We start from the raw sequence: 56393 nt of genomic DNA, 5'->3' as shown, positions 1-56393 counted from the left end.
CGACGGCCAGCAGGGCGCGGGCGCTCTCGGCGCCGAGCTCCCAGCTCGCCTCACGGCCGGCGACCTTCAGCCGCTCGACGGCGGACTCGGCGTAGGTGACGGCCTCGCCCGGCTTGCCGGCGTCGATCAGCGCGGCGACGTACTGCGTCACCAGGCCGGTGAACGCGGGCTTCTCCGGGCTCATGCCCTCGATGTGGGAGCCCAGGGTCTCCAGGCGCTCGGCGGCGTAGCCGGGGCCGTCGGTGTTGGCCCACGCGATGGCCAGCGCCTCGACCGCCGCAGGGGCGGCCGGGCACTCGCGCACGTCTTCGCGCTGGGCGAACGCCAGCAGCTGCTGCGCGTCGTCGATGGCCACCGCGCCCTGGGCCCGGTCGCCGATACGGCCGATCAGGTGCCAGTAGCGGGCGTAGAACTCGAGCCAGGGCAGCTCAAGCGCCTCGGCCTGCTGGGCGATGGCCGGGGCCATGACGTCGAGCTGCGGGTATCGCCCGTCATAGGCCTGTGCGGGAAGGTCTCCCAGCGCCATGGCGAGGCCAACGTTGCCCGCCTCGGAAAGCTGCTGCTGGGTGTCGCCGACCCAGGCCCAGATGTCCACGTCCATGGCAGGCAAGTCTGCCAGGTCAACGAGCGTCCCCAAAACGCAGAAGCTCGATCAGCTCGTCCGATTCACCGTCGTCGAGGACCGAAAACATCGGAGCCATCAGATCGTCGGTCGTCTCTTCCACGGCCGCCCGCCGCGCCACGACGCCGGGGCCGGGGGTGGGGTAGGGCTCCGGCCAGGTGAAGTACGCGGCGATCCGCTCGCCGGTGACCTGCCCGAACGGCGTGGCGTCGTGGCCGGTCGCGAGCGTGGCCTCCAGCGGGCTCAGGCCCGCCGCGATCACGGCGTTGGCGTGCAGCGCGCCGCGCAGTTCGCGGACGACGTGCGCGAGTTGCGCGGCCCGCGCCGGGGCGTCGTCGGCCAGCGGCACCGCCCGCCAGCCCGCGAACAGCGGCGCCCCCGTCGAAGGGGCCGCGTCCACGACCTTGCGCAGCAGCTCGGCGAGCCTGGCGCAGCCGTCGTAGCCGCCCAGTTTGCGCCTGCCCCAGGCCCTGCACGCCTCGGCGTAGAGCTCGACGGCCTGCTCGACGGGGAGCTTGCGGCCGCCGTTCCAGCTCTCCTCGACGTGCCGAGGCGGGAAGAAGACGGCGACCGAGGTGACCACGTCGGCCGCGCACTCGCCCAGGACGCCGCAGCGGCCCCTGAAGTAGAGCTCGCGGGGGCCGAGGCCGTGTTCGTCGCAGACGGCCTTGGCCTCTCTGGAGACCATGAATCCGCCGCCTATCTGGCCGATCGGCGCCCTGACCTGGACGGCGGTGGTGCGTGGGTCAGCCATGTCCACCCCTCAGTTCGTGGAATGGACCCAGCTTCCCCCAGGAGAACCTTATTCTGCAAGCGTCAGCTCGCCGCTGGCCACGATGACGGCGGGGCCGGAAAGGTGGCTCGTCTCCTCCTCCAGGATCACCGTCAGCGTGCCGCCGACCACCTCGACCGTCCAGGTGCCGGTCGTCTCGCCCGCCAGGTTCGCGGCGGCGACGGCCGTGGCCACCGCGCCCGTGCCGCAGGATCGGGTCTCGCCGGAGCCGCGCTCGTAGACGCGCATGACGGCGCGGTGGGGGCCGACCGGGTTGAACAGCTCGATGTTGACGCCCGTGGGGAAGACGCCGGTGTCGAAGCCCGGCTGGTGGCTGAGGTCGAGCTGGACGACGGGCTCGCCGGTGGCGCAGGCCAGGTGCGGGTTGCCCATGTCGACACGGAGCCCCGTGTACTCCTGGCCGCCGACGGTCGCCACGCTCTCGCCGCCCACGACGGGCTTGCCCATGTCGACCGTGATGTCGCCGTTGGGCTCGACCCTGACCCCGCGCACGCCGCCCCTGGTGGCCACCGCGAACTCCGTCTGGTCGGCCAGCCCCGCGTCGATCAGGTAGCGGGCGAACACGCGCACGCCGTTGCCGCACATCTCGGCCACGCCGCCGTCGGCGTTGCGGTAGTCCATGAACCACTCGGCCGCCGCCGCGTGCTCGGCCACCTCGTGGCTCTGCTTGGTGCGCATCACTCTGAGCACGCCGTCGGCCCCGATGCCGGCTCTCCTGTCGCAGATCCTGGCGACGAACGAGGCGCTGATCTCCGCCTCGCCGCCGAGATCAGGAAGGATGATGAAATCGTTCTCGGTGCCGTGCCCCTTGAGAAAGCGCATTCTAAAAGTTTATGCGCACGAGTGCTCGGAGATTCGCGCGAGGGCTCGTTCAAGCAGGTCGGGGGCGTCATAGGGCAGCCAGCACACCCGTGGGTCGCGACGGAACCACGACTCCTGCCTGCGGGCGAACCTCCTGGTGGCCCTGACCGTCTCCTCGATCGCCTGCTCCTCGCTCCACTCGCCCTCCAGGAAGCGGATGACCTGGGCGTATCCAAGAGCGCGGCTCGACGTGCGCCCCTGCTCCAGGCCCCGGCCGAGCAGCCCGCGCACCTCCTCGACGAAACCCGCCCGCCACATGCGCTCGACCCTGAGCTCGATCCGCTCGTCCAGCTCCGGCCGCGGCACCTCCAGGCCGATCTGCACGCTCGGGTAGACGGCGTCGTAGGACGGCATGGTCGCCGAGAACGGGCGTCCCGAATGCTCGATCACCTCCAGCGCGCGCACGATCCTGCGGCCGTTGCTCGGCAGGATGGCCGCGGCGGCGGTGGGATCCTGGGCGCGCAGCCGCTCGTAAAGCGGGGCCGGGCCGCGCTCGTCCAGCTCGGCCTCCAGCCTGGCCCTGATCCGCGGGTCGGTGCCGGGGAACTCGAGGTCGTCGATGGCCGCCCGCACGTACAGGCCGCTGCCGCCGACCAGCACCGGCACCTCGACGGAGTCGAACACCTCCCTGGCCAGCCGCTGGTACTCGGCCACGCTGGCCGTGACCGTGATGTCCCAGATATCCAGCAGGTGGTGGGGCACCCCGCGCTGCTCGGCGAGGGTCAGCTTGGCCGTGCCGATGTCCATGCCGCGATAGAGCTGCATGGAGTCGGCGTTGACGCACTCGCCCCCCAGCCGGAGGGCGAGGTCCACGGCGAGATCGGACTTTCCTGCCGCCGTGGGGCCCACGACGGCGATGACAGACTGCTGGCGCACACCCACCAGTGTCCTAGAGATCCAGGAGCGTCGGCTGCAGGTAGCCCTCGTGGGTCAGCAGCCACCGCTTGGTCTCCACGCCCTCGCCGCCGCTGAAACCGCCCAGTCCGTTGCCCGCGACGACGCGGTGACAGGGCACGATGATCGGGATCGGGTTGGAGCCCATGATCGAGCCGATGCCGCGCGCGGGCACGCTGGAACCGCTGCGGGCGGCCAGTTCTCCGTAGGTGACGGCGGTGCCGTACGGGACCTCGTGCAGCGCCCGCAACACCCGCAGCCGCGACCCGGACATGAGCCGCCAGTCGACAGGCGTCATGAAAACCTTCAGTTCCCCGGCGAAATAAGCATTCAGCTCGGCGACGGCGAAGGCCGTACGATCCGCATCATGAACCTCCGCCAGGTCGAGCCGGTCGGCCAGCCGCCCACGCGACGCCCAGCCGGACGCGACGAGCCCGATCTCGGTGACGGCCAGCTCGAACGGGCCCACCGGCGTCGGCACCTCGGCGAAGGCGACCGTCTGTCCTTGCGCGGCCATCATGTCCTCTCGTGAACTCGTGGTGCTCGGCACCTCCAGCGCGGTTCCCACCCGCCACCGTAACCACAACGGCTATTTTCTGCGCTGGGACGGTCAAGGCTTTCTTTTCGACCCGGGTGAGGGCACGCAGCGGCAGATGGTGCATGCGGGGCTGAGCGCGAACGACGTCCACTGGCTCTGCCTGACCCACTTCCACGGCGACCACTGCCTCGGCGTGCCCGGGGTGGTGCAGCGCATCGCCCGCGACAAGGTCAGGCACCCGGTGAACGCGGTCTTCCCCGCCTCCGGCGAGACCTACTGGCGGCGGTTGCGGCACGCCGCCGCGTTCGCCGACACCTCGGTCGTGGCCGAGCATGCGATCTCCGGGCCGCTGGCCGGTGTGGGGCCGCTCGTCGCGCGCCGCCTGTCCCATCCCGTCGAGTCGTACGGGTACCGCGTCCAGGAACCGGACGGCCGGCGCATGCTCCCCGAGAAACTGGCCGCCCACGGCATCCGCGGGCCGGAGATCGGCGAGCTGCAGCGCACCGGATCCGTGCGCGGCATCACCCTCCAGGAGTGCAGCGTGCCCAGGCCGGGGCAGAGCATGGCGTTCGTCATGGACACCCGGCTCTGCGACGCCGTCTTCGAGCTGGCCTGGGGCGTGGACCTGCTGGTGATCGAGTCCACGTTCCTGTCCTCAGAAGGGGCACTGGCCAAGGAGTACGGGCACCTGACGGCGTTCGAGACCGGGGTGGTGGCGGCCGACGCGGGCGTGCGGCGGCTGGTGCTGACGCACTTCTCCGAGCGGTACGGGTTCGACGACGAGCCGGCCTTCGTCGCCGAGGTGCGGCGCAGCTTCGACGGCGAGGTGGTGCTGGCCCGTGACCTGATGAGGATCCCGGTGCCGCGGCGTCAGGTCGTCCACAGGCTGGCGAAGTAGCCGACGCCGTAGGGGGCGCGCGACCCCGGCCCTCCGTCGCGTCCATGCCCCAAGGGCGCAGGGTGCCCGTACGGGATCGTCGCCTCCGCGCCGCCCACCGCGATCAGCACGTCGGGACGTGAAGCGCGTCGATCGCGACGCGGCAGGCGGTGCACGATCAGCGGGGTGGGCGGGCAGACGGCCGCTGCGACAAGCGCAAGCGTACTTGTCAGTATGGCGTGCGGCCCTTTCGGGATCGGGGGCTCAGCAGCCGTCCTTGGCGCATTGACCCGCGACCTCGCCCGCCGGGCCCTTCGCCGGGGTGTCGGCGCCCGACGTCTGCGGCGGCTTGGTGGGGGACGTCGTCGAGGGCTTCTTGCCGTCGCCGCCCGTCGCGGAGTTCGTGCCCTTCGAGTCGCCGGCGCGATCGGTGCCGGAGGAGCCCGTGTCGCCGGCGGGGTCGCCCACCGGGCCGCCGTCGGTCGCGACGTCTCCCATGCTCCCGTCGTCGGACAGGTCGCCGTTCGGGGCGTCGGTGGCGGCGTCGCCCATGGTGGCCTGGTCGTCCTGGGGGGTGTCGCCGTTCGTGCCGGCGCTCTGAGAGGTCGCGGGACGGCCGCCGCCGCCCTGTTGCGCGGTCTCGGCGGGGTTGCCCGCGAGCAGGTATCCGACTCCGCCGGCGGCGAGCACGGCGACGAGCGCCGAGGCCGCGATGACGACGATCTTCTTCCTGCCTTCCGCGGGTTTGGCCCGCGAGCCGGTTCTCCTCGATTCCAGGCGGGTGTCCCCCGGCCCGGCCAGGATCTCCTGGCGATCGGGCTCCATCGGATCTTGCATTGTGGTGCGACTCCTCGCGGTCGTATCGGGAAAGCTCACCGGCTTCCGCGGGTGATGGACCACACTAGCCGCAACAGAGGAATGCTCGCACACCAATCACAAAGGAATCACGACTTGTCCCCCCTTAGATCCATTTGCCCAGGTAGCCGCGCCAACCTGGCACCCGTGGCCGGAGCAGCCGGGGTACTCGTCACCGCAGCCCTGGGGATTTACCTGGCATTCACCAACGGGCAAGAACCGCCGCGACAAAGCTCACAGGAAATCGATCGACTTTCCCCAAGATCGAATTCCTCTGCGCCATTGACCTCTTACTCTCCGTCGAACACAACCTCACCGACGACATCAAATGGACCGTTCCACATCCCGGCTGCGAAGCCGGAGGGAATTGCCTCCTGGCCGCTTACATCCCCCTGGATTCAGGCCGTTCCGCCGCCCGAGGCTTTGGGATTGGTCACACCGTCGCAGCCATTGAGGCCGCCCTCCCCGGACGGGCCTGTGGAATCGGTCACAGACCCGCTGGCCTCGATCACGGAACTGCTGCCCGCATCGCCCGCCGGCCCGTCGACGGCTCGCCCCGCTCCTCGTCCGCAACGGTCCACAGCTCCCCCAGAGCCACCTCAGAGGCGGTCGGCGGGGACGCGGCAGGACGAGCCGTCGGCACCCAAGGCATCCCCTCAGCCGCCGCCTCAGGAGCGTTCAGCCCCCAAACCCGCCGACCCGGCCCCGCCGGCTTCTCGGGGCGGGCCCCCTGATCCCTGCGCCACGTTCAACGACTTCCGCCGCGACCCCTGCTACGGCCTCCTGGAACGCCTGACCCGCCGCTAATCCTTCACCCGCCCTCGCCAAACGACCGGCGAGGGCACCCCACCCTCACCGACCCGGCACCAGTTGCCAACACCCCTGGGCCAACTGGCGGCCCCATGGATGCGCCCTCCGGCCTTGGGCGGGTCGGTCGCCGGCTTCGGGCGGGCCGGTTGCCGACGGCCCCTGGGCGGGCTGGTTATCGGTGGCCGCTTCACGGGCGGGGCCTGGGGTGGCAGCGCGGCCGCCGTCCCAGGCCGTCCGATGGTGTTGGGGCCGGGTGAGCCGGAACGGCGGTGGTTCAGGTCAGGAGGTTGAGCAGGTGCTGGTCGGTGTGGCAGAAGGGGCTGGGCGGCCGATGGTGGGCATGCCCAGGAGCACCCCCGCCCCACTCCCGGAAGGCGTGCCCTGGCGGGATTCCCAGGCGTCCCCCGCCCGGGTGCGGCGCACCGACAGCGCGCCCCCGTCCGCCACCAGGTGGTGCGGCGCGGCGTAGGTGACCTCGACCGTCACCATGTCACCGGGCCGAGGTGTCTCGGCGCCCACCGCGAAGTGGACCAGCCGGTTGTCGGAGGCGCGCCCCGACAGGCGGCGGGTGGTGTCGTCCTTGCGCCCCTCGCCCTCGGCCACGAGCACCTCGAGCGTCCGCCCCACCTGCTTCTTGTTCTCCTCCCACGAGATCTCCTCCTGCAGCGCCACCAGCCGCTCGTAGCGCTCCTGCACGACCTCCTTGGGGATCTGGTCGGGCATGGTGGCCGCGGGCGTGCCGGGGCGGATGGAGTACTGGAAGGTGAAGGCGTTGGCGAAGCGGCTCTGGCGGACGACGTCAAGGGTGGCCTGGAAGTCGTCCTCGGTCTCGCCGGGGAAGCCGACGATGATGTCGGTGGAGATGGCGGCGTCGGGCATGGCGGCGCGCACGCGTTCGATGATGCCCAGGTAGCGCTCGGCGCGGTAGGAGCGGCGCATCGCGCGCAGCACCCGGTCGGAGCCCGACTGCAGGGGCATGTGGAGCTGGTGCATGACGTTGGGCGTCTCGGCCATGGCGGCGATCACGTCGTCGGTGAAGGCCGCCGGGTGGGGCGAGGTGAAGCGGACCCGCTCCAGCCCGTCGATGTCGCCGCAGGAGCGCAGCAGTTTGCCGAAGGCCAGGCGGTCGCCGAACTCGACGCCGTAGGTGTTGACGTTCTGACCGAGCAGCGTCACCTCGAGGACGCCCTGCCCGACCAGCGTCTGGACCTCGGACAGGACGTCGCCGGGACGGCGGTCCTTCTCCTTGCCGCGCAGCGAGGGCACGATGCAGAAGGTGCAGGTGTTGTTGCAGCCGACGGAGATGGCGACCCAGGCGGCGTAGGCCGACTCGCGCTTGGTGGGCAGCGTGGAGGGGAAGACCTCCAGCGACTCCTTCAGCTCGACCTGGGCCTCGCCGGCGATGCGGGCGCGTTCGAGCAGCACCGGCAGCGAGCCGATGTTGTGGGTGCCGAAGACGACGTCGACCCACGGCGCCTTGCGGACGATCTCGCCCTGGTCCTTCTGCGCCAGGCAGCCGCCGACCGCGATCTGCATGCGGGGGTTGCTCATCTTGGCGGGCCGAAGGTGGCCGAGGTTGCCGTAGAGGCGGTTGTCGGCGTTCTCCCGCACGGCGCACGTGTTGAACACGACCACGTCGGCGGCCTCGCCGTCGGGGGCGGGCACGTAGCCGGCGTCCTCCAGCAGGCCTGACAGCCGTTCGGAGTCGTGGACGTTCATCTGGCACCCGTATGTGCGCACTTCGTATGTGCGGGCGCCCTCCTGGGTCACAGTCATGGCGCATTCAAGGGTAGTCGGTGTCAGCCTTGACGAGGTCCGTACCGATCTAAAAGGCCAGCTTGATGGCATGATGTGATCGGATCGGTACCACCCGGTTAGTGCACAACGCTCTAACGGCCTCTACGTTTTACTGCATGACGGAGAACGGCGACGCCACTCCACTCGTGCAGATGGAGAACGTCAACAAGCACTTCGGGGCGCTTCATGTCCTGAAGAACATCAACTTGACCGTCTCTCGTGGTGAGGTGCTGGTCGTCATCGGCCCATCGGGCGGCGGTAAGTCAACTCTCTGCCGCACGATCAACCGGTTGGAGACCATCAGCGACGGGAAAATCATATTTGACGGCCAGTCCCTGCCCGAGGAGGGCAGAGCGCTGGCCAGACTGCGTTCCGACGTCGGTATGGTTTTCCAGTCGTTCAACTTGTTCGCCCACAAGACCATCCGAGAGAACGTCACGCTCGGCCCGATCAAGGTGCGCGGCAAGGCGAAGGACGCCGCCAACACGCGGGCGATGGAGTTGCTCGAACGGGTGGGCATCGCAGCACAGGCGGACAAATACCCGGCCCAGTTGTCCGGCGGTCAGCAGCAGCGTGTCGCGATCGCCAGGGCGTTGGCCATGGACCCGAAGATGATCCTGTTCGACGAGCCGACTTCCGCACTGGACCCCGAGATGGTGCAGGAGGTCCTCGACGTCATGATCGGGTTGGCTCGTGACGGGATGACGATGATGGTCGTCACCCATGAGATGGGATTCGCCCGCAGGGCCGCCAATCGGGTGGTGTTCATGGCGGACGGGCAGATCGTGGAGGAGAACACCCCCGACGAGTTCTTCACCAACGCCCAGACCGACCGCGCGCGCGATTTCCTTTCGAAGATCCTCACGCACTGAACTATCAAGGCAGGTACACATGCACATGCGTCGAACGGGAGCGGTGCTCTCCGTGGTGGCACTCGCCGCCGGCCTGACCGCTTGCGGCGGCGGTGACCAGACCTACGCCAGCGTGCTGGAGAAGGTCCAGGGTGCCAGCAAGATCGTGGTCGGCACCAAATGGGACCAGCCGAGCCTGGGTCTGAAGATGGGCAACGAGCCCGAGGGATTTGACGTCGACGTGGCCAAGGCCGTGGTGAAGGAACTGGCCGGCGGCAAGGACGTGCAGATCGAATGGAAGGAGTCGGCCTCCTCCAACCGTGAGCCGTTCCTGCAGAACGGCACGGTCGACATCATCTTCGCCACCTACTCCATCACCGAGGAGCGCAAGGGCAAGGTCTTCTTCGGCGGCCCGTACGTCGTCGCCCACCAGGACGTGATGGTCCGCGGGGACGACACCGCGATCAACACGCCGCAGGACCTCAAGGGCAAGAAGATCTGCAAGGCCGCGGGCTCCAACTCCTACAAGCGCATCACCGACCCGCCGCCGGACGGCGAGCTCAACATCGCCGCCACGACGGTCGACGCGGCCAACTACTCCGAGTGCGTGCAGAAGCTGACCGGCAGCAACCTCGACGCGGTCACCACCGACGACCTGATCCTGGCGGGCTTCGCCAAGCAGGCCGCGCAGGCAGGCGGCAAATTCAAGGTGCTGGGCCAGGGCTTCACGGACGAGAAGTACGGCGTCGGCCTGAAGAAGGGCGACACCAAGACCTGCGAGGCCGTCAACACCGCGGTGAAGAAGCTGTGGGACAACGGCACCATGAAGCAGCTGCTGGACAAGTGGTTCGGCGGCATTCAGGGCCTGAAGCTGTCCGACACGGCCCCTCCGGCAGAGGGCTGCAGCTGATCACACCAGAGGCGGCGGTCGGTGCCCCGGCCGCCGCCGCCCTATGCGGTGGAGCACGATGGAAGATCTGATTAGGTACGCGCCCGACCTCGCGCAGGGGTTCCTGGAGAACGTCAAGCTCTCCATCGTCGGCGCGATCACCTCCTTGATTCTCGGCACCGTCCTCGTGGCCATGAGGGTGTCCCCCACGCCGGTCCTGCGCGCGGCGGGCACGATCTACGTCAACGTGGTGCGCAACACCCCGCTGACCCTGGTGCTGGCCTTCTCCGCACTCGGTCTCAGCGACACGCTCGGCCTGGTGTTGTCCGGCGAGCCGCGGACGAACTCGTTCTGGATCGTCGCGATGGGCCTGTCGGCCTACACGGCGGCGTTCGTCTGCGAGGCCCTGCGGTCCGGCATCAACACGGTGCCGATGGGCCAGGCGGAGGCGGCCAGGGCGATCGGGCTGACGTTCACGCAGTCACTGACGATGATCATCCTGCCCCAGGCGTTCCGCGCGGTCATCGCGCCGCTGGGCAGCGTGATGATCGCCATGATCAAGAACAGCACGGTGGCGGTGGCCGGCGGGTTCGCCGCAGACATCGCGGCCAACATGAAGGAGGCGTTCGACCAGGTCGGCGCCTCGATTCCGATCTTCATCGGGGTCGTGATCGCCTTCATGGCCGTGACGCTGCCGATCGGCTACCTCACCGGCTATCTGGCCCGGCGTCTGGCGGTGGTCCGATGAGCACCACCGTCCTGTTCGACGCTCCCGGGCCGCGCGCCCGGGCACGCAACATCCTGCTCACGCTCATCAGCCTCGCCGCGGTCGGGGCCGTCCTGTACGGCATCTACGACGGCTTCGACGCCAAGGGCCAGTGGGAAGGCAGGATCTGGCAGCCGTTCCTGCAGTGGGAGACGTGGCAGTTCTACATCTTCCCCGGCCTGCTCGGCACCCTGGAGGCCGCCGCGGCGGCCGCGGTGCTGGCCCTGCTGTTCGGCGCGGTGTTCGGCCTGGCCAGGCTCTCCGACCACGCCTGGATCCGGGTCCCGGCCGGCGTCGTGGTGGAGGTCTTCAGGTCCATTCCGCTGCTGCTGCTGATCTTCTTCATCTTCTACCTGGCGCCGGCGGTGGCGGGCAGCGGCGACTACTCGTTCATGGCCGTGGTCGTGGGCCTGATGCTCTACAACGGCTCGGTGCTGGCCGAGGTCGTCAGGGCGGGCGTGCACTCGGTGCCCAAGGGCCAGGCCGAGGCCGCGTACGCCGTGGGCATGCGCAAGAACCAGGTGATGCGGCTGGTGCTGCTGCCGCAGGCGGTCACCGCGATGATGCCGGCCATCGTCAGCCAGCTCGTGGTGTTGCTGAAGGACACCGCGCTCGGCTACATCATCGCCTACGTCGACCTGCTCAACACCGGGTTCAAGATCCTGCCGGCCCGCTTCTTCGGCTCGCTGATCCCGGCGGCGATCGTCATCGGCATCATCTACGTGGCGCTGAACATGGCGCTGAGCTACCTGGCCACCTGGCTGGAACGGCGCAGCAGGCGCAGCCGCAAGACCGCGGCGGCCCCCGTCGCGGCGCCCGGTTCCCTCGGGGTGAGCGCGGGCGTCGGCGGCGCGGGCCCGGCTCAGGACAAGCCCGACGACTGACCCTTCGGGCGGCGGGCTTTCGAGCCCGCCGCCCGTCCTTGCCCGCGGATCCTCAAGAATCCCCCACTTCTGCGTCGCGGGCGGTCCACAGAACGGCCCGCGCGGATTACCCATGGTCGTGGCGGAAAGATGCTGACCATGCGTGGGGCGACGCTCGTTGCTGCCGCCGCGGTGGCGGTGAGCCTGGCGGCGTGCGGTGGCGGAGGGTCGTACACCACCGTCGTCGACAAGATCAAAGGTGCCCGCAAAGTCTCCGTCGGCACCAAGTGGGACCAGCCTGGCCTGGGGCTGAAGACCGGGCCGGGCGATCCTCAGGGATTCGACGTGGACGTCGCCCGGTACGTCGTCAACAAGCTCTCCGGCGGCGTCCCCGTACAGATCACCTGGCGGGAGTCGCCGTCGTCCACCCGCGAGGCGCTGCTGCAGAACGGCACCGTGGACATGATCTTCGCCTCCTACAGCATCACAGAAGCGCGCAAGTTCAAGGTGACGTTCGGCGGCCCGTACGTGATCGTCCCGCAGGACACGATGGTCCGCGCGAACGACACCGGCATCAAGACGGTCTACGACGTGCGCGGCAAGCGGCTGTGCCTGGCGGAGGGCTCCAACTCCTACAAGCGCATCGTCGACCCGCCGCCCGACGGCCTGCTGAACCTGCCGGCGAAGCTGGTGCCCGCGGCCAACTACTCCGACTGCGTGCGCAAGCTCGAAGAGCACCAACTCGACGCCATAAGCACCGAGAATCTCACGCTGGCCGGGTACGCCGAGGCGGAGCCGGGCAAGTTCCGGCTGCTGAACCAGCCGATCAGCAACGAGAAGTGGGGGATCGGGCTGAAGAAGGGCGACACCAAGACCTGCGAGGCCGTGAACGAGGCGGTCGTCCAGATGTGGAGAGACGGTACGACCACCGCGTTGCTCCACAAATGGTTCGGCCACGCGGGGCTGAAGCTGCCCTCGTCGCTGCCGCCGCCCGAGGGATGCCCCTGAACTCGGGGGACCGCCCCACGCGCTCGCCGATATTCCGGCAGGATGCGGGTATGCCTTTCTGGCCCTCCCCCATTTCGACACGAGACGTGGCCGGGTCCGGTGTGCGTCCCGGCTGGCCCACAACCCGAGGCGGCCGGGTGTGGTGGACCGAGGAGCGTCCCGATGAGGGCGGGCGCACCACCATCGTGTGCCGCGCCGCCGACGGAAGCCTTCGTGAGCTGCTGCGGGCTCCGTGGAGCGCGCGCACCCGGGTCCACGAGTACGGCGGCAGGCCGTACGCCGTAACCGGTGACGGCGGCATAATCTTCGCCAATCTCAAAGATCAGCGCCTCTACGTCCTTGACGACGACCCCGATAACGGCGAGCCGAAACCCCTCACCCCCGAGGGATGCCGGTACGCGGACCTGATGATCCACGACGGCCAGGTGTGGTGCGTGCGCGAGCACCACGCCGAGGACGGCAAGGTCACCAGGGCCATCGTGTCGATCCCGCTGGACGGCGGCGAGATCCGCGAATGGGCCACAGGCTGCGACTTCTACGCCTCCCCCACCATCTCCCCCGACGGGCGGCATCTCGCCTACGTCTGCTGGAACCACCCGCGCATGCCATGGGACGGCACCGAACTCCGCATCACCCCGCTGGCGGGCGGCGTCTCGTGGAAGGTCGCGGGCGGCACCTCCGAGTCCGTGCTGGCCCCGGAGTGGAAGGACGACGCCCGCCTCTACCTGGTCTCCGACCGTTCCGGCTGGTGGAACCTGCACGAGATCGGCCTGCGCGGAGACGGGGCGCGGGCGGTGCACCCGGCCGAGGAGGAGTTCGCAGCGCCGCCGTGGTGGCTCGGCGGGCGGCCGTACGCGCCGCTCGGCGACGGACGCCTCGCGGTCCTGCACGGGCGCGGCGACCTGCGGCTGGGCGTGCTCGATCCGGCCTCGGGGACACTCACCGACCTGGAGGTGCCCTACGCGGGGTGGGAGGGGGCGCTGACGGCCGAAGGCATGACGGTGGCCGGCATCGGGTACGCCGCCACGGTCCCCCGATCGGTCGTCACCGTGGACGTGCCGGCCCGTCCGGGCGGGTCCGCGGCTCTCGTGCGGGACGTCGACCAGCTACGTCCCGCACGGGCGGCGGCGCTCGCGCAGGACACCGACCAGCTACGTCCCGTACGGGCGGCGGCGCTCGCGCGGGACATCGACCGGCTCCCCGACCCCTCCTACCTGCCCGCCCCGCGGGCGGTCCGGGTGCCGGGCCGCGACGTCCACGCCTACCTCTACCCGCCCCACGCCCCCGCCGTCGAGGGCGCCGAACCGCCCTACGTGATCTTCGTGCACGGCGGCCCGACCTCGCACGCCGTCAGCGCGCTCGACCTGGGGAAGGCGTTCCTGACCTCGCGCGGCATCGGCGTGCTCGACGTCAACTACGGCGGCTCCACCGGCTACGGCAGGGCCTACAGGGAACGGCTGAAGGGCCAATGGGGCCTGGTGGACGTGGCCGACACGGTCGCCGCCGCCGAATGGCTGGCCGCCGAGGGCCTGGCCGACCCCGCCAAGATCGCCATCCGCGGCGGCAGCGCGGGCGGCTGGACCGTCATGGCCGCCTGCTGCCGTTCAGGGGTGTTCGCCGGCGGCGTGTCCTACTTCGGCGTCAGCGCCCTCGCGCCGCTCATCGCCCACACCCACGACTTCGAGTCGCGTTACGTGGAGTGGCTGGTGGGGCCGGAGGATCCGCAGGTGTACGCAAGTCGCGAACCGCTCGGCCTGGTGGACGGCGTCTCCTGCCCCATGCTGCTCCTCCAGGGGCTCGACGATCCCGTGGTGCCGCCCGAGCAGTCGTCCGCCTTCGCCGACGCGCTGCTGGAACGCGGCGTGCCGTGCACGTACCTGTCCTTCGAGGGCGAGTCGCACGGCTTCCGCCGCACCGAGACACGCACCACGGCGCTGGCCGCCGAACTCGCCTTCTACCAGCAGCTCTTCTACTAGCAACTCCTTGCCCGGCCACCGACACGGGGCTACCGGCAGCTTTCGGCTGACCACGCCGCGGCCTCCCGCAGCCGTTCAGGCTCGACCACCGACGCCGGGATCCCAGCAGCCCTTCAGGTTGGACCACCAACGCCGGGCTCCCAGCAGCCTTGAAGTGGTTGCCGAGGTCAGGTTCAGCGGGCGAACTCGGTGGCCCTCGACTCCCGCACCACCGTGATGCGGATCTGCCCTGGGTAGGTGAGCTCCTCCTCCACCTGCTTGGCCACGTCGCGGGCGATCACCTGGGCCTGGATGTCGTCGATGGCGTCGGGTTTGACCATGACCCGGATCTCGCGTCCGGCCTGCATGGCGAACACCTTCTCCACGCCCTCGTACGACTGCGCGATCTCCTCCAGCCGCTCCAACCGCTTGACGTAGGCCTCCAGCGACTCTCTGCGCGCCCCCGGACGGCTGCCGCTGATCGCATCGGCGGCCTGCGTGAGGACGGCTTCGACCGTCCGCACCTCGACCTCGTTGTGGTGCGCCTCGATGGCGTGCACCACGTCCTCCTCCTCGCCGTAGCGGCGGGCGATCTCGGCCCCGATCAGCGCGTGACTGCCTTCGACCTCGTGCGTGAGCGCCTTGCCGATGTCGTGGAGCAGGGCGCAGCGCTTCATCAGCGGCTGGTTCATCCTCAGCTCAGCGGCCATGATCCCGGCGATGTGCGCGGACTCGATCAGGTGCTTGAGCACGTTCTGCCCGTAGGAGGTGCGGTAGCGGAGCTGGCCGAGCAGCAGCGTCAACTCGGGGTGCATGTCGGTGATCCCCAGCTCGACCAGGGCGTCCTCCCCCGCCCGCGCGCACAGGTCCTGCACCTCCTGGCGGCTGCGGTCGTGCGCCTCCTCGATGCGCTGCGGATGGATGCGGCCGTCCAGGACGAGCTTCTCCAGCGTGAGCCGGGCCGTCTCCCGCCGCACCGGGTCGAAGCACGACAGCAGAACCGCCTCGGGGGTGTCGTCGATGATCAGGTTGACGCCGGTCGTGGACTCGAACGCCCGGATGTTGCGCCCCTCACGCCCGATGATGCGGCCCTTCATCTCGTCGCCGGGCAGGTGCAACACGCTGACGACCGACTCCGCCGTCTGCTCGGCCGCCACCCGCTGAACGGCCAGCGTCACGATCTTGGTGGCCCGCTTCTCGCCCTCCTTGCGGGCGTCCCCCTCGATCTCCCTGACGATCAGCGCGGCCTCGCGCTTGGCCTGGTACTCGATCTCCTTGACCAGCTCGGCCTTGGCCTGCTCGCCCGTCAGCCCGGCGACCCGCTCCAGGATGACCCGGCGTTCCTCCTCGACCTGCAGCAGTTCCTCGCGCCGGTCGGCCAGCTCGATCTCGGTCTCGGCCAGCTTCCTGTCACGCTCGGACTGCCGCCTGGCCTCCTCGTCCAGCCGCCGCTCCCGCTCGGCCAGCCGGGCCTCCCTGCGTTCGAGGTCGGCGCGCAGCTCCTTGAGCTCGGACTTCAGTATCCGGCCCTCCTGCTCGACCTCCCGCCGCATCTGCGCGGCGCTCTCGGCCGCGGCCTCCGACCTGCGCAGGATCTCCTCGGCGTCGGTCTCCGCCTTGTGGCGGATCTCCTGCGCCTCCTCACGAGCCTGCTCAAGCTCCTCGTGCACGGCCTGCGCCTGCTCGGGGGTCGGCTTGGCGACGCGGGGCAGACCGCCCGAGGTGCGGCGAATGACGACGAGAAGTGCGACGATCATCCCGAACGCGAGCACGAGCACCGCTACCATCAGCACAACGACAAGCGGCCCCATGCGTGCCCCGCCCTCCTCGCGTCGTCAACACCTCATAACGCGGCCTCAAAACGGGAGGGGTCACAAGCGCGCCACAGACAGCCCGGTCGCCACCAGGATCGATATCAAGCCAAGACTGACCGGGCGTCGACCCAGAAAGCCGACACCTCGTCTGCCTCGATCAACCGAGCTCGTTCGTCCGTCGTTCACCGGTATGGCAATCCGCGCTGCGCGGAGTAACTCCTCACTGCCGTCGAGGTTATGCGTCGAACAAGTCACGAGCAAGCAAACGGCTCATCAAGCGTGTCTAACGGGGTTGCATCTCCAGATTCGACCAGACTTTCCCTCATGCCGCCTGAATTGCCCCACCGCCCCGGGGCGGCCGAGCGTACGCCCGGACTGCGGCGAACAAGGACGACATGAGGCCCACGAAGCGGCAGGGGCCAGCGAACGGGGCCAGCACACACGACGAAGGCGAGCCGACGACGAGTGGCCGCCGCGGACGAAGGCAAGCGAACGACGACGGACGACCCGCCGACAAAGGCGGCAGACGCTTCAGAGACCAAAAGACCAAACGGGACGGCGAGCCAGTAGTAGACGCGCGGCCCCGAACGGGCGTCGGGCGTCGGGCGGGTCTTAGGGGAAGTCTTCCTCCAGGTCAATGCCCTCCTGCTCCAACGCCTCACGGATGACGCGGAAGGCCAGGCCCGAGGAGTAGCCCTTGCGTGCGAGCATGCCCGCGAGCCGACGGGTGCGGGTTTGCGGGTCGAGGGATCGGGTGGAGGCGAGCTTGCGGTCCACCAGCCGCCGGGCAGTCTCCGCCTCCTGGTCGGAGTCCAGACGCTCCACGGCTTCGTTCACGGTTTCGGTGTCCACGCCCCGATGCCGCAGTTCCGCCGCCAGGGCGCGTTTGGCGAGGCCACGGCCATGGTGCCGGGAATCGACCCAGGCCGTCGCGAACGCCTCGTCGTTGATCAGGCCGAGCTCCGAGAACCGACCAAGGACGGCTTCGGCAGCCTCGTCTGGTACGTCACGTTTGCGAAGGGCCTCGGCGAGTTGGGCCCGCGTCTTGGGCGCCATGGTAAGAAGACGGAGGCAAATGGCCCGAGCCACCGACTCCGGATCGGCAGCAGGTGCGGCAGCGGCAGGGCTCTCGGCATCGGGCCCGTCGGGCAGCCATCCGCTCCCCTGCTCGCCCTTCCTCGACCGTCTGCCGGCGCGCCGCCCCGAGCGTCGCCCATCGGAACGGCCAGAACGACGTGCCCCTCCCGACGGTCGCCCCTTGTCGTCGTCGGCTTGTTCGCTCGAAAACCAGCTACTCCCAGCCAACACCTCAGAGTGCCACCCAGGACCGCCGTCCTCATCCCCCTGCGGGCTCTTGCCCTCCCGCCAACTCTCGTCCTGCTGCGGGCTCTCACCTTCCCAAGGGCTCTCGCCCCTCTGCGGGCTATCACCCTCGCGCGGGTTGTCCTCCCGTCGGCTCTTGCTCTCCCACGGGCTCTCACCCTCTCGCCGGCTCTCGCCCTCCTGCGGGTTGTTGTCCCCTTGCCGACCATCGGGCTGGTCCGGCGCGCCCGGGGTTCGGTCGTCCGGGTGCTCGTTCGCGTGCCCCCCGAGCGGCTCGGCCAGGTCGTTTGATGGTCCGGTGCCCGAGTTTGGCTGGTCGGCTGAGGTTGCGGCGGTTTGCTCCTGCTCTGCGGGTGCGTCGGCAGAGGCGCGTTGACGGTTGCGGTGTTCGCGCCACTCGTCGATCGACGGCCAGCCGTCCGCCGCCGAACGCGCCATGTCGCGATCGCCGCGTGACCAGGTGTTGTCGCGTGCGCTACCCACGGGCCGACCTCGCGCGGTGAAGCCGGGAAGTGGCAGCCGCGAGGAGGCCCGGTGGACCTGGGTGGGACGGCCGGCCGGTCGTGGAGGGGTGGTCGACGGTGCCGGCCCAGGGGTGGTCGGGCCCGACGCCCCAGGATGGCGGGCGGGGCGCTGAGGGCCGGGTTATGTCACTCATGACAGGCAACGATCAGACGTCACCCGGCTTCGGCGTGGACTTCGAGCCACGGCCGGAGGAAGCAGCGGCAGGGGCAGCCGGGGCGGGAGCGGCGGGAGCGGCGGCGGCCTCGGCGGGAGCGTCGAGACGCGGGCCGACGCCCAGCTTGTCCTTGATCTTCTTCTCGATCTCGTTGGCCATGTCGGGGTGGTTCTTCAGGAAGTTGCGGGCGTTCTCCTTGCCCTGGCCGAGCTGGTCGCCCTCGTAGGTGTACCAGGCGCCGGACTTGCGGACGAACCCGTGCTCCACACCCATGTCGATGAGGCCGCCCTCGCGGGAGATGCCCACCCCGTAGAGGATGTCGAAGTCGGCCACGCGGAAGGGCGGGGCCATCTTGTTCTTGACGACCTTGATCCTGGTGCGGTTGCCGACCGCCTCCGTGCCGTCCTTGAGCGTCTCGATGCGGCGGATGTCCATGCGGACCGAGGCGTAGAACTTCAGCGCCTTACCACCAGTGGTGGTCTCGGGGCTGTTGTGAACCATGACGCCGTCGACGAAGTAGTTGTGCGTTCCCTCGATCTCGAGGTCGAACTTCTTCATCGAGCGGGTCTTGGGCTTGACGTGGATGTCGAGGATGCGCGACGGTACGAGCCGCGGCTGCGGATCGACGAACTCCGGCTCAACCGCGAACTGGCTCTGGAACCGGGGAAGAAGCTTGTAGGCCATCGAGGGGTGGACGTAGGGCGCGATGAGCTTCTGGAACTTGGCCGACGACTCTGTGTCGAACTGGAGCACCGCCACGTGCCTTGCTCCGCGATGCTGGAGTTTCACATTGAGGTCGTGCGTGTCCTTCAGATAGTCGCGCAGACGCTCCTGCGAGCCCTCGCTCATCGCCTCGACGCAGATCTCGACCCGTCCGGTGCCGCCCTCCGTACGCTGCTGCAGACCTTTCGACCGGAGCGTGAACGCTGCGTCGTCCATGTACCACACGGCCAGCGCCAGCGGCGTCAGCGCCTTGAGGTACTCCCACGTGATGTGCTTCTTACCGTCGCCGAAGTACACCACTTGACGAAGCTCGTCGAGCTCGGGGAGAGGCGTGAAGTCCGCGAACACGGCACCCTTGGCGTTCGTGGTGCGGCTGTGGGAGATGTTGCCGAGCAGCGAGCACTTCCACGAGAGGTACTCCTCCTGCTGACGGCCGTGGCCCATACGGAAACGGACGCCCGTGCGGCCGCGCCGATTCGGCGACAGGTTGCCGTCTCCCAGGAGCGATCCCAGGATGACCTGCCACTGTTGATCGCTCAGGCGGTGAGTCTCGGTGGTCATGACACGATCCCCGGCAATCAGCTCGCCGGCGTCACGCCAGCCTCCCGGAGTGCGAATCTGATGGTTCTCCGTCGCGGCGAACTGCGCCCTGCCGTTGCCGCCCGACTTGGCCACTGTGAACTGCAGGAACCGTTCGGCGTTGCCGTTGTCGAACCAGTTCGCGATGCGCCGGGGCACCACCCGGTTGGTTTCCGGGTCGTAGGAGAGCACCTCCACGTCCATCTTCTGATTGACGATCTTGCCGATCTTCTCCTGCGTGCCGTCGGCGAGCATGACCCGCGTGTTGTACGACATGCAGCCGAACATGACGCCGATCTTCTCGCGGAGCTGGTTGATGAAGATGGCGGTGGTGCCGGTGCTGCTGAGGGCGCCGGCGACCTTGCGCAGGGCCTGCGACATGAGGCGGGCCTGGAGGCCGACGTGGCTGTCGCCCATCTCGCCCTCGATTTCGGCCTTGGGCACCAGGGCGGCCACCGAGTCGATGACGATGATGTCGACGGCGCCGGACCTGATCAGCATGTCGGCGATCTCGAGCGCCTGCTCACCCGTGTCGGGCTGGGAGACCAGCAGGGCGTCGGTGTCGACACCGAGCTTCTTGGCGTATTCGGGGTCGAGGGCGTGCTCGGCGTCGATGAACGCCGCGATGCCCCCGGCGCGCTGGGCGTTGGCCACCGCGTGCAGCGCGATCGTGGTCTTACCGGACGACTCAGGGCCGTAGATCTCGACGATGCGGCCGCGCGGCAGGCCGCCGATGCCGAGGGCCACGTCAAGAGAGATGGACCCGGTGGGGATCACCTCGATGGGGGCTCGGGCGTCATCGCCCAGTCGCATGACGGAGCCCTTGCCGAATTGCCGCTCGATCTGAGCGAGCGCGGTCTCGAGGGCCTTCTCGCGGTCGTTGATTGCCATGGGAACTCCCCTGGAGGGTCGTGGTCCGATCAGTCGAGTGAAAGCTACGGCCTGCCACCGACATTTTCTCGATAGTCGGGGAAGACGTGGCTGGTCCGGCGGGATCCATCGTAGCCGAACGACTGTTCGATCACAGCAGGAACACGCGGTGACACCCCACGCAACGGCCCCAAGAAGCTACCTCTGAGCTCCGCCCGGGTGAGCTCCGCCCGAGCCGGGAACGCCCCCGGAGGCGGCGCCGGGATCGGAGGTGGCCAGGAGGCGCAGGGCCAGGGGGAACAGGTCCGGCGGGCAGCGCTCAGGCGCCAGCACCGTCAGCAGGTTCATCCCGATGTCCAGCGCCTTGAGGATGGCGTCGGCCTGCTCGTACGACAACTCCCCCAGCCCGCTGCCCTCGGGCGCGAGCGGATGACGCCCGCCCCCACCCCCCGGGAACACCAGGGCGGCCAGTTCCTCACGGACGGCCGGATGGCGGATGGCGTGCAGGATGAACTCCACGGTCATCCGGGCGAACCTGTCATGACGCCCCTCGCGCGCCCCTTCCGCCCAGTACGCCCCGAACTCCGCCACCAGTTCGCCCGCGTCACGCCCGGAGTGGAGCAGCCGATCGGCCTGGGACTGCGCCTCCTGCCCGAGGCGGTGCCGCATGACGGCCAGCAGCAGGTCTTCCTTGCCGTCGAAGTTGGAGTAGACGGCGCCTTTGGTGAGCCCGGCCTCGGCGGCGATCTCGTCGATGGAGGCGCCCTGAACGCCCCGTTCCGCGAAGACCTTCTCGGCGGCCTCCAGCAGGCCGAGACGGTTGCGTTCGCGCTGCTCCTGCCGGGTGCGCCGTTCTGCCGCCGCCACCACGTGCCCCTTTCTCGGCCTTTGACATACTCCATAGTACATGAATACTGATCGGTATTCGAATACCAATCAGTATGCGAAAGAGGCTAACCATGCGAGACGACACGACGCTCATGACAGGCGACCCGAACCTGGACAAGGCCGACGAGCTGTTCGAGGCGGGCGACTTCGACAAAGCGGACGTCCTCTACAAGCAAGTACTCGCCACGGACCCCGGCAACGTGCCCGCGCTCGCCCAGCACGCCTACATCACGCTGCTGGCCAACCGGCTGCCGACCGCCAAACGCCTGCTCAAGCGGGTGCTCCACCTCGACCCGGAACACTCCCGCTCGCTGAACAACCTGGCGGACGCTCTGTGGCGGGCCGGCGAGTTCGCGGAGCTGGCCGAACTCCTCCCCTCCGTGCCGGGGGACACCCTGTCGGCGACGGCCGAACAGCTGCGCAGCTTCGCGGGACGCCGCCCGTACCGGATCTCCGGCCCCCCGGTCGTCAGGGTCCCGTTCGCGGCCTCAGACCCGCTGCCGTTGATCGAGGCGTCGGTGAACGGCGGCCCGCCCGCGCTGTTCTTCCTCGACACGGGCGCCCTGTTCGCCCTCAACCAGGACTACGCCGACCGGCTCGGCATCCCCATGTACGGCCACACGACCGGCAAGACCATCTTCGGCGAGCACAAGGCGTACCAGGGGCGGGTGGACCGCCTCACCATGGGCGACCTCCGCATCGACCAGGTCCCCGTCCATACCATCCCCGACACGATCCGCCTCACCGCGCCCGACGGCAGGACCACCCAGGGCGCCATCGGCACGAGCGTCCTGGCGCGTTTCCTGTCCACGATCGACCACCCGGGCCGGGCGCTCGTCCTGCGCAGGAACACGCGCGAGACCATACAGGCGGAGCACAGCGCGCCCATGTGGTTCGCGGGAGACCACTTCCTGTTGTCCCACGGCACCGTGAACGACCTGGAGCGGATGGTGTTCTTCGTCGACACGGGCGGCGGCGACATCGGTTTCACCGCTCCCCTTTCCACGTTCGCCGCGGCCGGCATCGCGGTCCCCCCGGGTGAGGGCTTTCACCCGGTGACCGTCGGGCGGGTGACGCTCGGCTCCGCGGTCCGCCGCGAGGTCCGCGGCCTGGCCGGCGCGTTCCCCGCCTGGTTCGAGAACGGTTTCGGCTTCCGCATCGGCGGCCTGCCGACGCACGAGTTCTTCAAGCCGTACGCACTCACCTTCGATTTCGAACGCATGCGCGTCCTCATGGACACCTCTGCGTAACCTCCGGACCCCGCCAAGTGATGTTCACGAGGGTTGGCCTCCACGTGTTGTCATGCGCGGTGAGCTGGGGAGACTCACTGCAGGGGCGAGGGTTGGAGGCGGCTTGGCGAGCGGCTACACCGGGGAACGACGCGTCCGCCTCGAGGCGCTCGCCGAACTGCTGCCGGGCCAGGGCCTGGTCAGCCGGATGGTCGGCGGCGACGATCCGGTGTTGTGGGTGTGGCATCCGCGTACGGGCCGCCAGACGATCATCTTCGCCACGCCGTCGCATCGCGGCTGGCTCTTCCTGTGGTCGCCTGGCGGGCAGGGCAGCGCGGACGAACTGGAGCACACGACCGCCGCGCTGCTTCAGACGCTGGACCAGGCCCAGGGCGAACAGCCTTAGCGCAGTTTGGAGGAGACGTCCTCGACCTGGCAGACCGCCCGCCAGACGGTCTTGGCGCTCTCGCCGTCGGCCAGCGCCTGCACGACCGTCCGCCCGCCCAGCGGGGCGAGCACATAGTCACGGGCCCACGACTCGGCGTAGGTCTCACCGAAATGGGCTTTCATCCTTCTCCAGAACTCGGTCAGGCGCATGCCATCAAGTATGGAATCGCCTGGGGCGTGGGTAAGACATCCCTATGCCAAAGACCCCCAAGTCTTCACCCCCGAAGACCGCCAGAACCAAGGCCAACAGGGCCAAGCGCCGTCATTTGCTGCACGTGCTGCGGCAGGCCGTGCAGAAGGAGAAGGGGCAACGATCAGAGCGGCACGCGGGCATCAGGCAGGATCCGCGTGCGGGCAGGCCGCGCACGCGCCGGGCTTCGCGCCGCTGAGCCCGCCGCGCCACCGGCTCGCCTCGGTGGCGCGGGGTCACAACACCCGTGAGCCGTACATCTCACCGAGATGGTCGGCGAGCAGCTCCAGCCGGGCGCCGTCGGGGTCCTTGAAGTAAATGGAGGCGCCGCTCTCTATCTGGTGCGGCACGCCGGCCATCTCCAGCTTCCCGCGCAGCCGCTCCCAGGTGGCGGGGTCGACGGAGATCGCGATGTGGTGCAGCCCGCCCAGCACCTCCTGGTACGGCCCCAGGTCAAGTCCGGGAAAGTCGAAGAACGCGAGCAGGTTGCCGTTGCCGATGTCGAAGAAGAAGTGGCTGGAACCCTTGTAGTCGCGGTTTTCGATGATCTCGGTGAGCGGGAACTCCAGGAGATCCTGGTAGAACGTGATCGTGCGCTCCACGTCCGACGAGAGCAGAGCCACGTGGTGCAGGCCGCGGGCGCTGCTCGATGGCCGGTGCGGTAAGACGTGTTCTCGCCTGATCTCCGCACGACGGGCTTCGATGGCCGCATAATCGATGGTCACGGTCGCTGTATGTCCGCGAGAGCCCCGGCTCAACCGCACGCCGCCAGGACAATGCGCTTTCTGTCGGTGGCAGGAGGCAGTATGAGCTGGTGAGCTCGCTAGACGACTTCAGCCAGGTGACCAGGCAATGGTTCGCCGGGGCGTTCCAAGCTCCGACGTCCGCCCAGGAGGGGGCGTGGGAGTCGATCTCGCGCGGCGACAACACCCTGGTCGTCGCGCCGACCGGCTCCGGCAAGACGCTCGCCGCGTTCCTGTGGTCGCTCGACCGGCTGGCCGCGGCGTCCGGCGAGCCTCACACGGGTCCTGAAGGGGCGCCCGCCAAGCGCAAGGGCACGCGGGTCCTGTACGTCTCACCGCTCAAGGCGCTGGCCGTCGACGTCGAGCGTAACCTGCGCGCCCCCTTGGCCGGCCTCAAGCAGACGGCGCGGCGGCTCGGGCTGCCGGTGCCGGAGATCTCCGTGGCGATCCGCTCGGGCGACACCCCGGCCCATGACCGCAGGCGGTTCGCGGCCAACCCGTCCGACATCCTGATCACCACGCCGGAGTCGCTGTTCCTGCTGCTCACCAGCCAGGCCCGCGAGGCGCTGCGCGGCGTCGAGACGGTGATCGTCGACGAGGTGCACGCGGTCGCGGCCACCAAGCGCGGCGCCCATCTGGCGCTCAGCCTGGAGCGGCTCGACGCGCTGCTCGACAAGCCGGCGCAGCGGGTCGGGCTGTCGGCGACCGTACGGCCGGTGAGCGAGGTGGCGGCGTTCTTGGGCGGGACGCGGCCGGCGGCCGTGGTGCAGCCGCCTTCTGACAAACGCATCGAGGTCGAGGTCGTGGTCCCTGTCGAGGACATGACCGAAACCGAGGGCGGGCCCCGGCCCGGCGGTGAGGAGGAGCCCGCGAGCAGGTCCATCTGGCCGCACGTCGAAGAGCGGCTGTTCGACCTGATCGGGGCCCACAGCTCGACGATCGTCTTCGCCAACTCCAGGCGGCTGGCCGAGCGGCTGTGCACAAGGCTCAACGAGCTGGCCTTCGAGCGGGAGCACGGCGCCGTCGACCTCTCCCTCTGGGAAACCCCCCAGCGGATGCCCGCCGACATGATGGCGCAGGCGGGGGCGAGCAAGGGCGCGGTCACCGAGATCGTCCGGGCCCACCACGGCTCGGTCTCCAAGGAGGAGCGGGCCCAGATCGAAGAGGCGCTCAAGTCGGGCCGCCTGCCCGCCGTGGTCGCCACCTCCAGCCTGGAGCTGGGCATCGACATGGGCGCGGTCGACCTGGTCGCGTGTGTGGAGGCGCCGCCGAGCGTGGCCAGCGGGCTGCAGCGCATCGGCAGGGCCGGTCACCAGGTCGGCGCGGTCTCCAAAGGCGTGATCTTCCCGAAGTACCGGGGCGATCTGGTGCAGACGGCTGTGGTGGCCGAGCGGATGCAGAGCGGCCAGATCGAGGAACTGCGCTATCCGCGTAATCCGCTCGACGTGCTGGCCCAGCAGATCGTGGCGATGACCGCACTGGACGAGTGGACGGTCGACGAGCTGGAGTCCGTGGTCAGGCGGGCCGCCCCCTACGCCACGCTGCCGCGTACCGCGCTGGAGGCGACGCTCGACATGCTGGCGGGGCGCTATCCGAGCGAGGAGTTCGCCGAGCTGCGTCCGCGCATCGTGTGGGACCGCGTCACCGGCACCCTCCAGGGCCGTCCGGGGGCGCAGCGGCTGGCGGTCACCAACGGCGGCACGATCCCCGACCGCGGCCTGTTCGGCGTGTTCCTGGTGGGCGAGAAGGCCTCCAGGGTGGGCGAACTGGACGAGGAGATGGTCTACGAGTCGCGGGTGGGCGACGTCTTCGTACTCGGCGCCACCTCGTGGCGGATCGAGGACATCACCGCCGACCGGGTGCTCGTCTCGCCTGCGCCGGGGCAGCCGGGCAAGCTGCCGTTCTGGCACGGCGACGCGCCGGGGCGGCCGGCGGAGCTGGGCCGGGCCATCGGGCAGTTCCTGCGCGAACACGCCAAAGCTGCCACGACCGACCGGATGCGGGCGGCCGGGCTCGACGAGTACGCCTCCGGCAACCTCCTCGCCTACCTCCACGAGCAGCGCGAGGCCACCGGCTACGTCCCCGACGACCGTACCCTCCTGGTCGAACGCTTCCACGACGAGCTCGGCGACTGGCGCGTCGTGATCCACTCCCCCTACGGCGCGCGCGTGCACGCCCCATGGGCGCTGGCGATCAACCGGCGGCTGCGTGAGCGCTACGGCGTCGACGTGCAGGCTGTTCACTCCGACGACGGCATCGTGCTGCGCATCCCCGACACGCTGGCGGAGCCGCCCACCGACGTGGCGGCCTTCGACGCCGAGGAGATCGAGCAGATCGTCACCGAGGAGCTGGGCGGCTCGGCCATGTTCGCCTCCCGCTTCAGGGAGTGCGCGGGCCGGGCGCTGCTGCTGCCGCGCCGCACGCCCGGCCGCCGCAGCCCGCTGTGGCAGCAGCGGCAGCGGGCCGCCAACCTGCTGGGGGTGGCCTCGCAGTACGCCTCGTTCCCGATCGTGCTGGAGACGATGCGCGAGTGCCTGCAGGACGTCTTCGACGTGCCGGGGCTCGTCCAGCTCATGCGTGACATCGCCGCGCGCCGGGTGCGGGTGGTGGAGGTGGAGACCTCGCAGGCCTCGCCGTTCGCGGCGGCGCTGCTCTTCCACTACGTGGGCGCGTTCATGTACGAGGGCGACGCGCCCCTGGCCGAGCGGCGGGCCCAGGCCCTGGCGCTGGACACCACGCTGCTGGCCGAACTGCTGGGCCAGGCCGACCTGCGCGAGCTGCTCGACCCCGACGTGATCTCCGACGCCGAGCGCGAGCTGGCCAGGCTCGACCGGCCGCTGCGCGACCTTGAAGACCTCGCCGACCTGCTGCGCTCGCACGGGCCGCTGCTGGCGCCCGACGTGAGCGTGCGCGGCGGCGATCCCGCCTGGCTGGATGAGCTCGAACGTACGCGCCGCGCCATCCGGGTACGCGTCGCGGGCGAGGAGCAGTGGGTCGCCATCGAGGACGCGGCGCGCATGCGTGACGCGCTCGGCGTGCCGCCGCCCGTCGGAATGCCCCACGCCTTCCTTGAGCCGGTGCCCGACCCGCTGGCCGACCTGGTGGCGCGGCACACCCGCACCCGCGGGCCGTTCCACGCGGCCACGGCCGCGGCCCGGTTCGGGCTCGGCGTGGCCGTGGTGAGCGACGCCCTGCGGCGGCTGGCCGCGTCCGGGCGGGTGGTGAACGGGGAGTTCCGGCCCGGCGGGCGCGGCGAGGAGTGGTGCGACGCCGGGGTGCTGCGGATGTTGCGGCGCAGGTCGCTGGCCCGGCTGCGCAAGGAGGTCGAGCCGGTCGCGCCTGAGACGTTCGCGGTGTTCCTGCCGGCCTGGCACGGCATCACCGGGTCCGCCGCGCGGGGCGCGGCTGGGGACGCGCGAGCCCTGGACGCGCTCGGGTCCGGTACCCGAGGCCCGGCCGGGGACGCGAGGGCCATGGATGCGCTGGTGCGCTCCATCGAGCAGCTTCAGGGGGCCGCGGTGCCCGCCTCGGCGCTGGAGACGCTGGTGCTGCCGTCCCGGGTGCCCGGTTACCATCCGGCGCTGCTCGACGAGCTGACCTCGTCCGGCGACGTGATGTGGGTCGGCCAGGGGTCGCTGCCGGGCGGCGACGGCTGGGTGTCGCTCTCCTTCGCCGACACCGCGCCGCTGCTGCTGCCCGAACCCGCCGAGATCACGATGACGTCCCTCCACGAACGCGTCCTCGAACTCCTCGACGGCGGCGGCGCGCTGTTCTTCCGCGCGATCTCCGACCAGCTCCAGACGCTCGACGACACCTTGCTGTCGTCCGTGCTGTGGGACCTGGTGTGGTCGGGGCGGGTATCGGGCGACACGCTGGCGCCGTTGCGGGCCACGCTCGGCACCGGGCGTCCCGCGCATCGGCCGGCCACGACGCGTCGGCGCAGGGCCGTGCTGCCGAGCAGGAGCGGGCCGCCGACCGTGGCCGGGCGGTGGTGGCTGCTGCCCTCGCCCGCCGCCGACGCGACCCAGCGGGCGCAGGCGCAGGCCGAGGTGCTGCTGGAACGGCACGGGGTGGTGACGCGCGGGGCGGTGACGTCGGAACGGCTCCCCGGCGGATTTACGCCCATTTATCAGGTCCTACGCGCCTACGAGGAGAGCGGCCGGTGCCGCCGCGGCTACTTCGTCGAAGGACTCGGCGGCGCGCAGTTTGCCCTGCCCGGCGCGGTGGACCGAATGCGCGCCATGGCCCCCAGCATCGCCCCGACGAGCGGCGGGGATTCCCATGCCGGACAACCGAGGGCCGGGGCGACCGGGCGACGGGCCGTGGTGCTGGCGGCGGCCGACCCGGCCAGCCCGTACGGCGCCGCGCTCCCCTGGCCGCAGCGCCCCGGCGACGTCGGCCACAAGCCGGGCAGAAAGGCGGGCTCGCTCGTCGTGCTCGTCGACGGCCACCTCATCCTGTACGTCGAACGCGGCGGCAAAACCCTCCTGTCCTTCGCCGACGACGAACGCCTGCAGCCGGCCGTCGACGCCCTCGCCCTGGCCGTCCGCGACGGGGCGCTCGGCAAGCTGACCGTGGAGCGCGCCGACGGCACCTCCATCATCGAGTCCCCACTCGCGGCGGCCCTGGAGGCGGCCGGATTCCACCCGACCCCCAGAGGGCTCCGGCTCCGCGCCTGAGAACGCCCCTGCTGGTTTTGCCGGCCGAGACGCAGCACCCTTCGCCGATCGGTTCAGAGAGCGCTCGGAGGCTGATCGGGCCCAGAACGTCGGCGAGAAGTACCAGCAGCAAGGGACGCTGGCCTTGATCAACGCCTTGCGGCTGCCTTGACAGGCGTGCCTATGATCCACCATGGCTCCCCTCACGCTTCCCCGCCAGCACGCCCGCACGGCCGGCCCGTTTCAAGCTCGGCATCCCCAGGGACTTCACGATCTCCCCGGACGGCGCCCGGGCGGTCTTTCTCAGGTCCTCGACCGGTGACGACCCGGTGAACCGGCTGTGGACGCTGACAGTGGCCACGGGGCGCGAGCATCTGCTCGTGGACCCCGGCACCCCGTCGGGCGAGACGTTGCCGGAGGCGGAGCGCGCACGCAGGGAACGCACTCGCGAACGCGCGAGCGGCATCGTCGCCTACGCCACCGACGCCGCCGTCACACAAGGCCGTCTACGCGCTCGACGGCGCGCTCCACACCGTTGACCTGGTACACCGCGACGGGTTCCAGGACCCACCTGCCTGGACGGCCTCGCTCAGCGACTTCAGCCTCACCATCTTGAGTGCGTCGCTGCTCATATCACCGCTGACGGAGGCGGACACTGCTGCTCTGTCCGCCGCAGAGTGGGAGCAGATCAAGCACTGGCAGCCGGAAACCGTTGGCGCGACACTCTTCAACTCGTGGGACTGATGCTTGGACGTCTTGGACGCCACCGGTTGACACGTCCCCTTGTTTGAGATCGCGGGTTGGACCAGAAGCTAGCCCTGAGCCAGATCTGTGCGCCACCCGTTAAACCGCGAGCGCAGCTCATGCACCTCGGGTTCTGTCAGGCCATAGGCAACGAACTCGCTATCTGGATAGAGCTCCAGAGCGGAGAGCATCTGTGAGAATACGGCGCGGTCGAACCCCAGGCCTCGGGCGGCGGCGAGGTCAAGCAGCTGGTCGCGGGTGAACCGACCGCTGGTGAGAAATGCGTCGACGTCGATGAAGTCGCGAACTTCTGCTCGGGTGAACAGGGCTTCCACCTTGCCGCCTGCCACGTCTTCGAGGTGGACAACCGGACCGATCTCCATGGTGACCGGTGGGTGAGACCGCAGGTCCGTGGCCAATTCGACCTTGCTAGTCCGACTGATTGCAGGGTCGGACACCCCGAGTCGTACGAACTGAGGGCTGTCGAGATCGACTTTGACGGTAAAGCCTTGGGCAGCGTAGGCGGCGCAGATCTTGCCGACGCCCTCAGCGAAGTCGTCGCGGAGGCTCGAGGTGAACAGGTCGATGTCTTCACTGGGTCGTTGGAGCACGCCATAGGCCTGCACGGCATAACCGCCTGCCAGAGCAAATCCGTGCTCCGCGGCTGCTGCCAGTGCGATTCGGGCTAGGCGACAGTGGAATTCGTCCATTAGGCGGCTTGACGCTGGAGTTCGGGAAATCGGTCCAGCCACAGGGCACGAACCCGCGGCGGCAAGACCAAATCGGGCCAGAGCCTCCGAAGGAGCGAGGCGTTCAGAAATCGTCGAAGGTCGTCAGGCGTGGCGCTTTCCCGGATAACGCGCATGTACATCAGCCGCACGTCAGCGATCTGTTCCAGGTCGTACCTGCGCTTTGGCCCCCAGTCGAGGTGGTGGGGAAGTGAGATGACCCCTCTGATGGGCCCGGTGAGCTCTTCCAACGTCGCTGGCACGACGTAAGGCCGGAGTGCTCCGTATCCCCTAGTGTCCATGCCTCCAGTGTGACTGATTCAGCCCTGGTCGTGCAGGTCCTTCCATGCCTGGACGACGGTAGTGGACAGCTCTGGCCGACGTCTAGATCACTTGTAAACAGAAGGTCAGGGTTCGATTCCCCTCGTCGGCTCTGCAACAGGAAGCCATGAACAGGCATTATGCGGTCCGAGGTCTTCTGTTTTCTGATCTTCAACCGGTATCTTCAGCGTCTTTGGGGGCAACCGGTACTTCATTCGTAGATCTTGAGGTAGCGGGTCACCTCACTGCCGGTAATGGCCGTTGAGAGTGCGGGTTTGACGCTCCTGCCGGAATCCGGACCTGGGCCGGGTGGCGATCCACGGCTGGTCATACGGCGGTTACCTAGCGGCCGCAGCCGTACTGCGCCACCCTGACGTCTTCCACGCCGCGGTCGCGGGCGCGCCGGTCACCGACGCCCGCCTCTACGACACCCACTGGCAGGAACGCTACCTGGGCCACCCCGACCGGCACCCAGAAGCCTATGACCGCAGTTCCATCATCGCCGACGCCCCGAACCTGCGCCGCCCGCTCCTGCTCATGCACGGCCTGGCCGACGACAACGTCTTCGCCGCCCACACACTGAGATTGTCCGCCGCACTGCTGGCCGCAGGCCGCCCACACGCCGTCCTGCCGCTGTCGGGCGTCTCACATATGACCGCCCAAGAGGAGGTCGCCGAGAACCTGCTCCTGCTCGAACTGGACTTCCTGCGCCGCAGTCTCCTCCAGAATGAGCTTTCGACGCCATCCCGCTAATGCGCATTAGTTCGGCTATTGTGAAACCGGACACAAGGGGACGTCAAGGGGTAATACCAGTACTAATTCGCATTAGCCGGACGTCGCCGTTGCGGGCATGACGACGCACAGTAACGCGCCCCCATCGGGGCCGGTTGTATACGATAAATCGCCATATGGCTGATCTGACTCTGGGCGCGGCCCACCGGACCCTGCGCGACGAGGTCACCGGCGAGCTCCGGCGTCGCATACTCTCCGGCGAGCTGGCCCAGGGCGAGCGGCTGGTCGAGGACCGGCTGGCCGCCTCGCTGGGCGTCTCGCGCAACCCCGTGCGCGAGTCCATCCGGGTGCTGGCCGCCGAGGGCTTCGTCGAGGTCGTCCCCCGGCTCGGCGCCACCGTCGCACGCCTGTCCGCCGCGGAGGGCGAGGAGCTCTTCGACGTGCGCATGGCCATCGAGGGGCTGGCGGCCAGGCTGGCGGCGCGCAAGCGGAGCCCCGAAGCGGCCGAGCGGCTGCGCGCGGTGCTCGACCAGGCCAAGGAGGCCGTGGCGGCCGGGCAGCTGGAGGCGGTGGCCGATCTCAACACGGCCTTCCACCTGGCCGTGGGCGAGGCGGCGGGCAACTCGTACCTGAGCCTGATGATGAAGCCGATGCTGCAGCGCGCGCAGTGGGTCTTCAGCCAGACCGCCGCCGCACGCGGCCCGCACTCCTGGTCGGAGCACCTGAGCCTGTACGCGGCCATCGCGGCGGGCGACGAGGACGAAGCGCAGGCCAGGGCCGTCGCGCACGTGGCGGCGGCCAGGAGATCGTTCCTCACGGCCGTGGGCCGAACAACAAAAGCCCCGAACGATTAGAAAACGCTCAGATAACAACACAGGGTGAGGAAACACCACTGAAATGTAAGGTCTTGTATACAGTCTCCTAAACGTTTCAACGGAGGCCCCATGAGACCGTCCCCCAGGCTCCTCGCGGCACTCGCCCTCCTCCCCCTCGCCTTGACGGCGTGCGGCGGAGGCGGTTCGAGCGGCACGCCCGCGGCCCCGCCCTCGATAGCCCCCGCCTCGGCCGACAACCGCCCCGTCAAGAACGGCGGCACCCTCAACGTCGCGCTCAACGCCGACCCCGACGCCCTCGACCCGAGCATCTCGACCACGCTGGTGGGCCGCGAGGTGTTCGCGAGCATGTGCGAGAAGCTCTACGATATCGACGCCCAGTCCACGCTGGTCCCGCAGCTCGCCGCCGCGCTGCCGGAGATCTCCGACGACGGCGAGGAGGTGACGATCAAGCTTCGCGAGGGCGTGACGTTCAACGACGGCACCGCCTTCGACGCCGAGGCCGTCAAGAAGTCGCTGGACCGGCACCGCACCTGGGAGAAGTCCGCCCGCCAGGCCGACCTGGAGGCGGTCTCCGAGGTCAGCGTGGTCGACCCGGCCACGGTCAGGCTCAAGCTCAAGCGGGCGTTCACGCCGCTGACCGCACAGCTCGCCGACCGCGCCGGCATGATCATGTCGCCCAAGGCGCTGGACGCCGGCGAGGACAACTTCGGCGCAAGCCCGGTCTGCGTCGGGCCCTTCACGTTCGTCAGCAGGACCTCCGGCAGCCAGATCGCGCTGGAGAAGTCCGCCGGCTACTACGACGCGGCCAAGGTCAAGCTCGACAAGCTCGTCTACAAAATCATCGTCGACCCGAACGTCCGGGCCGCGAACCTGAAGTCCGGCGACGTGCAGGTGGCCGACCAGCTCGCCACGACCACGGTCAAGGGCGTGCAGTCCGACCCCAACCTGAGCGTCGTGTCCGGCGGCGGCCTCGGCTACTACGGCATCACGATCAACACCGGCAACGCCACAGGTTCGACGGACAAGCCCGGCGCGGTGAACACGGCGCTGGCCAAGAGCCCGCAGCTACGCGAGGCGTTCGAGCTGGCCCTCGACCGCGACCTGATCAACAAGACCGTCTACAACGGCCTGTACGAGGCGGACTGCTTCCCGGTGCCGCTGGACAGCCCCTACCGCGCCAAGGACCTTCAGTGCCCCAAGCGCGACCTGGCCAAGGCCAAGCAGCTCGTGCAGGCCAGCGGCGTGCCGACGCCCGTCCCCGTCACGCTGACCAGCCCGAACGACGCCGTCAACCAGCGTCTGGCGCAGGTCGTCCAGCAGATGGCCAAGGAGGCCGGGTTCAACGTGAGCGTGCAGACGGCCGAGTTCGTCACCGCTCTGGAGCAGGGCAAGTCGGGCAAGTTCGACGTCCTGCTGAACGGCTGGTCGGGCCGCGTCGACCCCGACGGCAACCTGACCAACCTCGTCACCAGCCGCGGCAGCAACAACTACAGCGGCATGTCCGACCCGGGCATCGACGACCCGATCAAGCAGGCCGCCGCCGAGTCGGACCCGGCCAAGCGGGCCGAGCTCTACGCCGAGGCCATGAAGAAGGCCGCCGAGCTGCGCGGGGTCCTGTACCTGTACCACAACAAGTACTACCTGGGCATGAGCAAGACCGTGGCCGGCGTCCAGTACTTCAAGGACGGCCTGCCGCGCTTCGTCACCGCCGGGTTCGCCGCCTGATGCTCTGGTTCATCCTCCGGCGCTGCGGGTCAGCGGTGATCGTGCTGTTCCTGGCGAGCGTCCTGATCTTCTTGGGGATCAGGGCGCTGCCCGGCGACCCGGCCACGGTCATGGCGGGCGAGGAGGCCTCACCCGCCATGGTGGAGGCCATCCGGCACGAGTTCGGCCTGGACAAGCCGCTGCCCGCCCAGTACGTCGACTACGTCGCCCAGACCGTCACCGGCAACTTCGGCCGCTCGACGCAGGACCAGCTCCCGGTGATCGACATCATCGCCGAGCGGCTGCCGGTCACGTTGGAGCTGTCGGCGCTGGCCATGCTGATCGCGATCGTCGTCGGCGTGGGCGCCGGCATCGTGGCGGCCGTGCGGCGCGGCAGGCTCGCCGACTACGTGGCCACCGGGTTCGGCCTGGCCGGGCTGTCGGTTCCGCACTTCTGGCTGGGCCTGCTCGGCATCCTGCTGTTCGCGGTCACCTGGCGGGTGCTGCCCGCCTCCGGGTACGTCCCCTTCACCGAGGACCCCGTCGCGAACCTGCAGCGCATGATCCTGCCCGCCCTCGTCCTCGGCACCGGCTTCGCCGCCATCCTCATGCGGCAGACGCGCTCGGCCATGCTGGGCGCGCTGTCGGCCGACTACGTCAGAACCGCCAGGTCGAAGGGCCTGTCGGAGGCCAAGGTCGTGGGCGCGCACGCGCTGCGCAACAGCCTGACGACCGTCGTCACCGTGCTCGGCCTGCAGCTCGGCGCGCTGATCAGCGGCGCCGTGGTGACCGAGCAGATCTTCGTCATCCCCGGGTTCGGCAAGCTGACCGTGGACGCGGTCCTGACCAGGAACTACCCGGTCATCCAGGCGGTCGTGCTCATCACGGTCATCGGCTACGTGCTGGTCAACCTGCTGGTCGACATCGCCTACGCCTTCCTCAACCCGCGGATCAGGCTGTCGGGGGGCGCGCGTGATTGACGTGAGGTTGTGGCGCCGCTTCAGGAGGCGGCCGATGCCGATGGCGGGGCTGGTGCTGGTGGCCGCGTTCGTGCTGCTGGCGCTGCTCGGGCCGCTGGTGACCGGCGACCCGGCCGCGCAGGACTACCTGGCCACGCTGGCGCCCCCGTCGGGCGCGCATCCGATGGGCACCGACGACCTGGGCAGGGACGCCTTCGCCAGGATCGCGCACGGCGCCCAGGTGTCGCTGCAGGCCGGGGTGCTGTCCACGCTGCTGGCGATGGCCGTGGGCATCCCGATCGGGCTGGTCGCCGGGTTCTACCGGCGCTGGCTGGACCCGATCGTGATGCGACTGGTGGACGTGACGCTGGCCTTCCCGTTCCTGGTGTTCGCGGTGGGCCTGGCGGCGATCATCGGCCCCTCGCTGAAGGGCGTGGTGCTGGCGCTGGGCTTCGCGCAGTTGCCCGCCGTCATCCGGATCACCCGCGGCGAGGTGCTGGCGGTCAGGGAGATGGACTACGTGGCAGCGGCCATCGCCGACGGCTCGGGCGACGGGCACATCATCTTCAGGTACGTGCTCCCGAACTGCGCCAGCCCGCTCATCGTGCAGGCCACGGTGGCGATCCCGGCGGCGATCATCGGCGAGTCGACGCTGTCGTTCCTGGGGCTGGGCGTGCAGCCGCCGACGCCGTCGTGGGGCGTGATGCTGACGACCGCGCAGCAGTACCTGAGCGACGCGCCCTGGCTGGCGATCTGGCCCGGGCTGATGATCGCGCTGGCCACGCTCGGCTTCAACCTGCTCGGCGACGGGCTGCGTGACGTTCTCGACCCGAGGAGCGGCCGATGAGCCTGCTGGAGATCACCGATCTGACGGTCGGCTTCGACACCGAAGACGGCCTGGTGCAGGCGGTCAGGGGCATCTCGCTCACGCTCGACGCGGGCGAGATCCTGGCGCTGTGCGGCGAGTCCGGCTGCGGCAAATCGGTCACCGCGATGTCGGTGCCCCGGCTGCTGCCGCCGGAGACGACCCGGCTGTCCGGCTCGGTTCGGCTGGACGGCCGGGAGCTGACCACGCTGCCCGAGCAGGAGCTGCGCCGGGTACGCGGCAAGGACATCTCGGTCGTCTTCCAAGAGCCGATGACCTCGCTGAACCCGTCGTTCTCCGTCGGCTACCAGATCGCCGAGGTGCTGCGCAGGCACGAGGGCCTGTCCCGGGCAGCCGCCGCCAGGCGGGCCGTCGAACTGCTGGAGCTGGTCGGAATCCCGGCGCCGGCGCGCCGGGTCAAGGAGTACCCGCACCAGCTCTCCGGCGGCATGCGGCAGCGCGTGATGATCGCGATCGCGGTGGCCTGCTCGCCACGGGTGCTGATCGCCGACGAGCCGACGACGGCGCTCGATGTGACGATCCAGGCGGGCGTGCTGGACGTCTTCCGCGACCTGCGGGACCGGCTCGGCACGGCGATCATCCTCATCACGCACGACCTGGGCGTGGTGGCCGACATCGCCGACAGGGCCGTGGTCATGTACGCCGGCCGCGCCGTCGAGCAGGCCGCGGTGACCGAGTTGTTCGCCGGGCCGCGGCATCCGTACACGCTGGGTCTGATGAAGGCCCTGCCGTCCGCGGCCGTCGAGGGCCGGCTGGCCGAGATCCCCGGCATGGTGCCCTCGCCGCTGACGGACCCCGACGAGTGCGCGTTCCAGGCGCGCTGCCCGCGCGCCCAGGACGACTGCCGCGCGCACAGGCCCGCGCTCGAACAGCACGGGCCCGCCCATCTGGCGGCCTGTTTCCACCCGGGAGGTGAGCGGTGATCCTGCGGATCGACAACCTGGTCAAACACTACGGCCCGGTACGCGCCGTGGACGGCCTGTCGCTGGAGATCGGCCAGGGCGAGGTGCTCGGCCTGGTCGGCGAGTCCGGCAGCGGCAAGTCGACGGTCGGCAAGTGCGTGCTGCGCCTGAGCGAGCCCACCTCGGGCGGCATCGAACTGGACGGCCGGGACATCACCCACCTGTCGCGCCGGGCCATGCGCCCGCTGCGGCGCGACGTCCACATCGTCTTCCAGGACCCCTACTCCTCGCTCAACCCGCGTTTCACGGTCGAAAGGATCGTCGGCGAGCCGCTGCTGCGGCACAAGGCGGCCGACCGGCGCGAGGTCGCCGCGCGGGTGTCGGCCATGCTGGAGAAGGTCGGGCTGCGCCAGGAGACGCTCACCCGCTTCCCGCACGAGTTGTCGGGCGGGCAGCGGCAGCGGGTGGGGCTGGCCAGGGCGCTGATCCTGGAGCCCAAGCTGGTCGTTGCGGACGAGCCGGTCTCGGCGCTGGATGTGTCGGTGCAGGCGTCGGTGCTCAACCTGATCACCGATCTGCAGCGGGACATGGGCTTCTCGTGTCTGTTCATCACGCATGACCTGTCGGTGGTGGAGTTCCTGGCCGACCGGGTCGCGGTGATGTACCTGGGCAAGATCGTGGAGTCGGGGCCGACGGCCGACATCTTCGCGGCGCCGCGCCATCCCTACACTCAGGCTCTGCTGTCGGCGGCGCCGGTGGCCGATCCTGTCAGGCAGCGGGAGCGGCGCAGGATCGTGCTCGGCGGCGACGTGCCGAGCCCGGTCGATCCCCCACCGGGGTGCCGCTTCCACACGCGGTGCCCGCTGGCGTACGACGCCTGCCGTACCGTCGAGCCTGAGCTGAGCGACCCCCGCGGGAACGGCCATCCGGCCGCCTGCCATCTCGTTACGGCGGACCGCGTCCCGGACGCGGCCGCGAACCGTTGAAAAGGAGAACGTTTCTTTGTTCACCACCAGGCCCGAGCTGACGGGCGACTTCGGCATGGTCGCCGGCACGCACTGGCTGGCCTCGGCCACCGGCATGGGCGTGCTGGAACGCGGCGGGAACGCCTTCGACGCGGCAGTGGCCGCCGGGTTCGTGCTGCAGGTCGCCGAGCCGCACCTGAACGGCCCCGGCGGCGAGGTGCCGATCCTGTTGTGGAGCGAGGCCGAGCAGAAGGCGTCCGTGGTGTGCGGCCAGGGCGTGGCGCCCGCCGCGGCCACCATCGACCGCTTCACCGAGCTCGGCCTGGACGTGGTGCCCGGCACGGGCCTGCTGGCGGCGACCGTGCCGGGGGCGTTCGGCGGGTGGCTGCTCATGCTGGAGCGCTGGGGCACCTGGTCGCTGGCCGACGTGCTGGCGCCCGCGATCCACTACGCCGAGCACGGCATCCCGGTGCTGGATCGCATCGCGGCCACGATCGAGTCGGTCGAAGGGCTGTTCACCCACGACTGGCCCACGTCGGCGGCGACGTGGCTGCCGGACGGGAACGTTCCCGCCCCTGGGACGAAGCTCGCCAACCCGGTGCTGGCCGCCACCTACCGGCGGCTGGTCGCCGAATCCAGGTCTGGCACCAGGGAGCAGCAGATCTCCGCCGCCAGGCACGCCTGGTACGAGGGCTTCGTGGCCGAGGCCGTCGCCGACTTCAGCGCCAAGACGGCCTGGCTGGACAGCTCGGGCGAGGTGCACGGCGGGCTGCTCACCGGCGACGACCTGGCCGGCTGGTCGGCCTCCGTCGAGGAGCCCCTGACCTTCGACTACCACGGGCACACGGTGGCCAAGACCGGCCCATGGGGGCAGGGCCCGGTGTTCCTGCAGCAGCTCGCGCTGCTCAAGGACGTCGATCTGGGCGCGATGGAGCTGCTCGGCGCCGACTACGTGCACACGGTGACCGAGGCCGCCAAGCTGGCCTTCGCCGACAGGGAGGCCTGGTACGGCGACGCCGACGTGCCGATGTCCGACCTGCTCGGCGACGCCTACAACGCCGAGCGGCGGCGGCTGCTCGGCGCGCAGGCCAGCCTGGAGCTGCGGCCGGGCGCTCCCGGCGGGCGCGCGCCCCGGCTGCCCGACTTCCCCGCGCCCGGCACGGCGAGCGACGCGCCCGGCCTGTCGGGCGCCCGCTCGCCGCAGGGCGTCGGCGAGCCGACCGTGGGACGCGACGGCACGGTCAAGGGTGACACGTGTCACATCGACGTCGTGGACCGCTTCGGCAACATGGTCTCCGCCACCCCCAGCGGCGGCTGGCTGCAGAGCTCCCCCACCATCCCCGCGCTGGGCTTCTGCCTGGGCACGCGGGCGCAGATGTTCTGGCTGCAGGAGGACCTGCCCGCCTCCCTGCGCCCGGGGACGCGCCCGCGCACCACGCTGTCGCCGTCGTTCGCGCTCAGGGACGGCCGGCCGTGGCTGGCGTTCGGCACCCCCGGCGGCGACCAGCAGGACCAGTGGAGCCTGAACTTCTTCCTGGCCGTCGTCCACGGGCGGCTGAACCTGCAGGAGGCCATCGACGCCCCCATGTTCCACTCCGAGCACTTCCCCAGCTCGTTCTTCCCGCGCGGCTCCCGCCCCGGCGTCATGCACGTCGAGGACCGCCTGGGCCAGGACGTGGTGGCGGAGCTGCGGCGGCGCGGCCACGAGGTCGAGGTGCAGGGCCCGTGGACGCTCGGCAGGCTCAGCGCGGTCGCCCGTGACGGCGCCTTCCTCAAGGCCGCCGCCAACCCGCGTGGCGCCCAGGGTTACGCTGTCGGCCGATGACGCCGACCGACCTGTTCTTCCTGGTAGCTGCCGGTCTGCTGGCCGGGGTGGTGAACGCCCTGGCCGGCGGCGGCACGCTCATCTCCTTCCCCGCGCTGCTGGCGCTGGGCTACCCGAGCCTGACCGCGTCGGTGACGAACGCGGTCGCGTTGTGGCCCGGCTACCTGGGAGGCGTGCTCGGTTACCGGGCCGAGTTGCGGGGCCAGCGGCGCAGGGCGATCACCCTGTCGGCCGTGACGGTGCTGGGCGCGGTCGTGGGCAGCGCGCTGCTGCTGCTCACGCCGAGCCGTCTGTTCGAGTCGATGGTGCCGTGGCTGGTGGGCTTCGCCAGCCTGACCCTGCTCGCGCAGCCGTGGCTGCGCAAACTGTTCGGCGGCGAGGCCGGCCAGGCGCCGAGCAGGCTCGTGTACGCCGGGGTCTTCCTCGGCGGATGTTACGGGGCCTACTTCAACGGCGGCATGGGCGTGCTGCTGCTGACCGTCCTCGGCCTGTTCCTGCACGACAACCTGCACCGCGTCAACGCCGTACGGGCCGCGCTCGCGCTGGTGATCAGCACGGTGTCGGTCGTGGCGTTCTCGCTGTACGGGCCCGTGCAGTGGCAGGCCGCGGCCGTGGTCGCGCCGGCCAGCCTGGCGGGCGGGTTCCTGGGCACCCGCCTGGCCAGGCTCATGTCCGCCAAAGTCCTGCGGGGGGTGGTCGTCGCGTTCGGCCTCGGGGTGGCCGTGGCGTTGGCCCTGCGTTAGGCCACGGTCGCCTCGATGAGGTCGTCGACCACCTCCGCCAGGTCGTTGCCCCTGGCGTGGACCTGCCGCTGGCGCATGGCTCCCGAGCCCTTGCGCAGCAGCCGGTCCAGGCCCTCCTGGATGAAGGTCAGGTCGCCGGCCTCCGCCAGCGCCCCGCGTACGTGCTCCAGGAGCCGCCCGGCCATCACCGCCGCGGGCACGAGCGTGCCGTCCCGCATGTCCAGGCTGGTGCCCTGCAGCCCGTCGCGGGCGGCCCGCCAGTAGGCGGCCCGCAGCACCTCCGACGGGACCGGCAGCCCGCGGTCGCCCCGCCGCACCGCGGCGAGCGCGGTCACGACCAGGGCGCGGATGAGGCCGATCAGGGTGAGACTGTCGCTCACGTCGAGCGGCACGTCGGCCACCCTGATCTCCACCGTGGGCAGGCTCGGCGAGGGACGGGCGTCCCAGTAGACCGTCTTGGGGTCGAGCAGCACGCCCGACTCCCCCAGCGCGCGGAGGGCCACCTCGTAGTCGCCGAACGACGGGAAGTACGGGGGCGCGCCGGAGACCGGCCAGCGGCCCCAACTGATCACCCTCCATGACAGGTACCCGGTGTCGCGGCCGACGTAGAACGGCGAGTTGGCGGCCAGCGCAATCAGCGTCGGGAGCCAGGGACGCAGATGGTTGCCGACGTAGACCGCGTGTTCCTGGTCGGGCACGTCGACGTGCACGTGCAGGGCGCAGATGCTGATCTCGTCGTGCAGCCCGCCGTAGAGCTGGTTGCTCTGGAGGTAACGGGCCTGGTCGGTGATCGGCGGCGGCACCACGTTGCCCAGGACGGGGATGCCGCTGGCGACGACAGCGAGGCCGCACGACCGGGCCGCGCTCGCCACCTGCTTGCGCGCCGCACGTAGTTGCGAGCCCAGTTCGCTGAGGTCGGTAGAGGGAGGAGTGCGGGCCTCCACCTGGAATCTGGTGATCTCTTGCACCACGTCGAGGACATCCGTCGCGGCGGCCAGGACCTCGGCCGCTCGGGGAGCCACGTGGCGGGTGTGGGGATCGACTACGAGGTATTCCTCTTCGATCCCGATCAACGGAACCATGCACACACCTCGCTGGGGGGAGTCCAAACGCCTCGGTACGAGTGTGTGCCCTTATCACGCCCCGGGGAAAACGAGGTGACAAGGGGGTGTCAGTCAGGCAAGCCCACGGGCCCGTAGCAGGCGTGGTCCGACTGGGTGGCCATGGCCCAGTAGCGGTCGCCGTAGGACCAGTGCCACCACTCGGTGGGGTAGTTGACCAGACCGGCCGGTTCCAGGGCCGCGGCGAGGAGTTTGCGGTGGGCGCGGGCGTCGGCGGAGATGTTGGGAGCGGCCATGTAGCAGGCGCCTTCGCTCTGTTCCGGGTTGTCGTTGACCTGGGTGCCCATGTCGTACTCGACGCCGTCGGGGTCGCACAGGGTCAGGTCGACGGCGGCGCCGGCGGTGTGGGGGGCGACCTCGACGGGGGACACGTAGCGGCTCGCGGCGATATACGACTCGTCGGGCGACATTTCAGGGAAGGTGGCCCGGAGTTCGGCCCGGTACCCGTCGAAGATCCGGCGCTGCGTCTCGATCGGGCGATAGCCTTCGACGACCAGCAGGTGGAAGCCGTCGGGCAGGTTCCGCTCGGCGCGCTCCAGCCTTTCCAGCAGCCCGGAGCGCAGGTGCGCGAACGCGCCCTCGTCGTCGGCCAGCCGCGTGTCCACCCGCAGCCGCCCGCGTACGTCCGCGAGCGGCTCACCGCATTCCCGCACCGCGATCGCGGCCACCCGCGGGTCGGAGATCAGCACGACATCGTTCGAGGACTGCCACATGGGCAGAGATTCTCACACAGTGTCGGAGAAAACCTGTTCCCGGGCCTGCTCCAGCGCCGCCACCAGCGCCCCGCGCAGCACCGGGTTGCCGCTCACCCGGGTGGTGACGACGGCAGGCCGGCTGAGGCAGAGGCGGGCCACCGCCTGCTGCACCTTGGCGGCCAGCCGCTCGCCGCCCGCCCTGCCGATCTCGCCGCTGAGCACGATCAGCCCGGGGTCGAGCACGACGGTCACGGCCGCCGCGCCCACGGCCAGGCGGGCCGCCACGGCGTCCAGATAGCCGTCGTGGCCGTGGCGCACCAGGTCGGGAACCGTGTCGCCGGCCACGCCGTGCTCGTCGGCCAGGCCGCGCAGCGCGTCGTGGCCGACCAGGCGCTGGAAGGAGCCCGACTGCGGCTCGGAGACGTCGCTCGGCAGCGGCTCGCCGGGCACCGGCAGCCAGCCGATCTCGCCCGCTCCCCCGGTGATGCCGCGGTGCAGCCGTCCGCCGAGCATGACGCCGAGGCCCTGACCGATGCCCGCCCAGATGACCACGAAGTCGTCGTGGCCGACGGCGGCGCCGTAGCGGTGCTCGGCCAGCGCGACCAGGTTGACGTCGTTCTCGATCGTGACGGACGTGCCGAGCGTGGCGCGCAGGCCGGCCAGCACGCCGATGTGCCAGGCGGGCAGGTCGTGCGACCAGCGCACGTCGCCGCTGATCGGGTCGATCACGCCCCTGGTGCCGATGACGAACGCCCGCAGCCGCGACAGTTCGATGCCCGCGGTGTCGCAGGCGCGTCGCAGGGCCGCGTGCACCGCCTTGACCGGGTCCCTGCCGTCGGCGGGGTTGAGGGTGATCTCGACGACGATCCTGCCGGTGATGTCCGCCACACCGACCTTGAGGCTGTCGGGCAGCACTTCGAGGCCGGCGACGTACGCGCTGGAGGGCACGACGCCGTACAGGGCGGCGTGCGGGCCCCTGCCTCCTTGGCGCTCTCCCGCCACCTCGACCAGGCCCCGCTCCTCCAGGCGGGCGAGGAGCTGGCCTGCGGTCACCTTCGACAGCCCGGTCCGCTCCCCCAGTTCGGCCCGGGTGAGCGGGCCGTCCACGAGAAGGAGTTCGAGCGCCGAGCGGTCGTTCAGCCTGCGCAGCAGCCGGGGGACCCCTGGGCTTGCACTCATTACCGCACCCCTCTTGTCACGAATGGCTAACGAGCGTTTTTTTTAAGAAAGTTTCTTGTTAGTTTATCAGCGTTCGTTCGGCATTGACGATCAGCCTGGTGCGGACCGTAGGCCGGCACCCGGGAAGGGAGAACCCTGTGAGGATCGCGAAGATCACAGCCACTACGGTCACCACGGCCGCCCTGGCCCTGGGCCTGGCTGCCTGTGGCTCCAGTCAGGAGCCCGCGGCCTCATCGCCCAGCGCGGCCGCGGCGACCGGCCCCAAGTACGCGGGCAAGACCCTCAGCGTCTGGCGGCTTGGCGACAGCAACCCGGCCGCGGCCACGTACATGGAGGAGTTGAACGCCGCGTTCAAGCAGCAGACCGGCGCTGAGGTCAAACTTGAGTGGATCCCGTGGCCCCAGGTCGCCGACAAGTTCGCCGCCGCCGCCACCGGCACGGGCCCGGACGTGACCGAGATCGGCAACGACCAGGTGCCGATGTGGCAGAGCCAGGACGCGCTGACGCCGATCACCGACATCGCCCGCGAGGGCGACCGCTCGCAGATCCCCCAGAACCTCTACGGCTACGAGACCGTGGACAACGAGATCTACGCCATCCCGTGGGGCGCCGGCGCCCGCGCGGTGCTCTACCGCAAGGACTGGTTCGACGACCTCAAGATCGAGATCCCGAAGACGTGGGACGAGCTCGTCGCCGCCGCCAAGAAGATCCAGAAGGAGAAGGGCGACGGGGTTGACGGCTTCGCCTTCAACGGTGGCTCCGACGCCAACCACCTCCTGGCCGCGTTCGCCTGGTCCGAGGGCGGCGAGTACGCGGTCAAGGAGGGCGACAAGTGGGTCGGCAAGCTCACCGAGCCCGGCTTCGCCAAGGGCTTCGAGACCTACACAGGGCTGGTCAGCGGCGGCCTGTCCGGTAAGGCCAACCTGACGCTCAACACCGTCGACATCCGCAAGCGCTTCGCCAACGACAAGGTCGCCATGTACCTCACCGCCGGCTGGGACCTGCCCGGCATCGAGGAGGACTCCAAGGGCAAGCTGAAGGGCGACAAGCTCGGCTTCTTCCCGCTGCCCGCCAAGACCGGCGGCGTGGCCCCGTCCTTCTTCGGCGGCAACGACATCGCACTGTGGGGCGGCACCAAGGAGGCCGACCTCGGCAAGGAGTACCTCAAGCTGGCCACCAGCAAGACCTGGGCCGACCGCTACGCCAAGGAGGGCGGCCTGCTCCCGGTCTACCCCGACACCCTGGCCACGCTGAACGAGGACCCCGCGCAGGGTGCCTTCGCCCAGGCCTTCGCCAAGGCCAAGGCCTTCCCCGCCGACGCCAACTGGGCCGAGGCCGACGCCACCAAGGCCGTGCTGCAGAACGCCGCGCGGGCCGCCATCGAGGGCAAGAAGGACGCCGCCACCGCCCTGGCGGACGCCAACAAGGAACTCGAAGAGATCCTGAACCAGTGACGACGGCGAACACGACTACGGTCACCCGGGGCGGGGGCTCCTCCTCCGCCCCGGGGAACCGGCGCGGCAGGAAGGGCCGCCCCGCCAGGGCCTCGGGGATGCCCCTGTGGAGCGTCCCGTACCTGCTGCTCATCCCCGGCCTGCTGGTCATCGCGGGACTGCTGCTGTACCCGATGTTCCAGCTCGGCGTCATGGCCTTCCAGAAGGTCGGCCTGGCGCAGATCAGGGGCACCAGACCGGCCGAGTGGGTGGGCCTGGAAAACTTCGAGAAGATCCTCGGCAACGACATCTTCTGGTCGGCCCTGCGCAACACCGTGGCGTTCGCCTTCGTCGCCGTCAGCCTCACCTTGATCGTGGGCACCGCGGTCGGCGTGCTGCTGCACCGGCTCGGCAGGAAGATGTCGCTGTTCGTGGTCGTCGGGTGCATGCTCGCCTGGGCCGTGCCGCCCGTCGCCCAGGGCGTCATCTGGCGCTCCCTGTTCGACGCCGAGGCCGGCATCGTGAACTGGGCGCTGAACCTGCTGCCCGACTGGCTGGCCGCGCCGCCGTCCGGTCAGTCGAGCTGGACCGGCACGCCCTGGCTCAACGACAGCTTCCCCCTCTACATCGCGCTGGTGGTGTGCGTGGTGTGGGCCGGGTTCCCGTTCATCGCGGTCTCCGTGCTGGCCGGGCTCAAAGGCATCCCCGCCGAGCTGTACGAGGCGGCCAGGGTGGACGGTTCCGGGCCGTGGCGCACGTTCACGAAGATCACCCTGCCGATGCTCAAGCCCGTCTTCGCCGTCCTGACGATCCTGTCGATCATCTGGGACTTCAAGGTGTTCAGCCAGCTCTACGTGCTGATGAACGGCCCGACCAACCGCGACGGCTTCAACCTGTCCATGTACGCGGTCGCCGAGGCGTTCAAGCCCCCGCAGAAGCTGGGCACCGGCGCGGCGATCTCCATCGTCCTGACGATCATCCTGCTGATCATCACCGTCGTGTACGTCAGGCAGATCGTGAAGCAGGAGGAGATGTGACCCCGCTCGCACGCAAGAGGCTCGGCAGGATCCTGCTGAACACGGCCGGCGTCCTGGTCTTCCTCTACGCCGTCTTCCCCGTGTACTGGATGGTCTCCACCGGCTTCAAGGCGAACGACCAGATCTTCACCACCGAGTTCATCCCGTTCCCCACGCACTTCACCTTCGAGCACTTCGAGCGGGTGCTGACCGAGGGCGTCGCGAACAACTCCATCTGGCTCTACATGCGCAACAGCGCGATCGTGGCGCTCGGCACCGTGCTCATCGGCTCGGCCTTCGCCCTGCTGTCGGCCACCGCCATCGCCCGCTTCCGGTTCAGGGGCCGCAGCACCTTCCTGGTCGTGCTGCTGATCGTGCAGATGTTGCCGTCGGAGGGCCTGCTCATCCCGCTGTACATGATGGTCAAGCGGGTCGGGCTCGGCGACCAGCTCCTCGGGCTGATCGTCACCCAAGTGGCGCTGACGTTGCCGTTCGGGGTCTGGATGTTGCGGACGTTCGTCGCCGCGGTGCCCAAATCCTTGGAGGAGGCGGCCTGGATCGACGGCGCGGGGCGCATGGCGGCGTTCTGGAAGGTGGTCTTCCCGCTGGTCGCGCCGGGACTGGTGGCCACGAGCATCTTCTCGTTCATCACCGCGTGGAACGACCTGGTCTTCGCCCTCTACCTGATGTCGGGGTCCGAGGGGTACACGATGCCGGTCGCCCTGCAGTACTTCTTCGGGCAGAAGGGCGTCGACTGGGGGGCCATCATGGCCGGGTCGACCCTGATGACGGTTCCGATCGTCGTCTTCTTCCTTCTCGTGCAGCGCCGCATGGTCTCCGGCCTGGTCGCCGGGGCCGTGAAGGGCTGACAGAACACGAAATTTCAGTACGGCACGCTCCGTGCCGTACCCGACCATGCCGGAAAACTGATGAGGAGCCATGAGTCAGAGTGATCGGGGGCTGCGCCGCCTCGCGGCCGGCACGCTGCTCGTCGCCTTCCAGGGCACCACGGCGCCCGAATGGGTGCTGCGGGAGCTGGAACACGGCCTGGGCGGCGTGACGCTCTTCGGGTTCAACGTGGCCGACCCCGGCCAGGTGCGGCAGTTGACCACCGCGCTGCGGGGGGCCGGTGAGCCCGTCATCTCGCTCGACGAGGAGGGCGGCGACGTCACGCGGCTGGCCTACCACGTCGGCAGCCCGTACCCGGGCAACGCCGCCCTGGGCGCCGTGGACGACGTCGAACTGACCCGCCGCGTCTACCGCGCCATCGCCTCCGAGCTGGCCGCCTGCGGCATCAACCTGGACATGGCGCCCAGCGCCGACGTCAACACCGAGGCCGACAACCCGGTCATCGGGACCAGGTCGTTCGGTGCCGACCCCGAGCTGGTCGGCCGGCACACGGTGGCGGCCGTCCAGGGCCTGCAGTCGGCGAACGTGGCCGCGTGCGTCAAGCACTTCCCCGGCCACGGCGCCACCCGGATCGACTCGCATCTGGCGGTGCCGGTCGTGGACGTGAGCCTGGACGTGCTGCGGGCGCGGGAGCTGGCGCCCTTCCAGGCCGCGATCGGCGCGGGAGCCAAGTCCGTGATGACCGCGCACGTCGCGGTGCCGGCGGTGACCGGCGACACGCCCGCCACACTCTCCGGCGCCGCGCTGACCGGGCTGCTGAGGGGCGAGCTCGGCTACGACGGCGTGGTCGTCACCGACGCGCTCGACATGCACGCCATCACCAGGAGCGTGGGCCTGGCCGGGGGCGCCGTGCTGACCCTCGCGGCCGGCTCGGACCTGCTGTGCCTGGGGCCGCTGCCCACCTACGACGACGTCCAGGCCATCATCGCGGAGATCGTCTCCTCGGTGCGCGAGGGCCGCCTGCCGCTGGAGCGGCTGGAGGAGGCCGCGGCGCGGGTGTCGGCGCTGCGGGCCTGGTTCGGCGCGCCCCGGGAGGTCGCCGCCGAGCAGAACGTGGTCGGCCTGCACGCCGCCCGCCGCGCCGTGCGACTGACCGGCGCGACGGTGCCCCTGGTCGAGCCCCTGGTGATCGAGGTGGACACCCCGCCGACGATCGCCGTGGGCGACGTGCCGTGGGGCGTGGGCCCGTGGCTGCCCGACGCGGAGATCGTCCGGGTCAAACCCGCGGACGCAGACGTCGCGGAGATGCTGGCCAAGGCCGCGAACCGGTCGCTGGTCGTCGTGGTCAAGGACGCCCACCGCCATCAGGCCAGCCGGCACCTGGTCTCGGCGCTGGTGACGGCGCGGCCCGACGTGACGGTGATCGAGATGGGGCTGCCCGTCTGGCGGCCGGGCAGCGCCGCCTACATCGCGACGTACGGGGCCGCCCGCGCCAACGCCCAGGCCGCCGTCGAGCTGCTGACCGCCTGAGCTTATGGGGCGAGCAGCTCCTCGCGCGCCTGCTCCAGGGCGGCCAGCACGGCGCCGCGCAGCACCGGGTTGTCGGTCACCGTGGTGGTGACGACCTGGGGGCGGACCGGGCAGATGCGGGCCACGGCCTCCTCCACGCGGGAGGTGAGCGCGGCGCCGCCGGCGTGGCCGACCTCGCCGGCCAGCACCACCAGGCCCGGGTCGAGGATCACGCACACCGCCGCCACGCCCAGGGCCAGCCGGTTGGCGATCTCGTCGAGCAGCGGCTCGCCCTCGGCGCCGGCGGCCACGGCGACCCTGACGCACTCTCCCGCGCTGCCGGCCGCGAAGCCGTACCCCTGGGCCAGCTCGGCCACCGTCTCGGCGCTGACGAGCGACTGCAGGCCGCCCGCCAGCGAGGGCAGCCGCCCTGGCGAGGTGTGGATGTCCTCGGGCAGCGGCACGCCGGGGACCGGCAGGTAGCCGATCTCGCCCGCGCTGCCGGAGCGCCCCCGGTGCAGCTTGCCGCCGAGCATGACCGCCATGCCCAGGCCGCGGCTGGACCACAGCAGCACGAAGTCGTCCAGGCCCTTGGCCGCCCCGTCGGCGTGCTCGGCGATGGCGGCGAGGTTGACGTCGTTCTCGATCGTCACCTCGCGGCGCAGGTCGCCGGCCAGGGCCTCGTGGATGCCCTCGTGCCAGCCGGGCAGGTCGAAGGAGAAGCGCACGTCGCCGCTGCGCGGATCGACCACGCCCGGCGTGCCGATGACCACGCCGCGCAGCTTGGCCAGGCCGACCTTGGCGCTGCGGCAGGCCTTGACGATCGCGCTGTGGACCGCGGAGACCGGGTCGTCGTGGTCGGGCTCGACGGTGACCTCGGCGATCGTGTGGCCGTTGATGTCGGCGACGACCGCGGAGATCAGCTCGGGGCCGACCTCGATGCCGGCGACGTACGCGCTGGAGGCGATCACCGAGTAGAGGGCCGCGTTGGGGCCCCGCCCGCCGGCCTGGGTGCCGACCATCTCGACCAGGCCGCGCTCCTCCAGCCTGGCCAGCGTCTGGGAGGCCGTGACCTTGGACAGCCCGGTCAGGTCACCGATCTGCCCGCGCGTCATGGGGCCGGTGGCCAGCAGCAGCTCCAGTGCGGCCCGGTCGTTGATCTCCCTGAGCAGTCTGGGCACACCAGGGCGTCGCTCCACGCTGTTTCCCACCGTCATATCGAAAAGGTTGTTGGAAGTTTAGCGCTCCGGCCCTCGCGCTCCGTCGCGGGCGAACACGGCCACCCCGGCAAGGCCCCGCCTGCGCGGCCGTGCGCCTGGCTCATCCTGCCGTTCCGCGCCGCCTTTGCAAAGCCGCGCCACGCCCCGTGACCGGCGCGTATCTCGTCGCGATCCGCCTGCCGGAATCGGATCGCCTGCCCCTTCTGACTGACCTTGCGCATAACCAGTGTTGACCAGGAGGGATAATCGAGAACATGCGCCTTTCCGCTCGTGTCGACTACGCCCTTCGTGCCGCCGCCGAACTCGCCGCAGCAGGTGCCGGCCCGACTACTGTGGGCGAGCTCGCCAAGGAACAGGACATGCCGCCCAAGTACCTGGAGAACATTCTTCTGCAGATGCGCCGGGCCGGGCTCGTGCGCGGGCAGCGGGGGCCCGAGGGTGGTTACGTGCTGGCCAGGCCCGCCGCAGAGATCTCGCTCGCCGACGTGATCAGGGCCGTGGACGGGCCGCTGGCCAACGTACGCGGCGAGCGCCCCGAGCATGTCGGCTACCGGGGCCCCGCCGAGTCGTTGCAGCAGGTGTGGATCGCCCTGCGGGCCACCGAGCGCGCCATCCTGGAGGAGGTCACGCTCGAACAGGTCGCGACGGGGGCGTTGCCCGAGCGCGTCCGCCAGCTCGCCGCCGACCCCGCCGCCTGGGACTGACCACTCTTCCGGTCAGGCGCGTCGCCTGCCCGCCGCCCAGAAGAGCGCGAGGGCGACCAGCTCCACCAGGGCCGCCGCCAGGGGCAGCAGGCCGCTTCCCCGGCTCTCCAGCACGAGCCCGCCCACCGCGCCCCCGCCCGACACCCCGACGTAGACGGCGCTGCTGTTGAGCGCCAGCGCCTGCGGCCCCGCGGGACCGGCCAGGGCCAGCAGCCGGGTCTGGGCGGGCGGCGGCACCCACCACGACACGGCCGCCCACACCACCAGCAACGGCAGCAGCGCCGGCAGCGGCAGCGGCCGCAGGAACCAACAGGCGGTGAAGAGCCCCATCACCACCGTGAATCCGGCGATGCCCGCGATCAGCGCCCGATCCGCGCCCCACCGGTCGCTCGCCCGCCCGCCGAGCTGCCCGCCGGCCAGCCCCGCGAGCCCGGCCAGCGCGAACACCCACCCCAGCTCCACGGGCCCGACTCCGGCCAGGTCCCGCAGGAACGGCGCCAGGTACGTCATCAGCATCATGCTGCCGAGCACGACGGCCACGATCCCGAGCAGCCCCAGCAGCACCTGGGGCCGGGCCAGCGAGGCCAGCCGTTCCTTGATCGGCATCGCGGGCCCCGCGGGCGGCTCGGGCAACGTGATCCGCACCGCCACGAGGGCCACCAGCCCCAGCAGCCCGCCCAGCCCGAACGTGGCCTGCCACCCGAACGCGCCGCCCACCCATGTGCCGATGGGCACGCCGAGCATGAGCGACCCGGTCAGCCCGCCCATCACCAGCGCCAGATAACGCCCTTGACGCCCTTCCGGGGCCAGGGAGGTCGCCACGGCGTAGGCGGCCGGCACGACGGCCGCCGCGGCCAGAGCGGCCAGCACGCGCAGCCCCATCAGCACGGCGTACGACGTGGTGAACGCCGCCGCCCAGTTCGCCGCGACGAACACCGCCAGCGACCAGGTGATCAGCCCGCGCCGCGACCGGGTCGCGAACACCACGGAGGCCACCGGCGCCGCCAGCGCGAACGCCAGCGAGAACCCCGTCACGAGCTGCCCGCCCGCCGCCTCGCTGACGCCCAGGTCCGCCGAGATGGCCGGCAGCACGCCCGCGATCACGTAGTCGTCGGTGGAGAAGGCGAACATGGTGAACACCAGGGCGAGCAGCCACGCGGGCAGCGCGGGACGCCGGCGTACGTCGACGGACATGGGTATCCCCTCGATAAAGGTAACAGTCGTTTCCCAATTAGGGTAACGACTGTAACCCCGAAGACGTCAAAGGGATTTGCCGATGGCCAGGACCGCCGACCCCAACCGCCGCACGGAGCTGCTCGACCAGATCGTCGACTACCTGGCCGAGCACGGCCTCTCGACGCTGTCGATGCGCCCGCTGGCCGAGCACCTGGGCAAGTCCACCCGCGTGCTGACCCACCACTTCGCCGACAAGGAGGCCCTGCTCTCGGCCACCATGGAACGCCTGGACGAGCGCCACCGCGCCTGGCTGCGCTCGCTTCCCGGCTGGTCGGGCTCCGACAGCGTGGGCACGATCGTGCGCCGCACCTGGGACTGGCAGATGCGGGGGGAGAACCTGCCGATCGCCCGCCTGATCCACGAGATCGAGGGACTGGCGGCCGGCGGCAAGCTCCTGGGCCACGTCCCGCGACTGCTGGCGGACCGCTCGGAGTTCGTGGCGGGCCTGCTGCGCGAGCGCGGCGTCGCCGAGGCCGACGCGCTGCGCATCTCGACGCTGGTCAACTCGGCCTACACGGGGCTGCAGATCGACTTCCTCACCACCGGCGACCGCGAACGCGTGGAAGAGGCCCTGGACCAGCTCTGCGCCCTGGTGGACGAGTGGGTCGCCTGACGCGTTCCTACACTTGAAGAATGCCTGAAGGAGACGCCGTCTACCGTGCGGCCGCCCGGCTCAGAGACGCGCTCGACGGCCGCGCGCTCACCAGGTCGGACTTCCGCGTCCCCAAGCACGCCACCGCGGACCTGACAGGACGCGCGGTCCTGACCACGCTCTCACGGGGCAAACACCTGCTCACCAGGGTCGAGGGCGACCTGACCGTGCACACCCACCTGCGCATGGACGGAAGCTGGCAGGTCATGCCCGCCGGCCGGCGCACCGCGCCGGGCGACCAGGTGCGGCTGATTCTGGCGAACGAGCAGTGGCAGGCGGTGGGCGTCCGGCTCGGAATGGTGGACCTGATCAGGACGGGCGCAGAGGAGCGCGTGGTCGGGCACCTGGGGCCGGATCTGCTCGGCCCTGACTGGGACCCGGACGAGGCCGTGCGGAGACTGCGAGCGGCACCCGGCAGGACCATCGGGGAAGCGCTGCTCGATCAGCGCAACCTGGCGGGGATCGGCACGATCTATCGCGCCGAGACCCTGTTCCTGAGGGGGGTCTGGCCGTGGAGGCAGGTCGGGGAGATCGACGATCTCAACGGGCTCGTGTCATTGGCCAAGCGGTTGCTGGAGGCGAACAAGGGGCATGCGGGCACGGTGACCACAGGTGATCGCCGCCCGGCGAACCAGACCTGGGTCTATGGCAGGGCGGGGAGACCCTGTCGCCGATGCGGCACCCGCATCAGCCGCGGGGAGATGGGGGCGCAGCCACAGGAACGGCTGATCCTGTGGTGTGCGGACTGCCAGCCGCGCTAGGCGGCCACCATGTCCTTGACTTCGGGGAACACGGAGTCGGAGATCGTCCCGCTGACCGTCTCCGTCAGGGGCAGACGCTCGCGGTCGGGCACGTCGGCAAGCACAGGGGCAGCCTGGAGCTCCGCCAGCGCGAACTGGTCGGAAACCTCACGCAACACCTGCGAAAGCGGCACTCCAAGCGCGCCGCAAATGGACGCGAGCAGCTCGGACGAGGCCTCCTTCTGACCGCGTTCCACCTCGGACAGGTAGCCGAGCGAAACACGGGCAAGCGTGGACACCTCCCGTAGCGTGCGCCCCTGCCGCACCCGCAGCCGTCTCAGCACATCGCCGAGTAGCTGACGCAGCAGAATCATCTGTCGCTCCCTCCCCGGCGCGGATGTCTTCACCACGCCCCGCGCGATCGGATCGTGCCGCACATTGGTCTTCTTCGCTTCGTACATGCTCCTCGCCGTCATCATGGGGCCGCTACGCCCCTGAACCGCCGCTCGTGGCTCGTGGCGCGACTCATCAGGCCCGCCTGCCGGGCGCTCGGTGCTTGCAGTTGGCTCACGGACCTCACTCACAGCTCCACCGTACCCGTATCCACCGACACCGCGTCAGACCGTGCATCGCATGTTCGCTGGGGACGTAACACGGTAATCATCCGGAATGTTCCCCTATGTTCGCCTTCAGCACACCTGCGAGTAGATCGACTGCCTCGTCCACCGTCTCTACCCTGATACGTTCGCGCGACCCTCGAAGTCTCAATTCCCGGCCCCAAATCCGCCCTCCTGGCCCGCAGACGGCCACGTGCACGAGGCCGACGGGCTTCCCGTCCTGCGGCTCCGGGCCCGCCACGCCCGTCACGGCCACCCCATAGGTCGCCCCGCACAGCCGGGCCACCCCCGCCGCCATGGCCGCGGCCACGTCGGGGTGTACGGCCCCCTCGCGGCTCAGCAGCTCCTCAGGCACCCCCAGCAGCGTGTGCTTGAGATCGGTGGCATAGGACAGCACACCGCCCCTGAAGGCTTTGGAGGCGCCGGAGACGGACGTGATCGCGGCCCCGATGAGCCCGCCGGTCAAGGACTCGGCCACCGCCACGGTGGCGTCCTGGCTCACCAGCATGCCCAGCACCTCGGCCACATCCGCCATCGCTCACTCCCCGCGCGCCTGCCTGGCGACTTTACGCAGTCTCACGGCCCGGACGACGTAGTCGGCGCCCGTGGCCACGGTGACGACCACGGCCGCCCCCATCACCACCCAGTGGACCGGGCCGGGCGTGAAGGGCAGCAGATAGAGCACGATCGCGGCGATCTGCAGCACGGTCTTGACCTTGCCGCCGTAGCTGGCGGGGATGACCGCGTGCCGCAGCAGCACGAACCTGAGCAGCGTGATGCCCAGCTCCCTGCCCAGGATCACGATCGTGACCCACCACGGCAGCTCGCCGAGAATCGACAGGCACACCAGCGCCGCGCCGGTGAGCGCCTTGTCGGCGATCGGATCGGCGATCTTGCCGAAGTCGGTGATGAGGCCGTAGCGCCTGGCCAGCTCCCCGTCGAGGTGGTCGGTGATCGAGGCCACCGCGAACACCGCCAGCGCGGTCACCCGCCAGCCGGTGCCCGGCAGAAAAAGGCAGGCGACAAAGAAAGGGACGAGCGCCAACCGAAGAACCGTGAGGACGTTGGCGATGTTCCACGGGCTTACCACGCGGCGCTCGTCCCTCTTCATGGACTGGCCTTGATGCGCGCGATCAGGTCAACCCCCTCGGAGTCGACCACGACCGCGCGGACGATCTGCCCCCTGACCAGGCCGATGCCCTGCACCGTGACGGAGCCGTCGACCTCGGGGCCCTGGTGGGCGGCCCTGCCCTCGTAGCCGCCGTCGCCCAGGTCGTCGTCGATGAGCACGTCGACCTCGTCGCCGATGCGCTCCTCCGCGCGCTGGGCCGTCAGCTCCTCGGCCAGCTCGGTGAGCACGCGCACGCGCTCGTCGATCACGTCCTGGTCGAGCTTGCCCGGCAGGTCGGCCGCCTCGGTGCCGTCCTCGTCGGAGTAGCCGAACACGCCGATCACGTCGAGCCTGGCCGCCTCAAGGAAGCCGACCAGCTCGCCGAACTCCTCCTCGGTCTCGCCGGGGAAGCCCACGATGAAGTTGGAGCGCACGCCGGCCTCCGGGGCGCGCTCGCGCACGCTCTCCAGCAACCCGAGGAAACGCTCGGGGTCGCCGAAGCGGCGCATCCTGCGCAGCACGGAGCCGCTGGCGTGCTGGAAGGACAGGTCGAAGTAGGGGGCCACGCCCTCGGTGCCGGTGATCACGTCGATCAACCCCGGGCGCAGCTCGGCGGGCTGGAGGTAGCTGACCCGCACCCGCTCGACGCCCTCCACGGCGGCGAGCTCGGGCAGCAGCTTCTCCAGCGCCCGCAGGTCGCCGAGATCTTTGCCGTAGGAGGTGGAGTTCTCGCTGACCAGGACGAGCTCGCGCACGCCCCTGTGGGCCAGCCAGTCGGCCTCGGCCAGCAGATCCTCGGGCCCCCGCGAGACGTAGGAGCCGCGGAAGGCGGGGATGGCGCAGAACGTGCAGCGCCTGTCGCAGCCCGAGGCCAGCTTGAGCGAGGCCACCGGGCTCTCGTCGAGCCGTCTGCGCAGCACACGGGGCCCGCTGGCGGGCGCCAGGCCCTCCGGCAGGTCTCCGTGACCGGGGATGTTGGTCTTGGGCGCGCTGGCACGATCCACCGGCGAGATGGGCAGCAGGGTGCGGCGGTCGCGCGGCGTGTGCGGCTTGAGCGGCTTGCCCGCCAGCACGTCGTCGAGGCGACCGCCGATCTCGGCGTAGTCGTCGAAGGAGATGACCGCGCTGGCCTCGGGCAGTGCCTCGGCCAGCTCGTTGCCATAGCGCTCGGCCATGCAGCCCGCGGCGACCACCTTGGCGCCGCTGTCGGCGGCGGCCAGCAGGGTGTCGATCGAGTCCTTCTTGGCCGAGTCGATGAAGCCACACGTGTTGACGACGACGACGTCGGCGTCGTCGTCGCCCAGCTGCCAACCGGCAGCCTCAAGTCGCGCGGCCAGCTCCTCGGAGTCGACCTCGTTGCGGGCGCAGCCCAGGGTGATCAGCGATGCGGTTCGGCGGGATGACATGGTGAACACTACGGTATCGGGAGTTGGCCACCACCCGATGCACGGGTTCCCCCACCGGTTACTGCTGTTTGGGTGTCGCCGGCCCGAACGAGCGGCGCACCATCTCCCCACGACCGCCGAGCTTGGCTACTTTCTTGCCGTTGACCTGCAGCGTAACGGCGCTCGCGTCAGCGAGCATCACCTGCACCTGATCGGGCGCCTGCCACGTCGAGCTCTTTCCCGCCTTGAGCGTGCCCGCGAAGAGCTTGCGCCCCTCGGCGTCGCGCACGTTCACATACGACGACCGTTTGGCCATCATCTGCACCGTCACCATGCCCTTGCTCGTCTTGACCGGCATGGCCTTGGGCCCCTCGGTGATCGGCGTGTTCGGCGGCACGCTCGGCCTGGCCGAGGCCGCCTGGACGTCGGCGGTGCGCACCTGGTCGCTCGCGCCGCCCAGCACCCGCATCACCCCGAAGACCACGACGATGGCCAGGGCGACGCCGAGCGCCATCGTCCAGTTGGGCCCCCGCCGCTCCGGTAGATGGATCTTGCGGTCGGCCTGGAAGACCGCCGCCGCCCGCACCGGCACGGGCGGCCCGCCGTACTGCTGGTCGAACAGGTGGACCGTGGCCTCGGGGTCGACCCCCACGGCCTTGGCGACGGCTTTGACGTGCCCCCTGGCGTAGAAATCGCCGCCGCACTGGTCGAACTCGTCCTGCTCGATGCGATTGACCATCGCCTCACGAATGTTGGTGGCCGCACTGACCTGCGCGACTGTCAGCCCGGCCGTTTCTCTGGCCGCTCTCAGCATGGCCCCGATGCTCTGCTCCTGCACAGCGAACGCCTCCCCACCACGACGTTGCGTAGTGGTTCATATTCAACCAGTTACTGTCGCGGAAGTATGCATTGGGGTCATTCGCCACGCAGATCGGCCAGCAGACCAGGCAGATCATCGGGTTTCACCATGACTTCGCGCGCCTTGGAACCCTCGCTCGGGCCGACCACGTTGCGGCTTTCGAGCAGGTCCATCAGCCGCCCTGCCTTGGCGAACCCGAC

General features: G+C 70.0%; 53 protein-coding genes and 1 pseudogene (1 of these 54 running past the window's edge). 28 read left to right on the top strand and 26 right to left on the bottom strand.

Annotated features, from left to right (window positions below; translation table 11 throughout):
* The 5 genes in view from ACFOY2_RS00270 to ACFOY2_RS00250 are tightly spaced (at most 48 nt apart) and all read right to left on the bottom strand, a layout consistent with a single transcriptional unit that may run on beyond the window.
* Positions 1–601, bottom strand: partial view of a tetratricopeptide repeat protein gene (locus tag ACFOY2_RS00270; RefSeq protein WP_379525829.1) — the beginning only. The gene continues 1676 nt to the left of window position 1, outside the view; only the first 601 of its 2277 coding nucleotides appear in the window; it begins with the start codon at positions 599–601; its stop codon lies beyond the left edge, outside the window.
* Between the two features lie 19 nt (positions 602–620).
* The gene (locus tag ACFOY2_RS00265; RefSeq protein WP_379525828.1) at positions 621–1376 is read right to left on the bottom strand and encodes an SCO6745 family protein; all 756 of its coding nucleotides are present in this window, start codon (positions 1374–1376) and stop codon (positions 621–623) included.
* 48 nt (positions 1377–1424) lie between these two features.
* Positions 1425–2237 carry a diaminopimelate epimerase gene (gene dapF / locus ACFOY2_RS00260; protein WP_379525827.1) on the bottom strand — a complete coding sequence of 271 codons (813 nt, stop codon included), beginning with the start codon at positions 2235–2237 and terminating at the stop codon, positions 1425–1427.
* A 9-nt stretch (positions 2238–2246) separates the two neighbouring features.
* Positions 2247–3152, bottom strand: a complete 906-nt coding sequence (miaA, locus tag ACFOY2_RS00255) for a tRNA (adenosine(37)-N6)-dimethylallyltransferase MiaA (protein WP_379525826.1) — start codon at positions 3150–3152, stop codon at positions 2247–2249.
* Positions 3153–3165: 13 nt separating this feature from the next.
* Positions 3166–3690, bottom strand: a complete 525-nt coding sequence (locus ACFOY2_RS00250) for a methylated-DNA--[protein]-cysteine S-methyltransferase (protein ID WP_379525825.1) — start codon at positions 3688–3690, stop codon at positions 3166–3168.
* Here ACFOY2_RS00250 and ACFOY2_RS00245 point away from each other — a divergent pair.
* Positions 3689–4606, top strand: coding sequence for a ribonuclease Z (locus ACFOY2_RS00245; RefSeq protein WP_379525824.1), 918 nt, complete (start codon positions 3689–3691; stop codon positions 4604–4606). The two genes, ACFOY2_RS00250 and ACFOY2_RS00245, sit on opposite strands and share 2 nt — an antisense overlap.
* Here ACFOY2_RS00245 and ACFOY2_RS00240 read toward each other — a convergent pair.
* The 3 genes from ACFOY2_RS00240 to miaB all read right to left on the bottom strand — a co-directional run bounded on the left by ACFOY2_RS00240 (position 4579) and on the right by miaB (position 8026).
* Positions 4579–4716, bottom strand: coding sequence for a hypothetical protein (locus tag ACFOY2_RS00240; RefSeq protein ID WP_379525823.1), 138 nt, complete (start codon positions 4714–4716; stop codon positions 4579–4581). The two genes, ACFOY2_RS00245 and ACFOY2_RS00240, sit on opposite strands and share 28 nt — an antisense overlap.
* 133 nt (positions 4717–4849) lie before the next feature.
* Positions 4850–5422 (bottom strand): hypothetical protein, encoded by a 573-nt coding sequence (locus ACFOY2_RS00235; RefSeq protein WP_379525822.1) that lies wholly within the window; start codon positions 5420–5422, stop codon positions 4850–4852.
* Between the two features lie 1107 nt (positions 5423–6529).
* On the bottom strand, positions 6530–8026 hold the full coding sequence (gene miaB, locus ACFOY2_RS00230; protein WP_379525821.1) for a tRNA (N6-isopentenyl adenosine(37)-C2)-methylthiotransferase MiaB: 1497 nt from the start codon (positions 8024–8026) through the stop codon (positions 6530–6532).
* 173 nt (positions 8027–8199) lie between these two features.
* On the opposite strand from miaB, the gene ACFOY2_RS00225 reads away from it, so the two are divergent.
* The 6 genes from ACFOY2_RS00225 (at position 8200) to ACFOY2_RS00200 (ending at position 14400) form a co-directional block, all read left to right on the top strand.
* The gene (locus tag ACFOY2_RS00225) at positions 8200–8919 is read left to right on the top strand and encodes an amino acid ABC transporter ATP-binding protein (RefSeq protein WP_379526432.1); all 720 of its coding nucleotides are present in this window, start codon (positions 8200–8202) and stop codon (positions 8917–8919) included.
* 19 nt (positions 8920–8938) lie between these two features.
* On the top strand, positions 8939–9808 hold the full coding sequence (locus tag ACFOY2_RS00220; protein ID WP_379525820.1) for a glutamate ABC transporter substrate-binding protein: 870 nt from the start codon (positions 8939–8941) through the stop codon (positions 9806–9808).
* Positions 9809–9866: 58 nt separating this feature from the next.
* Entirely contained in the window at positions 9867–10535 is a 669-nt protein-coding gene (locus ACFOY2_RS00215) for an amino acid ABC transporter permease (protein ID WP_379525819.1), read from the top strand.
* Positions 10532–11437, top strand: coding sequence for an amino acid ABC transporter permease (locus ACFOY2_RS00210; protein WP_379525818.1), 906 nt, complete (start codon positions 10532–10534; stop codon positions 11435–11437). Before ACFOY2_RS00215 ends, ACFOY2_RS00210 begins: the two co-directional genes overlap by 4 nt.
* Before the next feature lie 138 nt (positions 11438–11575).
* Positions 11576–12424: a glutamate ABC transporter substrate-binding protein gene (locus ACFOY2_RS00205; protein ID WP_379525817.1), complete on the top strand. Its 849-nt coding sequence runs from the start codon at positions 11576–11578 to the stop codon at positions 12422–12424.
* A 50-nt stretch (positions 12425–12474) separates the two neighbouring features.
* The gene (locus tag ACFOY2_RS00200; protein WP_379525816.1) at positions 12475–14400 is read left to right on the top strand and encodes a S9 family peptidase; all 1926 of its coding nucleotides are present in this window, start codon (positions 12475–12477) and stop codon (positions 14398–14400) included.
* Between the two features lie 173 nt (positions 14401–14573).
* Here ACFOY2_RS00200 and rny read toward each other — a convergent pair whose 3' ends face one another.
* The 4 genes from rny to ACFOY2_RS00180 form a co-directional block, all read right to left on the bottom strand.
* On the bottom strand, positions 14574–16166 hold the full coding sequence (gene rny / locus ACFOY2_RS00195; RefSeq protein ID WP_379525815.1) for a ribonuclease Y: 1593 nt from the start codon (positions 16164–16166) through the stop codon (positions 14574–14576).
* 639 nt (positions 16167–16805) lie between these two features.
* Positions 16806–17345 carry a recombination regulator RecX gene (gene recX, locus ACFOY2_RS00190; protein ID WP_379526431.1) on the bottom strand — a complete coding sequence of 180 codons (540 nt, stop codon included), beginning with the start codon at positions 17343–17345 and terminating at the stop codon, positions 16806–16808.
* Between the two features lie 841 nt (positions 17346–18186).
* A complete protein-coding gene (gene recA / locus ACFOY2_RS00185) occupies positions 18187–20388 on the bottom strand; it encodes an intein-containing recombinase RecA (RefSeq protein WP_379525814.1) in 2202 nt (733 codons plus the stop codon).
* Positions 20389–20565: 177 nt separating this feature from the next.
* Positions 20566–21234, bottom strand: coding sequence for a TetR/AcrR family transcriptional regulator (locus ACFOY2_RS00180; RefSeq protein ID WP_379525813.1), 669 nt, complete (start codon positions 21232–21234; stop codon positions 20566–20568).
* Positions 21235–21326: 92 nt separating this feature from the next.
* On the opposite strand from ACFOY2_RS00180, the gene ACFOY2_RS00175 reads away from it, so the two are divergent.
* Together ACFOY2_RS00175 and ACFOY2_RS00170 are read left to right on the top strand one after the other, a co-directional pair.
* Positions 21327–22505, top strand: a complete 1179-nt coding sequence (locus tag ACFOY2_RS00175) for an aspartyl protease family protein (protein ID WP_379525812.1) — start codon at positions 21327–21329, stop codon at positions 22503–22505.
* A gap of 103 nt (positions 22506–22608) precedes the next feature.
* Positions 22609–22890, top strand: coding sequence for a hypothetical protein (locus tag ACFOY2_RS00170; protein ID WP_379525811.1), 282 nt, complete (start codon positions 22609–22611; stop codon positions 22888–22890).
* Here ACFOY2_RS00170 and ACFOY2_RS00165 read toward each other — a convergent pair.
* Positions 22887–23081, bottom strand: coding sequence for a DUF3046 domain-containing protein (locus tag ACFOY2_RS00165; protein WP_357810753.1), 195 nt, complete (start codon positions 23079–23081; stop codon positions 22887–22889). The genes ACFOY2_RS00170 and ACFOY2_RS00165 overlap by 4 nt on opposite strands.
* Positions 23082–23125: 44 nt before the next feature.
* On the opposite strand from ACFOY2_RS00165, the gene ACFOY2_RS00160 reads away from it, so the two are divergent.
* Complete coding sequence (locus ACFOY2_RS00160) at positions 23126–23320, top strand: hypothetical protein (RefSeq protein WP_379525810.1); 195 nt, start codon at positions 23126–23128, stop codon at positions 23318–23320.
* A 37-nt stretch (positions 23321–23357) separates the two neighbouring features.
* Here ACFOY2_RS00160 and ACFOY2_RS00155 read toward each other — a convergent pair whose 3' ends face one another.
* Positions 23358–23846, bottom strand: coding sequence for a VOC family protein (locus ACFOY2_RS00155; protein WP_379525809.1), 489 nt, complete (start codon positions 23844–23846; stop codon positions 23358–23360).
* A gap of 86 nt (positions 23847–23932) precedes the next feature.
* Here ACFOY2_RS00155 and ACFOY2_RS00150 point away from each other — a divergent pair, with 86 nt between their 5' ends.
* Positions 23933–28543, top strand: coding sequence for an ATP-dependent helicase (locus tag ACFOY2_RS00150; protein ID WP_449290123.1), 4611 nt, complete (start codon positions 23933–23935; stop codon positions 28541–28543).
* 308 nt (positions 28544–28851) lie between these two features.
* Positions 28852–29061 carry a hypothetical protein gene (locus ACFOY2_RS00145; RefSeq protein ID WP_379525807.1) on the top strand — a complete coding sequence of 70 codons (210 nt, stop codon included), beginning with the start codon at positions 28852–28854 and terminating at the stop codon, positions 29059–29061.
* 273 nt (positions 29062–29334) lie between these two features.
* Here the strand turns inward: ACFOY2_RS00145 and ACFOY2_RS00140 are convergent, their stop codons facing one another.
* Positions 29335–29976, bottom strand: coding sequence for a nucleotidyl transferase AbiEii/AbiGii toxin family protein (locus tag ACFOY2_RS00140; protein WP_379525806.1), 642 nt, complete (start codon positions 29974–29976; stop codon positions 29335–29337).
* Between the two features lie 636 nt (positions 29977–30612).
* On the opposite strand from ACFOY2_RS00140, the pseudogene ACFOY2_RS00135 reads away from it, so the two are divergent.
* The 9 genes and pseudogenes from ACFOY2_RS00135 to ACFOY2_RS00095 all read left to right on the top strand — a co-directional run.
* Positions 30613–31068, top strand: a pseudogene (locus ACFOY2_RS00135) (alpha/beta hydrolase family protein); the annotation flags it as partial.
* A 155-nt stretch (positions 31069–31223) separates the two neighbouring features.
* Entirely contained in the window at positions 31224–31901 is a 678-nt protein-coding gene (locus ACFOY2_RS00130; protein WP_379525805.1) for a GntR family transcriptional regulator, read from the top strand.
* A 90-nt stretch (positions 31902–31991) separates the two neighbouring features.
* Positions 31992–33608: an ABC transporter substrate-binding protein gene (locus ACFOY2_RS00125; protein ID WP_379525804.1), complete on the top strand. Its 1617-nt coding sequence runs from the start codon at positions 31992–31994 to the stop codon at positions 33606–33608.
* On the top strand, positions 33608–34567 hold the full coding sequence (locus tag ACFOY2_RS00120) for an ABC transporter permease (protein WP_379525803.1): 960 nt from the start codon (positions 33608–33610) through the stop codon (positions 34565–34567). Before ACFOY2_RS00125 ends, ACFOY2_RS00120 begins: the two co-directional genes overlap by 1 nt.
* Positions 34560–35393, top strand: a complete 834-nt coding sequence (locus ACFOY2_RS00115) for an ABC transporter permease (RefSeq protein ID WP_379525802.1) — start codon at positions 34560–34562, stop codon at positions 35391–35393. The genes ACFOY2_RS00120 and ACFOY2_RS00115 overlap by 8 nt, the downstream gene beginning before the upstream one ends.
* Positions 35390–36355 carry an ABC transporter ATP-binding protein gene (locus tag ACFOY2_RS00110; RefSeq protein ID WP_379525801.1) on the top strand — a complete coding sequence of 322 codons (966 nt, stop codon included), beginning with the start codon at positions 35390–35392 and terminating at the stop codon, positions 36353–36355. Before ACFOY2_RS00115 ends, ACFOY2_RS00110 begins: the two co-directional genes overlap by 4 nt.
* The gene (locus ACFOY2_RS00105) at positions 36352–37320 is read left to right on the top strand and encodes an ABC transporter ATP-binding protein (protein ID WP_379525800.1); all 969 of its coding nucleotides are present in this window, start codon (positions 36352–36354) and stop codon (positions 37318–37320) included. The genes ACFOY2_RS00110 and ACFOY2_RS00105 overlap by 4 nt, the downstream gene beginning before the upstream one ends.
* 55 nt (positions 37321–37375) lie before the next feature.
* Entirely contained in the window at positions 37376–39124 is a 1749-nt protein-coding gene (locus ACFOY2_RS00100) for a gamma-glutamyltransferase family protein (RefSeq protein ID WP_379526430.1), read from the top strand.
* Positions 39121–39867, top strand: a complete 747-nt coding sequence (locus tag ACFOY2_RS00095) for a sulfite exporter TauE/SafE family protein (protein WP_379525799.1) — start codon at positions 39121–39123, stop codon at positions 39865–39867. The genes ACFOY2_RS00100 and ACFOY2_RS00095 overlap by 4 nt, the downstream gene beginning before the upstream one ends.
* Here the strand turns inward: ACFOY2_RS00095 and ACFOY2_RS00090 are convergent.
* The 3 genes from ACFOY2_RS00090 to ACFOY2_RS00080 form a co-directional block, all read right to left on the bottom strand.
* Complete coding sequence (locus ACFOY2_RS00090) at positions 39864–40949, bottom strand: carboxylate-amine ligase (protein WP_379525798.1); 1086 nt, start codon at positions 40947–40949, stop codon at positions 39864–39866. The genes ACFOY2_RS00095 and ACFOY2_RS00090 overlap by 4 nt on opposite strands.
* 89 nt (positions 40950–41038) lie before the next feature.
* Positions 41039–41701: a M15 family metallopeptidase gene (locus ACFOY2_RS00085; protein WP_379525797.1), complete on the bottom strand. Its 663-nt coding sequence runs from the start codon at positions 41699–41701 to the stop codon at positions 41039–41041.
* Between the two features lie 12 nt (positions 41702–41713).
* Positions 41714–42862 carry an ROK family transcriptional regulator gene (locus tag ACFOY2_RS00080; RefSeq protein ID WP_379525796.1) on the bottom strand — a complete coding sequence of 383 codons (1149 nt, stop codon included), beginning with the start codon at positions 42860–42862 and terminating at the stop codon, positions 41714–41716.
* 137 nt (positions 42863–42999) lie between these two features.
* Between ACFOY2_RS00080 and ACFOY2_RS00075 the strand changes: the two genes are divergently transcribed.
* From ACFOY2_RS00075 to ACFOY2_RS00060, 4 genes are all read left to right on the top strand, one after another.
* The gene (locus ACFOY2_RS00075; RefSeq protein ID WP_379525795.1) at positions 43000–44316 is read left to right on the top strand and encodes an extracellular solute-binding protein; all 1317 of its coding nucleotides are present in this window, start codon (positions 43000–43002) and stop codon (positions 44314–44316) included.
* The gene (locus ACFOY2_RS00070; protein WP_379525794.1) at positions 44313–45332 is read left to right on the top strand and encodes a carbohydrate ABC transporter permease; all 1020 of its coding nucleotides are present in this window, start codon (positions 44313–44315) and stop codon (positions 45330–45332) included. The genes ACFOY2_RS00075 and ACFOY2_RS00070 overlap by 4 nt, the downstream gene beginning before the upstream one ends.
* Positions 45329–46180 (top strand): carbohydrate ABC transporter permease, encoded by an 852-nt coding sequence (locus ACFOY2_RS00065; protein WP_379525793.1) that lies wholly within the window; start codon positions 45329–45331, stop codon positions 46178–46180. Before ACFOY2_RS00070 ends, ACFOY2_RS00065 begins: the two co-directional genes overlap by 4 nt.
* Positions 46181–46250: 70 nt before the next feature.
* On the top strand, positions 46251–47690 hold the full coding sequence (locus tag ACFOY2_RS00060) for a glycoside hydrolase family 3 protein (protein WP_379525792.1): 1440 nt from the start codon (positions 46251–46253) through the stop codon (positions 47688–47690).
* A 2-nt stretch (positions 47691–47692) separates the two neighbouring features.
* Here ACFOY2_RS00060 and ACFOY2_RS00055 read toward each other — a convergent pair whose 3' ends face one another.
* Positions 47693–48868: an ROK family transcriptional regulator gene (locus ACFOY2_RS00055; RefSeq protein WP_357811362.1), complete on the bottom strand. Its 1176-nt coding sequence runs from the start codon at positions 48866–48868 to the stop codon at positions 47693–47695.
* 275 nt (positions 48869–49143) lie between these two features.
* Between ACFOY2_RS00055 and ACFOY2_RS00050 the strand changes: the two genes are divergently transcribed.
* Entirely contained in the window at positions 49144–49593 is a 450-nt protein-coding gene (locus tag ACFOY2_RS00050; RefSeq protein WP_379525791.1) for an RrF2 family transcriptional regulator, read from the top strand.
* Between the two features lie 12 nt (positions 49594–49605).
* Here ACFOY2_RS00050 and ACFOY2_RS00045 read toward each other — a convergent pair whose 3' ends face one another.
* Complete coding sequence (locus ACFOY2_RS00045; protein WP_379525790.1) at positions 49606–50787, bottom strand: MFS transporter; 1182 nt, start codon at positions 50785–50787, stop codon at positions 49606–49608.
* Between the two features lie 82 nt (positions 50788–50869).
* On the opposite strand from ACFOY2_RS00045, the gene ACFOY2_RS00040 reads away from it, so the two are divergent.
* A complete protein-coding gene (locus ACFOY2_RS00040) occupies positions 50870–51442 on the top strand; it encodes a TetR/AcrR family transcriptional regulator (RefSeq protein ID WP_379525789.1) in 573 nt (190 codons plus the stop codon).
* A gap of 20 nt (positions 51443–51462) precedes the next feature.
* Positions 51463–52242 (top strand): DNA-formamidopyrimidine glycosylase family protein, encoded by a 780-nt coding sequence (locus ACFOY2_RS00035; RefSeq protein ID WP_379525788.1) that lies wholly within the window; start codon positions 51463–51465, stop codon positions 52240–52242.
* On the opposite strand, the gene ACFOY2_RS00030 is transcribed toward ACFOY2_RS00035, so the two are convergent.
* The 6 genes from ACFOY2_RS00030 to ACFOY2_RS00005 form a co-directional block, all read right to left on the bottom strand.
* Complete coding sequence (locus ACFOY2_RS00030) at positions 52239–52595, bottom strand: helix-turn-helix domain-containing protein (protein ID WP_357811365.1); 357 nt, start codon at positions 52593–52595, stop codon at positions 52239–52241. The genes ACFOY2_RS00035 and ACFOY2_RS00030 overlap by 4 nt on opposite strands.
* A gap of 286 nt (positions 52596–52881) precedes the next feature.
* Positions 52882–53373, bottom strand: coding sequence for a CinA family protein (locus ACFOY2_RS00025; protein ID WP_379525787.1), 492 nt, complete (start codon positions 53371–53373; stop codon positions 52882–52884).
* A gap of 3 nt (positions 53374–53376) precedes the next feature.
* Entirely contained in the window at positions 53377–53949 is a 573-nt protein-coding gene (pgsA, locus tag ACFOY2_RS00020; protein ID WP_379525786.1) for a CDP-diacylglycerol--glycerol-3-phosphate 3-phosphatidyltransferase, read from the bottom strand.
* Complete coding sequence (rimO, locus tag ACFOY2_RS00015; protein ID WP_379525785.1) at positions 53946–55355, bottom strand: 30S ribosomal protein S12 methylthiotransferase RimO; 1410 nt, start codon at positions 55353–55355, stop codon at positions 53946–53948. Before rimO ends, pgsA begins: the two co-directional genes overlap by 4 nt.
* A 58-nt stretch (positions 55356–55413) precedes the next feature.
* A complete protein-coding gene (locus ACFOY2_RS00010) occupies positions 55414–56172 on the bottom strand; it encodes a helix-turn-helix domain-containing protein (protein WP_357810827.1) in 759 nt (252 codons plus the stop codon).
* Positions 56173–56249: 77 nt separating this feature from the next.
* Positions 56250–56393, bottom strand: a 144-nt coding sequence (locus ACFOY2_RS00005) for a DNA translocase FtsK (protein WP_379526429.1), incomplete at its 5' end; no start/stop codon positions are given.

Source organism: Nonomuraea purpurea, assembly GCF_042650645.1.
Lineage (GTDB): Bacteria > Actinomycetota > Actinomycetes > Streptosporangiales > Streptosporangiaceae > Nonomuraea > Nonomuraea purpurea.
This window is presented reverse-complemented; position numbering and strand designations above follow the sequence as displayed.

Excerpts from the sequence above, each read along its gene's own strand:
- ACFOY2_RS00050 (WP_379525791.1), top strand. The coding sequence starts at position 49,144 with ATGCGCCTTTCCGCTCGTGTCGACTACGCCCTTCGTGCCGCCGCCGAA.
- ACFOY2_RS00220 (WP_379525820.1), top strand. The coding sequence starts at position 8,939 with ATGCACATGCGTCGAACGGGAGCGGTGCTCTCCGTGGTGGCACTCGCC.
- ACFOY2_RS00045 (WP_379525790.1), bottom strand. The coding sequence starts at position 50,787 with ATGTCCGTCGACGTACGCCGGCGTCCCGCGCTGCCCGCGTGGCTGCTC.
- pgsA (WP_379525786.1), bottom strand. The coding sequence starts at position 53,949 with ATGAAGAGGGACGAGCGCCGCGTGGTAAGCCCGTGGAACATCGCCAAC.
- ACFOY2_RS00080 (WP_379525796.1), bottom strand. The coding sequence starts at position 42,862 with ATGAGTGCAAGCCCAGGGGTCCCCCGGCTGCTGCGCAGGCTGAACGAC.
- ACFOY2_RS00235 (WP_379525822.1), bottom strand. The coding sequence starts at position 5,422 with ATGCAAGATCCGATGGAGCCCGATCGCCAGGAGATCCTGGCCGGGCCG.
- ACFOY2_RS00225 (WP_379526432.1), top strand. The coding sequence starts at position 8,200 with ATGGAGAACGTCAACAAGCACTTCGGGGCGCTTCATGTCCTGAAGAAC.
- ACFOY2_RS00160 (WP_379525810.1), top strand. The coding sequence starts at position 23,126 with ATGCCAAAGACCCCCAAGTCTTCACCCCCGAAGACCGCCAGAACCAAG.
- ACFOY2_RS00120 (WP_379525803.1), top strand. The coding sequence starts at position 33,608 with ATGCTCTGGTTCATCCTCCGGCGCTGCGGGTCAGCGGTGATCGTGCTG.
- ACFOY2_RS00165 (WP_357810753.1), bottom strand. The coding sequence starts at position 23,081 with ATGCGCCTGACCGAGTTCTGGAGAAGGATGAAAGCCCATTTCGGTGAG.
- rny (WP_379525815.1), bottom strand. The coding sequence starts at position 16,166 with ATGGTAGCGGTGCTCGTGCTCGCGTTCGGGATGATCGTCGCACTTCTC.
- ACFOY2_RS00245 (WP_379525824.1), top strand. The coding sequence starts at position 3,689 with ATGTCCTCTCGTGAACTCGTGGTGCTCGGCACCTCCAGCGCGGTTCCC.
- miaB (WP_379525821.1), bottom strand. The coding sequence starts at position 8,026 with ATGACTGTGACCCAGGAGGGCGCCCGCACATACGAAGTGCGCACATAC.
- ACFOY2_RS00035 (WP_379525788.1), top strand. The coding sequence starts at position 51,463 with ATGCCTGAAGGAGACGCCGTCTACCGTGCGGCCGCCCGGCTCAGAGAC.
- ACFOY2_RS00110 (WP_379525801.1), top strand. The coding sequence starts at position 35,390 with ATGAGCCTGCTGGAGATCACCGATCTGACGGTCGGCTTCGACACCGAA.
- ACFOY2_RS00265 (WP_379525828.1), bottom strand. The coding sequence starts at position 1,376 with ATGGCTGACCCACGCACCACCGCCGTCCAGGTCAGGGCGCCGATCGGC.
- ACFOY2_RS00130 (WP_379525805.1), top strand. The coding sequence starts at position 31,224 with ATGGCTGATCTGACTCTGGGCGCGGCCCACCGGACCCTGCGCGACGAG.
- ACFOY2_RS00095 (WP_379525799.1), top strand. The coding sequence starts at position 39,121 with ATGACGCCGACCGACCTGTTCTTCCTGGTAGCTGCCGGTCTGCTGGCC.
- ACFOY2_RS00140 (WP_379525806.1), bottom strand. The coding sequence starts at position 29,976 with ATGGACGAATTCCACTGTCGCCTAGCCCGAATCGCACTGGCAGCAGCC.
- ACFOY2_RS00040 (WP_379525789.1), top strand. The coding sequence starts at position 50,870 with ATGGCCAGGACCGCCGACCCCAACCGCCGCACGGAGCTGCTCGACCAG.
- ACFOY2_RS00200 (WP_379525816.1), top strand. The coding sequence starts at position 12,475 with ATGCCTTTCTGGCCCTCCCCCATTTCGACACGAGACGTGGCCGGGTCC.
- ACFOY2_RS00085 (WP_379525797.1), bottom strand. The coding sequence starts at position 41,701 with ATGTGGCAGTCCTCGAACGATGTCGTGCTGATCTCCGACCCGCGGGTG.
- rimO (WP_379525785.1), bottom strand. The coding sequence starts at position 55,355 with ATGTCATCCCGCCGAACCGCATCGCTGATCACCCTGGGCTGCGCCCGC.
- ACFOY2_RS00205 (WP_379525817.1), top strand. The coding sequence starts at position 11,576 with ATGCGTGGGGCGACGCTCGTTGCTGCCGCCGCGGTGGCGGTGAGCCTG.
- ACFOY2_RS00125 (WP_379525804.1), top strand. The coding sequence starts at position 31,992 with ATGAGACCGTCCCCCAGGCTCCTCGCGGCACTCGCCCTCCTCCCCCTC.
- ACFOY2_RS00175 (WP_379525812.1), top strand. The coding sequence starts at position 21,327 with ATGCGAGACGACACGACGCTCATGACAGGCGACCCGAACCTGGACAAG.
- ACFOY2_RS00215 (WP_379525819.1), top strand. The coding sequence starts at position 9,867 with ATGGAAGATCTGATTAGGTACGCGCCCGACCTCGCGCAGGGGTTCCTG.
- recA (WP_379525814.1), bottom strand. The coding sequence starts at position 20,388 with ATGGCAATCAACGACCGCGAGAAGGCCCTCGAGACCGCGCTCGCTCAG.
- ACFOY2_RS00025 (WP_379525787.1), bottom strand. The coding sequence starts at position 53,373 with ATGGCGGATGTGGCCGAGGTGCTGGGCATGCTGGTGAGCCAGGACGCC.
- ACFOY2_RS00250 (WP_379525825.1), bottom strand. The coding sequence starts at position 3,690 with ATGATGGCCGCGCAAGGACAGACGGTCGCCTTCGCCGAGGTGCCGACG.
- ACFOY2_RS00210 (WP_379525818.1), top strand. The coding sequence starts at position 10,532 with ATGAGCACCACCGTCCTGTTCGACGCTCCCGGGCCGCGCGCCCGGGCA.
- ACFOY2_RS00090 (WP_379525798.1), bottom strand. The coding sequence starts at position 40,949 with ATGGTTCCGTTGATCGGGATCGAAGAGGAATACCTCGTAGTCGATCCC.
- dapF (WP_379525827.1), bottom strand. The coding sequence starts at position 2,237 with ATGCGCTTTCTCAAGGGGCACGGCACCGAGAACGATTTCATCATCCTT.
- ACFOY2_RS00060 (WP_379525792.1), top strand. The coding sequence starts at position 46,251 with ATGAGTCAGAGTGATCGGGGGCTGCGCCGCCTCGCGGCCGGCACGCTG.
- ACFOY2_RS00100 (WP_379526430.1), top strand. The coding sequence starts at position 37,376 with ATGGTCGCCGGCACGCACTGGCTGGCCTCGGCCACCGGCATGGGCGTG.
- ACFOY2_RS00030 (WP_357811365.1), bottom strand. The coding sequence starts at position 52,595 with ATGATTCTGCTGCGTCAGCTACTCGGCGATGTGCTGAGACGGCTGCGG.